45 protein-coding genes and 1 pseudogene are annotated in these 47,519 nt (G+C 59.8%); 18 read left to right on the forward strand and 28 right to left on the reverse strand.

Annotation, left to right across the window (positions count from 1 at the left end; translation table 11 throughout):
- Window positions 1-226: 226 nt before the first annotated feature.
- The 4 genes from ACNPAA_RS13405 to ACNPAA_RS13420 all read right to left on the reverse strand — a co-directional run bounded on the left by ACNPAA_RS13405 (window position 227) and on the right by ACNPAA_RS13420 (window position 2,516).
- Window positions 227-475: a GlsB/YeaQ/YmgE family stress response membrane protein gene (locus ACNPAA_RS13405; RefSeq protein WP_043156234.1), complete on the reverse strand. Its 249-nt coding sequence runs from the start codon at window positions 473-475 to the stop codon at window positions 227-229.
- Between the two features lie 128 nt (window positions 476-603).
- On the reverse strand, window positions 604-1,329 hold the full coding sequence (lpxH, locus tag ACNPAA_RS13410; RefSeq protein WP_161469686.1) for a UDP-2,3-diacylglucosamine diphosphatase: 726 nt from the start codon (window positions 1,327-1,329) through the stop codon (window positions 604-606).
- Window positions 1,330-1,342: 13 nt separating this feature from the next.
- The gene (locus ACNPAA_RS13415) at window positions 1,343-2,029 is read right to left on the reverse strand and encodes a DUF4269 domain-containing protein (protein ID WP_161469685.1); all 687 of its coding nucleotides are present in this window, start codon (window positions 2,027-2,029) and stop codon (window positions 1,343-1,345) included.
- Window positions 2,019-2,516, reverse strand: a complete 498-nt coding sequence (locus ACNPAA_RS13420) for a peptidylprolyl isomerase (RefSeq protein WP_010675220.1) — start codon at window positions 2,514-2,516, stop codon at window positions 2,019-2,021. Before ACNPAA_RS13420 ends, ACNPAA_RS13415 begins: the two co-directional genes overlap by 11 nt.
- A gap of 191 nt (window positions 2,517-2,707) precedes the next feature.
- On the opposite strand from ACNPAA_RS13420, the gene cysS reads away from it, so the two are divergent.
- Window positions 2,708-4,084: a cysteine--tRNA ligase gene (gene cysS / locus ACNPAA_RS13425; RefSeq protein WP_161469684.1), complete on the forward strand. Its 1,377-nt coding sequence runs from the start codon at window positions 2,708-2,710 to the stop codon at window positions 4,082-4,084.
- A gap of 877 nt (window positions 4,085-4,961) precedes the next feature.
- Here the strand turns inward: cysS and ACNPAA_RS13430 are convergent.
- From ACNPAA_RS13430 to ACNPAA_RS13455, 6 genes are read right to left on the reverse strand one after another with little or no spacing between them, the layout of a single operon-like run.
- Entirely contained in the window at window positions 4,962-5,654 is a 693-nt protein-coding gene (locus ACNPAA_RS13430) for a hypothetical protein (RefSeq protein WP_323937813.1), read from the reverse strand.
- Between the two features lie 46 nt (window positions 5,655-5,700).
- Window positions 5,701-6,366, reverse strand: a complete 666-nt coding sequence (locus tag ACNPAA_RS13435; RefSeq protein ID WP_113977391.1) for a hypothetical protein — start codon at window positions 6,364-6,366, stop codon at window positions 5,701-5,703.
- Window positions 6,360-6,851 carry a TIR domain-containing protein gene (locus ACNPAA_RS13440; RefSeq protein ID WP_113977393.1) on the reverse strand — a complete coding sequence of 164 codons (492 nt, stop codon included), beginning with the start codon at window positions 6,849-6,851 and terminating at the stop codon, window positions 6,360-6,362. The genes ACNPAA_RS13435 and ACNPAA_RS13440 overlap by 7 nt, the downstream gene beginning before the upstream one ends.
- 20 nt (window positions 6,852-6,871) lie before the next feature.
- Window positions 6,872-7,900 (reverse strand): nucleotide kinase domain-containing protein, encoded by a 1,029-nt coding sequence (locus ACNPAA_RS13445; protein ID WP_113977395.1) that lies wholly within the window; start codon window positions 7,898-7,900, stop codon window positions 6,872-6,874.
- Complete coding sequence (locus tag ACNPAA_RS13450; protein WP_113977397.1) at window positions 7,884-8,435, reverse strand: adenylate kinase; 552 nt, start codon at window positions 8,433-8,435, stop codon at window positions 7,884-7,886. The genes ACNPAA_RS13445 and ACNPAA_RS13450 overlap by 17 nt, the downstream gene beginning before the upstream one ends.
- Window positions 8,432-9,514, reverse strand: coding sequence for a thymidylate synthase (locus ACNPAA_RS13455; RefSeq protein WP_113977399.1), 1,083 nt, complete (start codon window positions 9,512-9,514; stop codon window positions 8,432-8,434). The genes ACNPAA_RS13450 and ACNPAA_RS13455 overlap by 4 nt, the downstream gene beginning before the upstream one ends.
- A 1,549-nt stretch (window positions 9,515-11,063) precedes the next feature.
- Between ACNPAA_RS13455 and ACNPAA_RS13460 the strand changes: the two genes are divergently transcribed.
- Together ACNPAA_RS13460 and ACNPAA_RS13465 are read left to right on the forward strand one after the other, a co-directional pair.
- Window positions 11,064-12,122, forward strand: a complete 1,059-nt coding sequence (locus ACNPAA_RS13460) for a sensor domain-containing diguanylate cyclase (protein ID WP_279987951.1) — start codon at window positions 11,064-11,066, stop codon at window positions 12,120-12,122.
- 85 nt (window positions 12,123-12,207) lie between these two features.
- Window positions 12,208-12,495, forward strand: a complete 288-nt coding sequence (locus ACNPAA_RS13465) for a hypothetical protein (protein WP_039041204.1) — start codon at window positions 12,208-12,210, stop codon at window positions 12,493-12,495.
- 102 nt (window positions 12,496-12,597) lie between these two features.
- Here the strand turns inward: ACNPAA_RS13465 and ACNPAA_RS13470 are convergent, their stop codons facing one another.
- The 7 genes from ACNPAA_RS13470 to ACNPAA_RS13500 all read right to left on the reverse strand — a co-directional run bounded on the left by ACNPAA_RS13470 (window position 12,598) and on the right by ACNPAA_RS13500 (window position 17,858).
- Entirely contained in the window at window positions 12,598-12,876 is a 279-nt protein-coding gene (locus tag ACNPAA_RS13470; protein ID WP_029314742.1) for a hypothetical protein, read from the reverse strand.
- A gap of 280 nt (window positions 12,877-13,156) precedes the next feature.
- Complete coding sequence (locus tag ACNPAA_RS13475; RefSeq protein ID WP_041215870.1) at window positions 13,157-13,879, reverse strand: substrate-binding periplasmic protein; 723 nt, start codon at window positions 13,877-13,879, stop codon at window positions 13,157-13,159.
- Window positions 13,880-14,070: 191 nt separating this feature from the next.
- A complete protein-coding gene (locus ACNPAA_RS13480; protein WP_114523256.1) occupies window positions 14,071-14,565 on the reverse strand; it encodes a GDYXXLXY domain-containing protein in 495 nt (164 codons plus the stop codon).
- On the reverse strand, window positions 14,562-15,569 hold the full coding sequence (locus ACNPAA_RS13485; RefSeq protein ID WP_103242925.1) for a DUF4401 domain-containing protein: 1,008 nt from the start codon (window positions 15,567-15,569) through the stop codon (window positions 14,562-14,564). The genes ACNPAA_RS13480 and ACNPAA_RS13485 overlap by 4 nt, the downstream gene beginning before the upstream one ends.
- Window positions 15,562-16,500 (reverse strand): DUF2157 domain-containing protein, encoded by a 939-nt coding sequence (locus ACNPAA_RS13490; RefSeq protein WP_042014993.1) that lies wholly within the window; start codon window positions 16,498-16,500, stop codon window positions 15,562-15,564. Before ACNPAA_RS13490 ends, ACNPAA_RS13485 begins: the two co-directional genes overlap by 8 nt.
- A gap of 217 nt (window positions 16,501-16,717) precedes the next feature.
- Window positions 16,718-17,275 (reverse strand): TMEM165/GDT1 family protein, encoded by a 558-nt coding sequence (locus tag ACNPAA_RS13495; protein ID WP_010675206.1) that lies wholly within the window; start codon window positions 17,273-17,275, stop codon window positions 16,718-16,720.
- A 253-nt stretch (window positions 17,276-17,528) separates the two neighbouring features.
- Window positions 17,529-17,858 carry a translation initiation factor gene (locus tag ACNPAA_RS13500; RefSeq protein ID WP_279987952.1) on the reverse strand — a complete coding sequence of 110 codons (330 nt, stop codon included), beginning with the start codon at window positions 17,856-17,858 and terminating at the stop codon, window positions 17,529-17,531.
- A gap of 119 nt (window positions 17,859-17,977) precedes the next feature.
- Between ACNPAA_RS13500 and ACNPAA_RS13505 the strand changes: the two genes are divergently transcribed.
- Genes ACNPAA_RS13505 through ACNPAA_RS13515 form a run of 3 tightly spaced genes read left to right on the forward strand, consistent with a single transcriptional unit; the run spans window position 17,978 to window position 20,761 of the window.
- Window positions 17,978-18,205: a FeoA family protein gene (locus ACNPAA_RS13505; protein WP_010675204.1), complete on the forward strand. Its 228-nt coding sequence runs from the start codon at window positions 17,978-17,980 to the stop codon at window positions 18,203-18,205.
- Window positions 18,202-20,472: a Fe(2+) transporter permease subunit FeoB gene (gene feoB, locus ACNPAA_RS13510; protein WP_279987953.1), complete on the forward strand. Its 2,271-nt coding sequence runs from the start codon at window positions 18,202-18,204 to the stop codon at window positions 20,470-20,472. The genes ACNPAA_RS13505 and feoB overlap by 4 nt, the downstream gene beginning before the upstream one ends.
- Before the next feature lie 46 nt (window positions 20,473-20,518).
- On the forward strand, window positions 20,519-20,761 hold the full coding sequence (locus tag ACNPAA_RS13515; RefSeq protein ID WP_010675202.1) for a FeoC-like transcriptional regulator: 243 nt from the start codon (window positions 20,519-20,521) through the stop codon (window positions 20,759-20,761).
- Window positions 20,762-20,822: 61 nt separating this feature from the next.
- Here ACNPAA_RS13515 and tapW read toward each other — a convergent pair whose 3' ends face one another.
- Window positions 20,823-21,959 carry a type IVa pilus ATPase TapW gene (gene tapW, locus ACNPAA_RS13520; protein WP_029314740.1) on the reverse strand — a complete coding sequence of 379 codons (1,137 nt, stop codon included), beginning with the start codon at window positions 21,957-21,959 and terminating at the stop codon, window positions 20,823-20,825.
- Between the two features lie 56 nt (window positions 21,960-22,015).
- On the reverse strand, window positions 22,016-22,372 hold the full coding sequence (locus ACNPAA_RS13525) for a DMT family protein (RefSeq protein ID WP_010675200.1): 357 nt from the start codon (window positions 22,370-22,372) through the stop codon (window positions 22,016-22,018).
- A gap of 112 nt (window positions 22,373-22,484) precedes the next feature.
- On the opposite strand from ACNPAA_RS13525, the gene ACNPAA_RS13530 reads away from it, so the two are divergent.
- From ACNPAA_RS13530 to ACNPAA_RS13540, 3 genes are all read left to right on the forward strand, one after another.
- Entirely contained in the window at window positions 22,485-23,216 is a 732-nt protein-coding gene (locus ACNPAA_RS13530; RefSeq protein WP_103242927.1) for a substrate-binding periplasmic protein, read from the forward strand.
- Between the two features lie 75 nt (window positions 23,217-23,291).
- Entirely contained in the window at window positions 23,292-24,299 is a 1,008-nt protein-coding gene (gene btuC / locus ACNPAA_RS13535; protein ID WP_039041213.1) for a vitamin B12 ABC transporter permease BtuC, read from the forward strand.
- Complete coding sequence (locus tag ACNPAA_RS13540) at window positions 24,286-25,059, forward strand: ATP-binding cassette domain-containing protein (protein ID WP_042014689.1); 774 nt, start codon at window positions 24,286-24,288, stop codon at window positions 25,057-25,059. The genes btuC and ACNPAA_RS13540 overlap by 14 nt, the downstream gene beginning before the upstream one ends.
- A 241-nt stretch (window positions 25,060-25,300) precedes the next feature.
- On the opposite strand, the gene ACNPAA_RS13545 is transcribed toward ACNPAA_RS13540, so the two are convergent.
- Entirely contained in the window at window positions 25,301-26,368 is a 1,068-nt protein-coding gene (locus ACNPAA_RS13545) for a 3-deoxy-7-phosphoheptulonate synthase (protein ID WP_323937806.1), read from the reverse strand.
- A gap of 141 nt (window positions 26,369-26,509) precedes the next feature.
- Between ACNPAA_RS13545 and ACNPAA_RS13550 the strand changes: the two genes are divergently transcribed.
- Window positions 26,510-26,890 carry a diacylglycerol kinase gene (locus ACNPAA_RS13550; protein ID WP_052816484.1) on the forward strand — a complete coding sequence of 127 codons (381 nt, stop codon included), beginning with the start codon at window positions 26,510-26,512 and terminating at the stop codon, window positions 26,888-26,890.
- 78 nt (window positions 26,891-26,968) lie between these two features.
- On the opposite strand, the gene serA is transcribed toward ACNPAA_RS13550, so the two are convergent.
- The 4 genes from serA to ACNPAA_RS13570 all read right to left on the reverse strand — a co-directional run bounded on the left by serA (window position 26,969) and on the right by ACNPAA_RS13570 (window position 31,366).
- On the reverse strand, window positions 26,969-28,201 hold the full coding sequence (gene serA, locus ACNPAA_RS13555; protein WP_268426569.1) for a phosphoglycerate dehydrogenase: 1,233 nt from the start codon (window positions 28,199-28,201) through the stop codon (window positions 26,969-26,971).
- Window positions 28,202-28,449: 248 nt separating this feature from the next.
- Window positions 28,450-29,109: a ribose-5-phosphate isomerase RpiA gene (gene rpiA / locus ACNPAA_RS13560; RefSeq protein WP_323937805.1), complete on the reverse strand. Its 660-nt coding sequence runs from the start codon at window positions 29,107-29,109 to the stop codon at window positions 28,450-28,452.
- Window positions 29,110-29,261: 152 nt separating this feature from the next.
- Window positions 29,262-29,870, reverse strand: a complete 609-nt coding sequence (locus ACNPAA_RS13565; RefSeq protein WP_042078151.1) for a 5-formyltetrahydrofolate cyclo-ligase — start codon at window positions 29,868-29,870, stop codon at window positions 29,262-29,264.
- Window positions 29,871-30,019: 149 nt separating this feature from the next.
- Window positions 30,020-31,366 (reverse strand): Na+/H+ antiporter NhaC family protein, encoded by a 1,347-nt coding sequence (locus ACNPAA_RS13570; protein ID WP_323937804.1) that lies wholly within the window; start codon window positions 31,364-31,366, stop codon window positions 30,020-30,022.
- Window positions 31,367-31,682: 316 nt separating this feature from the next.
- Between ACNPAA_RS13570 and dapB the strand changes: the two genes are divergently transcribed.
- The 6 genes from dapB to ACNPAA_RS13600 all read left to right on the forward strand — a co-directional run bounded on the left by dapB (window position 31,683) and on the right by ACNPAA_RS13600 (window position 42,154).
- Window positions 31,683-32,495 carry a 4-hydroxy-tetrahydrodipicolinate reductase gene (dapB, locus tag ACNPAA_RS13575; RefSeq protein WP_010675190.1) on the forward strand — a complete coding sequence of 271 codons (813 nt, stop codon included), beginning with the start codon at window positions 31,683-31,685 and terminating at the stop codon, window positions 32,493-32,495.
- 660 nt (window positions 32,496-33,155) lie between these two features.
- A complete protein-coding gene (gene carA, locus ACNPAA_RS13580; RefSeq protein WP_161469756.1) occupies window positions 33,156-34,292 on the forward strand; it encodes a glutamine-hydrolyzing carbamoyl-phosphate synthase small subunit in 1,137 nt (378 codons plus the stop codon).
- A 16-nt stretch (window positions 34,293-34,308) separates the two neighbouring features.
- Window positions 34,309-37,533: a carbamoyl-phosphate synthase large subunit gene (gene carB, locus ACNPAA_RS13585; protein ID WP_202044472.1), complete on the forward strand. Its 3,225-nt coding sequence runs from the start codon at window positions 34,309-34,311 to the stop codon at window positions 37,531-37,533.
- Window positions 37,534-38,036: 503 nt separating this feature from the next.
- The gene (gene leuA / locus ACNPAA_RS13590; RefSeq protein ID WP_171865004.1) at window positions 38,037-39,695 is read left to right on the forward strand and encodes a 2-isopropylmalate synthase; all 1,659 of its coding nucleotides are present in this window, start codon (window positions 38,037-38,039) and stop codon (window positions 39,693-39,695) included.
- Between the two features lie 244 nt (window positions 39,696-39,939).
- Complete coding sequence (locus ACNPAA_RS13595; protein WP_319896472.1) at window positions 39,940-40,845, forward strand: GGDEF domain-containing protein; 906 nt, start codon at window positions 39,940-39,942, stop codon at window positions 40,843-40,845.
- Between the two features lie 145 nt (window positions 40,846-40,990).
- Window positions 40,991-42,154, forward strand: a complete 1,164-nt coding sequence (locus ACNPAA_RS13600; protein ID WP_417891819.1) for a DUF1615 domain-containing protein — start codon at window positions 40,991-40,993, stop codon at window positions 42,152-42,154.
- Window positions 42,155-42,223: 69 nt separating this feature from the next.
- On the opposite strand, the pseudogene ACNPAA_RS13605 reads toward ACNPAA_RS13600, so the two are convergent.
- The 3 genes and pseudogenes from ACNPAA_RS13605 to ACNPAA_RS13615 form a co-directional block, all read right to left on the reverse strand.
- A pseudogene (locus tag ACNPAA_RS13605) lies at window positions 42,224-43,074 on the reverse strand (NERD domain-containing protein).
- Window positions 43,075-43,099: 25 nt separating this feature from the next.
- On the reverse strand, window positions 43,100-43,732 hold the full coding sequence (locus ACNPAA_RS13610) for a topoisomerase DNA-binding C4 zinc finger domain-containing protein (RefSeq protein ID WP_052816477.1): 633 nt from the start codon (window positions 43,730-43,732) through the stop codon (window positions 43,100-43,102).
- A gap of 217 nt (window positions 43,733-43,949) precedes the next feature.
- The gene (locus ACNPAA_RS13615; RefSeq protein WP_323582349.1) at window positions 43,950-44,918 is read right to left on the reverse strand and encodes an autotransporter domain-containing protein; all 969 of its coding nucleotides are present in this window, start codon (window positions 44,916-44,918) and stop codon (window positions 43,950-43,952) included.
- Between the two features lie 290 nt (window positions 44,919-45,208).
- Here ACNPAA_RS13615 and ACNPAA_RS13620 point away from each other — a divergent pair, with 290 nt between their 5' ends.
- Both ACNPAA_RS13620 and ACNPAA_RS13625 read left to right on the forward strand, forming a co-directional pair.
- On the forward strand, window positions 45,209-45,859 hold the full coding sequence (locus ACNPAA_RS13620) for a DedA family protein (RefSeq protein WP_010675180.1): 651 nt from the start codon (window positions 45,209-45,211) through the stop codon (window positions 45,857-45,859).
- Between the two features lie 245 nt (window positions 45,860-46,104).
- Window positions 46,105-47,400: a DEAD/DEAH box helicase gene (locus ACNPAA_RS13625; RefSeq protein ID WP_417891820.1), complete on the forward strand. Its 1,296-nt coding sequence runs from the start codon at window positions 46,105-46,107 to the stop codon at window positions 47,398-47,400.
- A gap of 3 nt (window positions 47,401-47,403) precedes the next feature.
- Here the strand turns inward: ACNPAA_RS13625 and ACNPAA_RS13630 are convergent.
- Window positions 47,404-47,519: transposase (locus tag ACNPAA_RS13630; RefSeq protein WP_160837970.1), on the reverse strand; the 116-nt coding region annotated here is incomplete at its 5' end.

Raw genomic sequence — 47,519 nt, forward strand, 5'->3', positions numbered from 1 at the left:
AGGTTACGGATCGAGATAGCGGGTGCGGCCATGATGATCTACCTGCAAAAGAGAGTAATAGATCAGAACGGCCGATCGCCGTCAAGCACTGAAAATAGCAAAATCAGGTGCGGAATGACGGCTAAGGCACGGGGATGAGATCGGGTGGTCGCGGCAAGCTGGCGCCAGCGGGGCAGAAAACAGCGAGGGCGCCATTGGCGCCCTCGCATCGATGTGTGGCTGCGTCTCAGCTGCGCAGCTTGTTGTAGACAAACAGCACGATCAGGGCGCCAACGGTGGCGATGATGATGCTCGGCAGGTTGAAGCCGGTGACCGTTCCCATCCCGAACAGGGTGCTGACATAGCCCCCCACCATGGCACCGACCACCCCCAGGATCACCGTCATGAAGAAACCGCCTCCATCCTTGCCCGGCATGATCCATTTGGCCAGGATGCCGACGATCAGCCCCAGTACCACCCAAGTAAGAAATCCCATGGTCATCTCCTCGTTATGTGCAGAGAACCAGAGTATATGCAGGGATCCTGCTTGTATCCCGCCACAGCACGGCGTGAGTCAGAAACGGTCATATGAGACTCGCTCCTGACCATGGCAGGCAGAGGGCCTCAGCCGAGCGCGCGGGTGTCGAGGCGCTGCCCGGCGGGGGAGCACACCAGCACCGACCCCTGCTCGAACCAGTCCCCCAGCACGATGCGCCGCGCCGTACGCCCATCCAGGGTGAAGTCGTGGATGGCGGGCCTGTGAGTGTGGCCGTGGATCATCAGGCGGCAGCCGTGCTGGCGCAGCATCTCGTCTACCGCCTCCGGAGTCACGTCCATGATGATCTGGCTCTTCTGGGCATTCTCCATCTGGCTCTGGCCGCGCATTTTGTGGGCGATGGCCTGGCGGCGCGAGAGCGGTAGGCGCAGGAAGAGCCAGCGCAGCCACTTCTGTTGTGTGATGCGGCGAAACTTCTGGTAGCCCTCGTCCCGGGTGCAGAGCAGATCCCCGTGGCTCAGCAGCACCCGCTCGCCGTACAGCTCGATGACACAGGGGTCGCCAAGCAGGGTCATGCCGGCCCGTTTGGCAAACTGGCGCCCCAAGAGGAAGTCGCGGTTGCCGTGAATGAAATAGAGGGGCACCCCCTGCTGGCTCAGGGCGAGAAAGGCATCGGCCACCTCGCGGTGGAGCGGGTTGGGGTCGTCGTCCCCAATCCAGAATTCGAACAGATCCCCCAGCACATAGAGGGCGTCGGCACCGGGCGCGTCTTCGGCCAGAAAGCGCACCAGGGCCGCCGTCATGTCGGGCCTGCCTTGGCTGAGGTGAATGTCACTGATAAAGAGGGTGCTCATGAGTTCCTGGGCATCATGGTAAGAGAGTCCCGCCTGGGTGCGGACAAGGCCTGTGACCTTGCACGTCGAGCGGGTGGGGGAGGGAAGGGCAGCAGAGCCCCGCAAGGTTGACGCCCTCCAGGGTCAGCAACGCCTCGTAAGGGTCGCCGGACAGACCCAGCAGGCGGCACATGGCCGCTTCCCCCTTGAGCCCTTCATCAACGCGCAGGCGCAGCACCTCCCGGTGGAAGGGGGCGCCAAAGCGCTCAAGCAGGGAGGCCATCAGGCTGAGGTGGCGCCAGCCATGACACGCCTCGAGGGGAGCAGGGGTGAGGTAGAGCTCGACTGGCCAGCACTGGCCATCTGGCCCGTGGCGTTGCTGCTCGGCGATCCAGACCTGCTCGCCCTTGCTTCGCACCTGCCAGCCTTGTGCTGCCAGTGTCGCGGCAAGGAAGGCCGGGTCCGGATGCTGGCAGAGGATGTCGAGATCGCTGCCGGGCCTATCCAGCCCGATGGCGATCGTGCTCACCAGGGCCAGATCGTTGCACAGGGGGCCAAGTTCATTCCACAGGCCGCCGCTCAGCAGGGCGTGGGCCGAGCGCTGACGCTCGTTGCCCTGGGCCAGATAGTCGAGGCGGCGCCAGTTGGGGGCGGCAGATGGAAAAACTGCGGCCGGGGCCGCAGTGGTATCAGAGCCTGGCCGGCAGGGATTACTCGGCAAGGGTCACCTTGGTGATGACGACGTCTTCGGTCGGAACGTCCTGGTGCATGCGGCCGTAGTTGCCGGTCTTCACGCCCTTGATCTTGTTGACCACGTCCATCCCGGCGGTCACTTCACCGAACACGCAGTAGCCGAAGCCCTGGGTGGTGGCGGACTTGAAGTCCAGGAAGTCGTTGTTGTTCACGTTGATGAAGAACTGGGCGCTGGCGGAGTGCGGCTCCATGGTGCGGGCCATGGCGATGGTGCCGACCTTGTTGGACAGACCGTTGGCCGCCTCGTTCTTGATGGGAGCGCGGGTCTCTTTCTCTTCGAAGCCCGGGGCATAGCCGCCGCCCTGGATCATGAAGCCGTCGATGACGCGGTGGAAGATGGTGTTGTCGTAGTGACCGTCACGGCAGTATTGCAGGAAGTTGGCCACGGTCTCCGGGGCTTTTTCCGCGTTCAGGGTCAGGGTGATGTCGCCGTGGTTGGTGTGCAGAGTAACCATGAGTTGTCCTTTCATTTTGACGCGGGCAGCAAGGTGCCCGCAGGTGTATGGCATAAAGTGGTGGCAATTCTAGCCCATCAAGGCCCTGCGGCATAGATGGCAGGGGGGAGAGGGGGCTTTTTCTGCCTCGTTTTCTATACCGGATGCGGTTAGAATGGCAGGCCATTTTACTCACAGGCAGTGGTCATAAGATGCTGAAGATATACAACACACTCACTCGTCAAAAAGAAGAATTCAAACCTATCCACCCGGGCAAGGTGGGCATGTATGTGTGTGGCGTCACTATCTATGATCACTGTCATATCGGCCATGGCCGTACCTTCGTCGCCTTCGACGTCGTCGCTCGCTACCTGCGTTATGCAGGATACGACCTCACCTATGTGCGCAACGTCACCGACGTGGACGACAAGATCATCAAGCGCGCCGCCGAAACGCACGTGACCTGTGACGCTCTCACCGAGCGCCTCATCGGCGACATGCACCAGGATTTCGACGCCCTCGGCATGGTGCGTCCGGACATCGAACCCCGCGCCACCCAGCACATCGGCGAGATCATCGCCCTGGTTGAAACCCTGCTGGAAAAAGGGCACGCCTACGTGGCGGACAACGGCGATGTGATGTTCATCGTCGACTCCTACGCCGACTACGGCAAGCTCTCGGGCCAGGATCTGGAGCAGTTGCAGGCCGGCGCCCGTGTCGACGTGGTGGATGCCAAGCGCAACCCGCTCGACTTCGTGCTGTGGAAGATGTCCAAGCCCGGCGAACCGACCTGGGAGAGCCCTTGGGGCCCGGGCCGTCCTGGCTGGCACATCGAGTGCTCCGCCATGAACTCCAAGCACCTTGGCAACCACTTCGACATCCACGGCGGCGGCTCCGATCTGCAGTTCCCCCACCACGAGAACGAGATTGCCCAGTCCTGCTGCGCCCACGGCGGCGACTACGTCAACACCTGGATGCACAGCGGCATGGTGATGGTGGATAAAGAGAAGATGTCCAAATCCCTTGGCAATTTCTTCACCATCCGTGATGTGCTGGCCCACTACGACGCCGAAACCGTCCGTTACTTCCTGATGTCCGGTCACTACCGCAGCCAGCTCAACTACTCGGAAGACAACCTGAAGCAAGCCCGCGCCGCCCTGGAGCGCATGTACACCGCCCTGCGCGATCTGCCGGCGGCGGCCGCTGCCGGTGGTGACGAGCAGGTGGCTCGCTTCGTTGATGCCATGGACGACGACTTCAACACCCCGGAAGCCTACTCCGCCCTGTTCGACCTGGTGCGCGAGATCAACCGCCAGAAAGCCGAAGACATCGCTGTCGCCGCTGGCCTCGGTGCCCGCCTGCGCGAACTGGGCGCCGTGCTCGGCATCCTGCAACAAGACCCCGAGGCTTTCCTCAAGGGTGACGAAGCGGACGAAGAGGTCGCCGAAATCGAGCGCCTGATCGCCGAGCGCAATCAGGCCCGCGCCGACAAGAACTGGGCCGCGGCGGATGCCGCCCGTAACCGCCTCACCGAGATGGGCATCGTGCTGGAAGACAGCGCCGGCAAGACCAGCTGGCGCCGAGCCTAAGGCCGGTGGCGCTGCTCGCGCCAACCGGTTAAGCAAATAAAAAACCGCAGCCCTAGGGCTGCGGTTTTTGTTTGTGGCTTTTCCTTCGACACCTCTTGAGCCTCGGGCTCTGCTTTTGCCCCGGTGCTCTGCGCTCTGATCCCCTCTCCCCTTGGGGGAGAGGGCCAGGGTGAGGGGAGCTAATGTCATTCCTCTGCTGAATGCCATCTAACGCCTTAATGGCATGGCTCCGCCATGCAGGACGCGAGGGCACTGCCCTCGACAGGGTTTCGCCCGCCCTTCGGGCTGGGGCGAGTGACTTTGGAAAGACCCAAAGTCACCAAAAGTCTTCTCCCCCGGCAAACCGCCCGCTTCGCGGGTTCCCTCGTCTCGTTCAACGGGTCGGACGGAGCGCCGCAGACGGCACATCCCTGTGCCGACTGTGGCTGCGCCATCATCCCTGATGGCGCTCCTGACCCGTTGAACTCGACTCGGCGGTTTGCAGGGGGAACCAATACCGTGCCCGCCCGTGGCTTTAGTGTTCATGCTGACCGCCTTTTCCGCTGAAAGGGGAGAGCAGTGCAAGGGGATTGGTAAATTGCGTTTTGGTTTGAGTGAGAAAGTGTTTAGGGAATAGAAATAAAAACCGCAGCTCAAGGCTGCAGTTTTTTGTAGTATGCATTGTAAAGGGGACTTTTTCTAAGTGTCTAGAATTAATATCCTTGTCTAGGTGTTTTATATAAAAGATGTCTGCGCAATTATCTATAACATGGAATATATCAGGGTTGATACTTAACTGATGAAGAATAAGCTGAAGAACAGTCTTATTATTTACTACTATTTTAAAATGGTTTTGTCGATACATGGTGAACATTAAGTATATGTTTTTAAGTTACTTTTAGTTACTTCTGACAAACGTTTTCAACTCATTGGCAAAAAATTGAAGTTTCCTATTTACATTTTCTATATCACTTACTAGTTGTTCATAATAAACGTAAGTCCTTTGAATATCTTGAGGTGAGATTGATTTATTACATTCTTTTTCCTTCTCTACTTTATACCAAGAACGGTATTTGGCTTGCCATTCTGTTAGGTGTGGTCTTAAACCATCATTTAGAACCATCATAGATATATCAATAAGGTTTTCAGTATCTTCTTTTTTTTTGCCTGATAGTTTTTCTACAGGAAGTGCCGCTATTTGTTCTCTGATACATTGAAATAATGTATGCCAGCTATCGTATACTTCAACGATCACATCCTTATCTCGTTGAAAAGGTAAGGCTGCTTTTCTTGTTACTAACTCAGTCCATATCTTATGTGCAATTTTTTTATCCTCTATACTAGGCTTGATTTTTATTTGAGTTCCTGTGAATGGTTCCTTGATTGTGATCTCATCGGTCTTGTAGTTTTTTAATGCTGGTTGTATTTTCTTGAACAATAGAATCAATAAAACTAGAAAAATTATTATCGATAATGGTACTGGAATATTTATTTTTAGTGCTGAATTAAATCCATCTAAACTTATTGAAATAATATTTAATTCTATTGGTTGAGTTGTCGTATCTTGTGCTGCTGGAATTAAACTAGACATGATGTAACTATCCTTATTTACTATCGCATCATTCTTGTAAATCGGTTTATTTTGATATTAAACCAGATTTTTGGTCTACCCTTTTATAAAAATCAGAAAATTGACAGGGATCTGAAATAATCATATTTAATTTTGATTTATTATTGCGGTGTATACTTTCTATTATATCCCTTGCTTCATTTGATTGGGCTAGATCTATTTTTTTGTAGTCTCTTATTTTATTGTATCTAATTGATTGTAAGTCAATATCAATTGCTGAATTACCAAAATAATAGAAGTGATTTGAGATTAGGACAAACGTAGATTTAGTATCTCTCTCTAAGTTTGTCATATTATAACTGCCATCAGGGTTACTATGATGTGAATCTTCTTGTATCCATGTTTCGTCTATATCTTGATGATATATATTATCTCCCAACATTTGCACGTGACTGCCATTTCTAGAAGGTTTTTTTAGAGAAAATCGTGAGTCCAACCAATAATCATTAAAATCTATTTTTTCTGTTACTTTCATTAATAAAATGCATTTTTTATTGGCTTTGCGTAACTGCGCCCCTCCAATTCCTAAAATCCAATCATCTACATTTGCCGATTTTCTTATTCGTGGCTTGCATGTTGCTAAAGTACAAACTCCATGAAATGGATTAGGTGCAAACCCAAAGTCTCTAGTGATTGCATAAGCGTACAAAAATGAGTTTGGAGATATCAGCATATGATATTTCCCCCATTAATTTTTTCTCTCTCTCGACCATCAGCATGTTGAAATTGGCTATTGCCATCAAGCGCCTCTATGATCGACTCAGCTCTCCATCCAACAATAGATGTTGCATATTTTTTTAGATTGTCAGGCAGTTCAACATCGTCTTTTAAACCATTCTCATAAACGCCAATAATTGGCTTTCCAAGCTGATGAGCTACTTTTATTTCCCAATTAACCCACGGCCTTGCATGTGTTTCCTTGCCTATAACAACGATAACTTGACTTGCCCATCTCATTTTCATTCTAAGAAGACGTTCAATAGTTCTGTCACTGATTTTCTTTTGGTCTATGCGCGCTTGGTTCTCTGGTTTTACTCTTATTGAGCTGTTCCTAAATTGATAGCCTTTAGATGATGCTAAGCGAGTAATCCCGTCAACACTTGCATCATCCTTGTGATGATGACTAATAAATACGTTTCGTTGAACAGTATTAACCATTTTAATCCTCACTAATATAATTAAAAAAGTTCGAAGTTACTTTTGATTTTATAATTATACGTTTGCTTTGGTCTCTTGTTGTTAAATTTGGTCCTGCACCTTTTATCAATCTCACATGCTCCGCTATTTTCCATATCCATTAATGTGTAGCGTCGTTGTGCTTGTGGTAGAAAGTGAAATATTTCATCCATATCCCAACTTTCATTATATATTTCAGCGATCATGTGCTGATTTTCTGTAAACCAAAACAAGCATTCTTCGCTGCTCATGCCATCTCTATTTTCAAAAATCCAGTTAATTCCTCTCTCGCATCCTGGGCCTGAAATAACAAAGTTATGTTCTGTAAATGGAAATTCATTCAGGTACGTTAGATCGATAAAAATCTGGTAGGCTAAAAATTTACCTATGCCATGGAATGATTTTAGATTGCTATATACGATGTCTTGCGTTGTTGCATTAGTGACTCCTTTCACAATTGAATCTTGATTGTAGAAAACAAACTTGATCATTCTTATGACCATGTTGTTCTCTATTTTACCTTCTCGCTTCTCTAGAAAGGTACCAAAGCTTACTTTTGGTCCGCCAAGTATATATGCTGCGCTAAAAAATACATATTTTGGGTCGTTGGATGCTATTTCTGATAGTCTTTTTCTTACTTCTTCATCGATATAATATAAATTCATATTAGAGAAGTTAAATGGTGCGCCAAGTGAGCGTAGCGTATCGCTTTTGTTTATGACTCGAAATAAAAATATGTTTAATATTTTGTTTTCATAGCTCAAAGATGCGTTGTTAATAACATTAGCGATTAACCATTTTGTTTCTCTATCCCATGTTCTCTTGGTATTTACAAACTTATATTTTCTTAATATTTCATCAGTAGTCCAAAAGGGAGGGAGTTCTAGAATGCTTTTTTTATAATAAATAGATGTTCTTTCCCGTTGATGATAAAACCACTCCTTTATTACTAGGTCATTTAGTATTGGTTTGGCAGACTTTATTTTCTGCTTGCTAACGTTACAATATAATATGTCATTTTTGTAATCCACAGATGAAAGCCTCTTTAAAGAAATATCTAAACGCGTTTGTACCTAAAGTGGCATTGTTAAACACGTAGTCGGATTTTGATTTGTTTTCCACTACATATTTATCAATGTCATAATTCTCGTAGTTATTATGTTCTCTCTCTATATAGATAATAGTGAATTTGTTATTCTTACACCATAATAGCTCATTGGTTGAACGTACATCTGTTATTATAATGTTCTTGGTGTTATCGATGGATTTTATTTCTTCAGTGAGCATTCTGATGAATATTTGCTCCTCTATTTTTCTTAAGGAGTTGAGATTGAGCCAGATGTCTCTTGGTGAACATGTTATTTTCTCTCCAGTAGATAAAACTATATTTAAAGGTAATGATTTTTCCTCTGGTTGATAGTCTTTTTCTAGCCAAGGATATATGTGATGAGCAAGCTTTTTTAACTGATCACTGAATGAGAGGCGAATAAATTCATAGTTGTTTATTAAATAATTGGCAAGATAATCTTTTCCACTGCCAGAGACTCCCATAAAAGCAATTCTCATGGTGCGACCTTTATATGTTGATTGAAATTGTTTTTAGTGACAGATAATATAAAGTCTTGGCTTAATCTTGAATGTAAAGTAATTGGTTGCATGAGTATTTTTTGGTAAACATATGCGAGTGTGGCATCACAATATCCCCAAAGAAGATTACCCTTATAGTCTACATCGTAATGTGTAAATATAGCTTGCATTTCAATTCTAGAGAGATCTATTGGCGGCAGATCGGAAATATTCATTGTTATCTTATTTTCAATGAATAAGACTATGTCATTTAATAATTTTTTAGTTTTCTGTAGAGAGCTAGCAAAATAAATACTGTCGTGGTTTTTAATGTCTAGATTTTGCTTGTCTTTGTTGGAAAGTATGTCTTGGGCCTGCTTTATTTTATCTTCATAGATGTGCAAGTTTGTAATTGATTGATGCAAATAACCTAAACTTAATTGACTATCAACCTCTTTTTGTAAAATATAAAGGACTAATTCTTGCAAAAGACTGAATTCAAAAATATTGATATGGCTTACCCCAAAAATTAAATCTCCACTTCGTTGAGTTACCTTGATATTTAGTTTTTTGTCTGGCGTGACAAAAAAATGGATTAGGTTGTTGCAAGGGATGTCTAGGCTATTTTCCAAATTCACACCAAGTAGGCTTTCACTTGTGTCCCTATTTGGCATGTAAAGACTTATTACAGCTCTTCTTGTGTATATACCTTCACTTTTAAATTGTTTAATTACATTGTCTATCTGCCCATATGCATAGAGCCTTTCACCGTAAGCAGCACGCCAGGTAATACCATCATCTGAATATTCTATCGCCCTAGGTACAAAAAACGATAAATAAGGGGCGATTTTGTTCATTCCTGCCAATACCCAAAGAGTTTCTGCAAAAGTGGCAAAAATATTATTTTTTCTTCCTAATAAGCTTAGGTGTCTTGACCTGGGGTCATTTAATATGATGCTTACATCATATAGTGTTAATGTTTTCCCGTTCCTTGATGAAGTGTTTACTCCATCTAAAAATATCTTCTCTATGGCATTTACTATAACGCTATTAATATTGCTTCCATAAACGACATGCATAATATTGCCTCGTTTGATAAATATAAATTGGGCGTAGGTTAAATGTTTTATTCTCTATTTGAAATCGTGTAATCGGACGTTCGAGAGATGAAGTCGTGATTACTAAGTAGCATTTATTATCGGGCCTTCAATATAAAGCCATTTCCCGATAAGGATATGTACTGCTTACTGTTGTACTCACCATGATTTTTTTCACCTATGGAACATATTGATGATACATGCTGCATAGGTGAGACAATCTGATCTCGCCACGAGGTGGGCGAAGGGCCGGATCAGAGATAACGTCTCTCCCGATCACAGCCTCGAATACACCGGATGCTGTTAACCAACCTCGGGGCTGCGTGTTGGAAGTTGCCCCTGTTGTTCGCCGAGGTGAGAGCAGAAGGTCAGGAGCGCCGTCATGGACGACGGCGCAGAAGCAGGCGGTACAGGGATGTACCGTCTGCGTCGTTCCGCCAGACCTTTTGCCTGAACCGAGGGAACCCGACGCAGGAGGGCGAACAAGTGGGGGTGGCCTTTCTTTTGGTGACTTTTCTTTGGCCACGCAAAGAAAAGTCACTCGCCAAGCCGCGCAGCGGCGGCGAAACCCCGTCGAGGACGGAGTCCTCGTGTCCTGCGCGGCGAAGCCGTGCCATTCACACGTGGGGCAGCATTCGCCAGGCAATGCCGTTACCCACCCCTCACCCTGACCCTCTCCCCCAAGGGGAGAGGGGATCAAACCGAAGTCGCTGAGGCTGGCGGGCGAAACCCCATCGAGGACGGAGTCCTCGTGTCCTGCGCGGCGAAGCCGTGCCATTGAGGCGTGGGACGACATTGCACCAGGCAATGACGTTACCGACCCCTCACCCTAACCCTCTCCCCCAAGGGAAGAGGGGATCAAACCGAAGTCGCTGAGGCTGGCGGGCGAAACCCCGTCGAGGACAGAGTCCTCGTGTCCTGCGCAGCGAAGCCGTGCCATTGAGGCGTGGGGCGGCATTCGCCAGGCAATGCCGTTACCCATCCCTCACCCTAGCCCTCTCCCCCAAGGGGAGAGGGGACAAAGCCGAAACCCCGTCGAGGGCCGCGCCCTCGTGTCCTGCACGGCGAAGCCGTGCTATTGAGGCGTGGGGCGGCATTCGCCAGGCAATGACGTTACCGACCCCTCACCCTGACCTTCTCCCCCAAGGGGAGAGGGGATGGTTACCGCGGACGATTACGCTTCGCTAATCGACCCTACCGACCCTACCGACCCTACCGACCCTACCGACCCTACCGACCCTACGGCGTAGCCATGCCCAATGACGGTGAGTGACCTCTGACCCTTTCCCCTCAAGGGGCGAGGGGATGATTACCGTGGGCGAATACGCGGCGGGAATCGAGCCGGCACCCAGGGGCGAGGGCAGGGTTGTGTCCCTGTGTTCCGCATGGCGACGCCGCTTGGGGGCCGGTTATGCCAAAATGTGAACAAATCGATCTTTCCCCCGGTCAATCGCGGTCTGCCGCTTGTCGGGCCCGCCCCGAGTTGGCTAAGGTAGTCGCCCATCAGATGCACGCAGTAGTGGAGGTAGGCATGGATAAAATTTTGCTGGCGCTCTCGGAGCAGATGATAAACGCGCGGGATCTGGAGAGCCTGACCCGCCCTTTGCTGGAGATGCTGGAGTCTGTGACCGGGCTGGAGTCGACCTATCTCACCGAGATTGACCTCGGGCAAAGCAGCCAGCATGTTCTGTTTGCCCGCAATGCGGCCGGGCTGCAGATCCCCGAGGGGATGACGGTGGAGTGGAGCGATACCCTGTGTCGCCGTGCCATCGACGATGAGATTGGCTACACCGACGACGTCGCCGCCCAGTGGGGGGACTCCCAGGCGGCCAGCGAGCTCGGCATTCGCTCCTATCTGAGCAGCCCGGTGCGCACCTCGACCGGCTCCCTCTATGGCACCCTGTGCGGCGCCAGTACCGAACAAAAGCCCGCGGTGGCGGGGGCGCAGCAGCTCATCGCCTTCTTCGCGCACCTGATTGCCGAACAGGTGGAGCGGGAGCAACTGCTGCGGCAATTGCAGCAGGCCAACGACGAGCTCTCGCGCCTGGCCCTCTCCGACCCCCTCACCGGGCTCCCCAACCGCCGCGCCCTGATGCTGGAGCTCACCCGCTTGTTCTCCCTGTCGGAGCGGGCGGGGCATCCGGTGCTCATCGCCTTTGTGGATCTCGATGGCTTCAAGGCCATCAACGACGAGCATGGCCACGAGGCGGGGGACAGGCTGCTCACCGCCATGGCGCGGCAACTGAGCGAGACCCTGCGCGGCGGCGATCTGCTGGCCCGCTTTGGGGGGGACGAGTTCGTGGCCGTGGGCATGGGGCCTTTCCCGGACGCCGACACGCTGGACGTAGCGGTGGCGGCGTTTCGCCAGCGCCTGTTCGAGCACAGCGTGCTGTCACTGCCGGTGGGGGACAAGGTGATCCATTATCCCGGTGCCAGCGTGGGGGCGGTGGCCGTGATGCCGGCCGAGGTCAGCGTCGAGGAGGCGCTGAACCGGGCCGATGCGAGCATGTATGCGGTCAAGCGCGAGCGCCGGGCCGCAGGGGAGGGCGGTAACCCGCCCCCTTCCAGTCAGGTGTCTGCCCCGCGATAGGAGCGGGGCGGGTTGAGAGGGCACAGGGGGGCGCGTCCACCCGGGTGCCAGTCTGTTTTCCCTTTATCAGTTCGGAGCCCATACCATGGTTCATCTTCTTGCCCGCCGTGTGCGCGCCCTGGCCGGGCGGGCGGCCACCCTGGTGGCCGGACTCTGCGAGTTTCAGCAGCGCATCTGGGTGGTCAGCATCGTCAAGGAGTCCTACACAGATACCTTCGTGGTCAACGAAGGGGGCTTTGAGGAGCCCTTGCAATGGATGCGCCGCAAGGGCTACAGCGCCGAGATGCTGGCCAGGGTGGAAGCCATGGCCCGATCCCAGGTGCTCCAGCTCGAGTGCGCCGGGCAGCATCACCGTCTGATGCGGGTGAAATAGGGGCGAAGCCGCCCCCGGATGGCCTGGGCGGCACCGCCGCCCGGGCATTGACCACATATCCTGCCGCCCTCTTCGTGTCAGACGGGGCAAATGGGTCGCCAGTTATGATTTTTCCGTGGTTCTCTCCGGTTTCAGACCGCCGGAGTAGACGCAAATCGCGGAGTTGTAGCTGTTGAAGGTGACCGCGTAGTTGAAATCGCAGAAATAGGCCGGGTGCTTGGTGGCGACAATGTCCCCCGCCTTGCATTTGTCCTGCATCCCCTCCACCAGGGTGTCGTTGTTTGACCCGAGACAGGCCTTGCCGGTGGTCTTGTCACCGCCGCAGGCCATCAGAAGGGCGCAGACCGAGAGACTCATCAACCATTTCGCTGTGTTGTGCATGTGTGTTCCCAAGAGATCGGAGAGATGGCGGGGAAGGGCGTGAGCGCGGCGCTGCCCGATGAAGGCGGCCAGCGGGCACGCTGCCGCCCCTGACTGTCGCTGCCACCGTGCGCCCTGCCCCTTGCCGTGAAAAAGGGGCCAACAGGCTCCTGCGCCCTATATTACGGACCCGAGGCGGTCTGCGTCACCCCTTGTCGTTGCAAGTGGCGAACATTAAACGGGTTTCGTGCGCTGGCTCAAAGGCGGGCCGGGGCCTTGGCGGCCCCGGCGGGGGAAGGGGTCAGGGGGAGGGGAAGTATTTGTGCTGGAGCTGCTGGAAGTCGCTGCTGGCCAGCACCTGGGTCAGGCCGAGCTGGAACTCCCTGACCAGGGCATCGTCCACCGGGTGGCTGAAGGCGAAACAGTACTGCTCGGAGCTCAACATCCAGCGCACCTCGAACTGGGCAGGATCCAGCTGCTGGGTCTTGATGAGATCCAGCAGGGTGGACTTGTTGCTGGAGACCAGATCGACCCGGCCCGAGGTGAGCATGCGCAGGGCCTGGGAGAGGCGGTTGGCGGTCATGATCTTCTGCTCGTCGAAGCCTGCGTTGAGCAGCAGTTGCTCCCCCACGTCGGATCGCACGGCGCCTATGGTGTAGCGCTGGGCATCTTCCAGGCGGGTCAAGGTCAGGGGGCGACTGGCGAGCCCCATCAGCACTATCTCGGCATAGCCGATGGGGCAGGCCCACTTGAACAGGGGATTGCGCGCCTCGGTGCGGGCGGTGGAGAAGAGCACCACATTGGGTTTCTGGGTCAGCAGGTAGTAACCCCTGGCCCAGGGCAGGATGCTGACGGGCTGGACAGGGGTGCCGGTCTTTTGCCACACCAGGTGCAGCAGGTCGATGGCAAAGCCGGTCGGGGCGCCATCCTCCCCGGTGAAGTTGTAGGGTTTGTACTCTTCGGTGAGGTAGTGCAGGCTGGCGAGCGCCGGGCTGGCCTGGGTCGCGGGAGTGCCCCAGACCATGGCCGCGAGGGCGGCGCAGGCGACCAGTCTGCGAAGGGGGACTGCAATGTCTATGTTCATCCTGACCGTCCTGCTGCCGAGTGCCCAGTTTCAAGTGTTGCCAAGTCACGGCGTTTCGCCACCCGGCGCAGACGTTATCCGTCGGGGGTTGTCATCATTTCGCCACTCTCAACCGGGTCGGCGCCCCCTTTTTACCAGGCCGGGCGGGTGTGACCCAGGGGGGTGAACGCTTCGTCCCTCAGCCCCACCAGCAGGGTGCTGCCATCCTCCTGCAGACGAAACTCGCCGTAGCGGGCCGACTCATACTGATCTCCCGTGCCCTCTTCGAAGAAGAAGGCGTCAGGCCCGATAAACCACTGGCCGTCGCGCTGGCGCACCTTGAGCAGGCGCTCCCCCGGGCCCGGGGCCTCGGGCTTGCCCCCTTCCACCCAGTGCACCACCTGATGTTCATCCAGGCGAACGACCAGGGTGTGGGGGCCGGCGGCGGCCTGGCGCACCGCCAGCTGGCGGGCGAGGGCGTAGTTCAGGCGCATGTAGTCCCCCTGCATCAGGGAGCGGGGGTCGACCGGTGCCAGCTCGATCAGCACCACATCCCCCTGGCTCATGGCGTGCTCGAAGCGCCAGACGGTGGCGTTGATGCCGGCGAGCAGGGCAAGACCGGTCAGCAAAAAGGCGAGGCGTCTCATGAGGGGCTCCTGTGGTGAAGGTGCTTGAGCCACTGACGGGTACCGAGCAGCAGGGCCCCCGAGGCGAGCAGCAGCCAGGACTTGGTCATCAGGGTCAGCCCCAGATCGTAGTAATAGAGGGAGCCAAAGCCGAGCAGCAGCAGGCCTGCCAGGGTCATCAGAGCCAGGCTGCCGGCGTAGAAGCCGAGCACCAGCACCAGGGCGCCAGCCCCCATGCCGGGAATGATGGCGCTGATCACCACCAGCGGCAGCCCGTAGCGCAGCGGCAGCCTGAGGCGAACCATGACCGCGAGCAGCAGGGCGGCGCAGAGCAGGGGATTGAGCCAGAGGGGCAGGCGGGAGCTGCCGAGCTCATTGAGCACGCTGGTGCCTCCCTCCCACAGGGGGTGGTGCAGCCGTCCCAGCACCAGCAGGGAGAGTGCCAGCCCCAGGGTGAGGGATTCATAGAGCAGATGGCGGGCGGGATCGCGCTCCGCCTGCAGCCAGCACAGGGCGACGGCGCCCATCACCAGCGGCAGGGCCAGCAGGTGCAGGCCGAGGCAGGCGAGGGCGAGGGTGAGCAGGATGGCGGCGGCGAAGCTGTGGAACAGCCTGATCAGCCAGTGCTCGAACAGGGCGGCCACCCCGAGGGAGAAGGCGGTCAGACCGAACCAGAGCCACGCGACGTTCAGATCCAACCTGTCCAGCAGGCCGTAGAGCAGCCAGGCATCTGCCGCCAGCGCCAGCGCCAGCACGAACTGATCCCAGAGATCGCTGCGGGTCGCCATGCGGTTGAGACCGAGGGCGGCGGCCATCAGCACCATCCCCATGGTGAGGGCGTTGTTGGGGTCGCGGGTCAGCTGCTCGAAGGCCATGAAGAGGAAGAAGAGCAGGAAGAGGGCGGCTATCCAGCCCACCATGCCGAGCAGAAAACGGCCCGACCAATGGGGCTGTTCATCCCGGGGGGCATCCCCTTCCACAAGTTGGGCAGCACGCAGGCGCTCCCAGGGGGTGAGATCAGACATGCTGCCTCCGTTGTTGTTGCAGCCAGCGGCTGGCCATCACCGACAGGCCGATGGCGATGAGGGCCAGCAGCAAAAAGCCGTTCATGTCCGGCTCCATCCACTTGCCAAGGGCCGCGAGGATCACGGCGATGAGGCTCAGGCACCCCATGGCGAGCCCGGCGATGAACCTGTGGTGCCAGCGCAGGTAGGCGGCGCCGAGCCAGGCGAGCCAGGCAGGCCAGACCCAGGGAGAGGCGGCATCGAACAGGGCCAGCAGGGTGAGCAGGGTGATGCCGAGCCCCGCAGCCAGCCCCGCGAGCCAGGAGGGCATCAGGGCGTAGCGGGCGGGCACCAGGATGAGCAGACCCCAGAGGGCGGCGTTGAGCAGGGTCAGGCACCAGCCGAGGGCCTCCTCGTTGAAGGAGAAGAAGAGATCGAGAAGACCGAGCCGCCAGTAGAGCACCAGGGCGAGCTGACCGAGCAGCCAGGCCAGGGTCCAGAGCAGCGGGCTTCTGCCAAGGGCCGCCAGCGGCAGCAGCATCAGGGCCCAGGTGGCGAAGAGCTGCCAGGGGTCGGCGCCGGTCTGGTAGGTCTGGCCCACCAGGGCGAGCAGGGCGCCGAGGTTGAGGGCCAGGGCCAGCAGCAGGGCCTGGCGCGGGGTGTCACTCATGGGTTTGCGCCAGAGCACCAGGAGCATGGCGAGCAACGGCAGCTCCAGCAGGGCGAGACGTGAGAGGCGCCCCAGGGCCTGCCAGTTGAAGGCGACGAAGAAGACGAGGCCGGCGCCAAGGCAGAGGCAGCCGAGCCAGAGCAGCAGCCTGTCGAACAGCCACTGCCAGCGGGCAGGGCCGGGGGGCAGATCGCACAGGGCCAGGGCGGCAGGCAGCGAGGCCCGTGGCAGGCGGCCGCGCCTGACCCAGTCGAGCAGGGTCTGTCTTGAGGTGAGGTGCATGGGGGCTCCTGAAGCCGTGATGCCTGAAAGATAAGGCATTATGGCACGGCGCCGCGTCTCGGGGCAGGGGCGCCGTCGGCGCTGCGACACTGGTCGCGGCACGGGGCCATGTCTTTGCACTAAAAAGGCCCCCGCCGTGAGGAGGGGGCCTGAAGGACGTCCGGGGCGGCGGTGGCGATCAGTGCTCACGCTGATCCCCCGCCGGCTTCTATGGAGGTCAGGCGAAGATCAGGGTGGAGATGCCAAGCCCCGCAAAGAGGATGGCGCAGGCAATGCGGATCCCCTTGAGGGGGAGCTTGTCGGCCCCGAGCTTGCCGAGCAGCACCACGGGCACGTTGGCCAGCATCATGCCGAGGGTGGTGCCGGTGATCACCTGGATCAGGGAGTCGTACTTGGCTGCCAGCAGCACGGTGGCTATCTGGGTCTTGTCACCGATCTCGGCGATGAAGAAGAGCACGAAGGTGGCCATGAAGGGGCCGTACTTGTCCAGGGAACTCTCTTCATCGTCCATCTTGTCCGGCACCAGGATCCAGGCGGCCATGGCGATGAAGGCGCCAGCGACCAGCCAGGTCATCACCTTGGGATCCATCCAGCGACTGATGAATTCCCCTATCCAGGCGGCACCCGCGTGGTTGAGCAGGGTGGCAGCCAGCATACCGGCGATGATGGGCCAGGGTTTGCGAAAACGACAGATGAGCAACAGGGCCAGCAGCTGTGTCTTGTCGCCGATCTCGGCGATGGCAACGCTGATGGTGGAGGTTAACAAGGCTTCCATAAAAATGACCGGGGGACGGAATTGTTATAAACCAAAGACAAGCCTGCGCCATCCGTCCCCGGTTTTGGCACTGGCCCGTCAAAGGTCTTGTCAAATCCGGCATTGCCCGGATCACCCTGACCATGGTGAGTTGGCACCAAGTATGTTGATCAGGATCGCGCACGAAACGGGTCCGTGGCGAGACTACTCCCCCTCGATGGGAGCGGGCATTCTAGGGAAAAAACCCCGGTGAGGCAAGGCGCGGGATGGGGAATTATCCCCCCACCAGCTTGACCTGAAAGCCGGCCTTCTCCAGTTCGGCCTTGATGAGGTCCCGTTTGTCCCCCTGGATCTCGATGATCCCCTCCTTGAGACCGCCGCCGGTACCGCACTTTTTCTTGAGCATGGTGGCGAGGGCCTTCTGCTGGTCGACGGGAACGCCGTGGATGCTGATGACCCCGGCCCCCTTGCGTCCCTTGGTCTCGCGGCGGATGCGCACGACCCCGTCGGCGGGGAAGGGGGAGGCGTGCTGGGCGGGGGCGGATTCCTTGATCATGCCGCCGTCCGTGCTATAGACCAGGCGGCTGTTGTTGTCGTGACTCATGGCAATACTTTGTCGGTTAGCTAAGCGGAGTTTGATTTTACGCAAATAAATGTTGAGGGCACAGCTTATAATCCCCCCATTAAAAGCGAATTATTCTTGTTTAACTTCAGGAGCCCGTCATGGTACTCACAGAGCTGTCGCCGGGACAGAGCGCTCGCATCACGCACATGAACCACCTTGGCCGCGCCTTGCGGCGCAAGCTGATGGTGATGGGGCTGCTGCCCCAGACCGAGATCCTCTATCTGCGGGCCGCCCCCCTGGGGGACCCGCTCCAGATCCAGTGCCAAGGCATCTGCCTCTCCATGCAGCGGAGTCTGGCCCAGCAAATCGAGGTGGAGCCGGTATGAGCTACAACCTGGTCACAGTGGGCAATCCCAACAGCGGCAAGACCTCCCTGTTCAACGCCCTGACCGGCTCCCGCCAGCAGGTGGGGAACTGGAGCGGGGTCACCGTCGACAAGAAGATGGGGGCCTTTGCTGCCCGCGGGCAGGAATACACTCTGGTGGACCTGCCCGGCATCTATGCCCTGGCCAACCAGGAGGCGAGCCTGGACGAGCAGATCGCCAGCCGCTTCGTCCAGCGCCAGCAGCCGGATCTGCTGCTCAACGTCATCGATGCCGCCAACCTGGAGCGCTCCCTCTACCTCACCCTGCAACTGCGGGAGCTGGGGCTGCCCATGGTGGTGGTGCTCAACAAGATGGATCTGCTGCAAAAGCGACGCATCACCATCGACGAGGCCTTGCTCGCCAAGGCGCTGGGGTGCCCCGTGGTGTCGCTCTCGGCCCACAATCGCCAGCAGGTAGCGGCCTTCAAAGAGGGGATCCATCAGTTTATCGGTCAGTCCCAGCCCGCCCTGATGCTCGACTACGGTCAGCCCCTCGAGGGGGACATCGCCGAGCTGGAGACCCTGCTTGCCCCCCATCATCTGCATCGCCGTGGCCGCGCCCTGCGCCTGCTGGAGGAAGACATTGCCATGCAGGAGACCCTGGCGGCGGGGCAGCAGGCGGCGGCCGACAACGTGGTGAGCCGTGCCCACCACGCCCAGGACATCGACCTGCAACTCGCTGATTTGCGCTACGGCCATATCCACCACTGGTGCCAGCAGGCGTGCCGTCATCAGGACAAGCTCACCGTCGCCCAGAGCGAACGGCTGGACAGGGTGCTGCTCAACCGCTGGGTGGGCATCCCCTTCTTCCTGCTGGTGATGTACCTGATGTTCATGTTCGCCATCAAGATGGGCAGCGCCTTCATCGACTTCTTCGACATCCTCGGGGGGGCCCTCTTCGTGGACGGAGTGCACCACCTGCTGGGGCTGATGAGTGCCCCCGACTGGCTGGGGGCCGTGCTCGCGGACGGCGTGGGTGCCGGTTTGCAGACGGTGGCGACCTTCATCCCCGTGGTGGGCTGCCTCTTTCTCTTCCTCGCGGTGCTGGAGAGCTCCGGCTATCTGGCCCGCGCCGCCTTCGTGGTGGACGCCCTGATGCGTCGCCTCGGCCTGCCCGGCAAGGCCTTCGTCCCCATGCTGATGGGCTTTGGCTGCACCGTGCCCGCGGTGATGGCAACCCGGACCCTGGGGTCGGAGCGCGAGCGGCTGATGACCTCGGCCATGGCACCCTTCATGTCCTGCGGTGCCCGTCTGCCGGTCTACGCCCTGTTCGCGGTGGCCTTCTTCCCCGAGTCGGGGCAGAACCTGGTGTTCGGTCTCTATCTGTTCGGCATCCTGGTGGCGGTGCTCACCGGCCTCTTCCTGCGCAGCACCCTGCTGCCGGGCAAGAGCGACTCCATGGTGATGGAGATGCCCGATTACGAGTGGCCCCGTCCGGTGGACGTGGGGCTGCGCACCTGGCAGAAACTCAAGGGCTTCATCTTCGGCGCGGGCAAGACCATCGTCCTGATGGTGGCGGTGCTGAGCGTGCTCAATTCGCTGGGCACCGACGGCAGCTTCGGCAACCAAGATCAGGAGAACTCGGTGCTGAGCAAGCTGAGCCAGTCCGTGACCCCGGTGCTGCATCCCATAGGCGTGCGGGACGACAACTGGCAGGCCACGGTGGGCATCCTCACCGGCATCTTTGCCAAGGAGGCGGTGGTCGCTACCCTCAACAGCCTCTACGCTGGCGGCGCCGGTGATGAGGAGGAGAGTGAATACTCCCTGCTGGGCAGCCTGAAAGCGGCGCTGGCCACCATTCCCGCCAACCTGGCGGACATCGACCCCGCCGATCCCATGGGGCTCAAGGTGGGGGATCTGGAGGACAAGCAGGCGGCAGCCGAGGCCCAGGAGGTGGACACCTCCACCTACGGCAACATGCAGACCCACTTCGACGGCGTGGCCGGAGCCTTTGCCTACCTGCTGTTCGTGCTGCTCTACATGCCCTGCGCCGCCGCCATGGGGGCTCTGGTGCGCGAGACCGGTCGCCAGTGGGCCCTGTTCACCGCCGCCTGGTGCAACTACGTCGCCTTCCTGTGCGCCACTCTCTTCTATCAACTGGCGACCTTCGCCGCCCACCCGGCGCAGAGCCTGGTCTGGAGCCTGAGCTATCTGTTCTCCCTGGTGCTGCTCTGGTGGCTGGGGCGTCGTCACGGCGACATCGTCGCCCGCAAGGTGGTGACCCTGTGAAGGGGCTCATGGTCAGGGGCGAGTGCGCCGAGAGGGAGGGTATTCTGTGATCCTGCGTGAACTGGGGGACTATCTGGCCCTTCACAAGAAGGTGAGCCGGCGGGCGCTGGCCCGCCACTTTCACACCTCCGAGGATGCGGTAGAGGCCATGCTCGGGGTCTGGATGCGCAAGGGGCGCGTCGCCAAGCGGGAGAGCCGCCTGTGTGGCGGCTCCTGCTGCGGCAAGCACGAAGAGGTGACGTTCGAGTGGTGCGAGCCCGGCCAGATAGGGCTGATCCAGAAGGGGTGATGCCTGCCCATATGCAAAAGGGAATCCGAGGGTTCCCTTTTTCGTGGCCGCCGGGCCCGTCTCAGAAGAGGTCGCCCTCGTCCTTGGTGGGCTCCAGGCTCCAGCCGCTCGCCGCCGCGCTGTTGCCAATCTGGCCCTTCTCCCGCCAGAGTTTGATCTTGAGGCGCAGGTTGTTCTGGGAGTCCGCGTTCTTCACCGCCTCCTCCTCGTCGATCACCCCCTCGACCACCAGATCGAACAGAGTGCTGTCGAAGGTCACCATGCCAAGGGCCCTGGATTTTTCCATGATCTCCTTGAGGCCGCCAAACTCGCCGCGCTTGATGAGATCGCGCACCGTGTGGGTTCCGAGCATCACCTCCACCGCCGCCCGGCGCCCGCCGTCCGTGGTCTTCACCAGCCGCTGGGAGACAAAGGCCTTGAGGTTGTTGCCAAGGTCGTTGAGCAGTTGGGGTCTGCGCTCTTCGGGGAAGAAGTTGATGATGCGATCCAACGCCTGGTTGGCGTTGTTGGCGTGCAGGGTGGAGATGGCCAGATGCCCGGTTTCCGAGAAGGCGAGGGCATGCTCCATGGTCTCCCGATCGCGGATTTCGCCGATGAGGATGACGTCCGGTGCCTGGCGCAGGGTGTTCTTCAGGGCCGCGTGGAAGCTGCGGGTATCCACCCCCACCTCCCGCTGGTTGATGATGCTCTTCTGGTGGCGATGGACGAACTCCACCGGATCCTCGATGGTGATGATGTGGCCGCCGCTGTTGCGGTTGCGATGATCGATGAGGGCCGCGAGCGACGTGGACTTGCCGGACCCCGTGCCGCCGACGAAGAGCACCAGACCCCGCTTCTCCATGATGGTGTCGAGGAGCACCGGAGGGAGTTTGAGATCCTCGAAGCGGGGGATCTCGGTCTTGATGTTGCGCGCCACCAGGGAGACTTCATTGCGCTGCTTGAAGATGTTGACCCGAAAACGGCCTATCTGGGGCAGGGAGATGGCGAGGTTCATCTCCAGCTCTTTCTCGAACTGCTGTTTCTGCTCGAGATCCATGATGTCGTAGGCGATGCGGGCCACCTCGCCCGGCCCCAGGGGCTCTTGGGTGAGGGGGCGCAGGGCGCCGTTGAACTTGGCGCAGGGGGGGGCGCCGGTGGAGAGATAGAGATCGGAACCATCCTGTTTGGCCAGGATCTGCAGCATGTCTCTCAATTCCATGAGGGGCCTCGTCGCTCAAAGGGCTGGGGGATGATGAATGGCTTGAGTGTACAGCCTCAGGCGCCGGTCAGTTTTTCGCGGAACACAAAAAAGACCGCGCCCAGGATGCACAGACCCGCCCAGAGGTAGTCCCACTTCAGATCTTCTTTCAGATAGAAGATGGAGAAGGGAACGAACACGGTGAGGGTGATCACCTCCTGCAGGATCTTGAGCTGGCCGACGGAGAGCACGGTGTGGCCGATGCGGTTGGCGGGCACCTGCAACAGGTATTCGAACAGGGCTATCCCCCAGCTCACCAGGGCGGCGATGATCCAGGGTTTGTGATTCATGCTCTTGAGATGGGCGTACCAGGCAAACGTCATGAAGACGTTGCTGCAGATGAGCAGGCCGATACTGGTCATAATGGGGTTCATTAGGTTCTCCTTTTAAATCAATGCATTTTATCTCGACTCCATGGGTTTTCATAAGTGGTGCTTGAGGGTATTTTTAGCTCACAAGGATGTAACAAAAGAAGGCGAAAGCTGGATGGGCAAGACAAGCTGGGGTGCGCTTTGTCTGTTGTTTGCCTGCTGGGCGCAAGGTGCGCCGACCCTGACGGTGGCCACCGATGTCTGGCCGCCGTTTCGCATGCTGGCAGAGAACGACGACTTCCAGGGGCTGGATATCGACATTCTGCGCCAGTTGCAGGCACGCAGCGGCATTGTGCTCACCCTCAAACGGGTGCCCTGGGGACGGGCACTCAAACAGATGCAGACCGGTCAGGTGGATCTGATGATAGGGCTGGCTCACACCGAGGAGCGGGCCGCCTTCATCGACTACCTGCAGCCGTCCTATTACCAGTGCCGGCCTGCCTTCTATGGCAAGCCCGCCGCCGTGGCAGGTCTCAGGCGCTACGAGGATCTGCGAGGCCGCGAGATAGGCTATGTGCTCAACTCCGCCTACTTCCCCCCCTTCGATGGCGACACCCAGCTAGACAAGCACGGGGTTCCTACCGAAGACCAGTTGCAGCGCATGGTGGAGCGGGGCCACCTGCCCCTGATGATAGGGACCGACTGCCAGGTGGATTACGCCCTGAGCCAGCACAACGACGCCGGCCTCGTCAAGGCGCCCTTCCAGCCCCCCAACCCGGTGGTGCTCTACCTCGGGATGAGCAAGCACTCACCCCACCACGAGCTGGGCCCCAAGCTGGCGCAGGCGTTGCAAGCCATGGTGGAGAGCGGCGAGATAGCGGCGCTGGCCAAGCCCTACCAGCCTTGACCTTGGGTGGTAACGCGCTGTTATCATGCAGCTTTCCTGCCTGCCCCCCGGCGGGCCTCGCTTCTTGGGGATCCCGTGTATCTCGCTCTCATCCGTCGCCAGCAGCGCTGGCAGCGCCGCTGGCTGCTCCTGCTGTCGCTGCTGACTCTGGCCCTGTTCCTGCTCTCCCTCGCCCTCGGGGAGTTCGTGCTGCTGCCCTGGCAGCCGCTGGGGGATCTGGAGCTGCGCATCCTGCTGGAGCTGCGCCTGCCGCGCGCCCTGCTGGCCCTGCTGGCGGGGGCCTCCCTTGCCTGCGGTGGTGCCGTGCTCCAGGTGATGCTGCACAACCCGGTGGCGGAACCCGGCCTGCTCGGCGTCTCGAGCGGCGCTGGACTGGCCGCCATGGTGGCGATGGCGGTGGCCAAGGGGCTCGGGCTCTATCTGCCGGGCTGGGGGCTGTCGCTGGCGGCCTTTGGCGGCGCCCTGGTGGTGACCATGCTGCTCATCCGTCTCGCACGCCGGGCACGGCTCGGCCATGGGCGGCTGCTGCTGTTCGGGGTCGCCATCGGCATCCTCACCAATGCGGCCATGACCTGGCTGATGTATTTCGCCGACGACGGCGCCTTGCGGGAATTCATGTTCTGGATGATGGGCAGCCTCGCCTACGGCAGCCAGCAGCTCGCCTGGTGGTGGCTGGTGCTGCCCCTCACCCTCGGCTGGCTCTGCTGGCAGGGGCGGGCACTGCAACAACTGCTGCTGGGGGAGACCCAGGCCCGCCTCATGGGGTTGAACGTGGACAGCATGCGGGTACGCCTGGTGCTGGCGGTCTGCCTGCTCACCGGGGTGGCGGTCTCCCTGTGCGGCGTCATCGGTTTCGTCGGCCTGGTGGTGCCTCACCTGCTGCGCCTGTGCGGTGGCAGCGATCAGCGCTTCCTGCTGCCCGCCTCGGCGCTGGGGGGTGGCGCCCTGCTGCTCGGGGCCGATCTGGTGGCCCGCTCGGCGCTGCACGCCGGTGAACTGCCCATCGGGGTCATCACCGCCTCGGTGGGCGCCCCGCTCTTTATCTATCTGCTGCTGAGGCAAGATGCCGATGTGTCCCGCTGATCCCGCCCCCTGGCGGCTGGAGGCCCGCGCCCTGGCCATCCCCCATCGCCTCGCCCCCCTGGATCTCGCCTGGTCCGGCGGTCAGCTGGTGGCCCTGCTCGGCCCCAACGGCAGCGGCAAGTCCTCCCTGCTCGGGGCCCTGGCGGGCCTGCTGCCCGCCGATGGCGCCGTCTTGCTGGGAGGAGAGGTCATCACGACCCTGAGCTGGCCCGAGCTTGCAACGCGGCGCGCCATGCTGCCCCAGCGCCAGCCCCAGCTGTTCCACATCCCGGTGTTCCAGGTGCTGAGCCTGGGGCTGGAGGAGGGGGGCCCCGATGCCCAGGCGCAGGCGGTAGCGGATGTGTGCGACGCCCTGGAACTGGCGCCTCTGCTGGCACGGGACTTCAGCCGATTGTCCGGGGGGGAGCAGCAGCGGGTGCTGATCGCCCGCACCCTGCTACAACTGTGGCCAAGCCTCAATCCGACCGGGCGGGTGCTGTTGCTGGACGAACCCCTGGCGGGGCTGGATCTGCATCACCAGATGGCGCTGCTGCGGCTGCTCAAGCAACTGGCCGCGCAGGGACTGCTGGTGGTGGTGGCCATCCACGACATCAATCTGGCCATCGACTGGGCGGATCGCGTGCTCTGCCTGCAACAGGGCCGCGTGGTGGGGGAAGGGGACGTCGGGATCATCGACGAGGCGCTGCTGGAGCGGGTGTTCCAGATCCGTACCGATCGTATCGAGGCGGCCGGCCGCACCTGGTTTATGCCGAGTCTTTGAGAACGGGGCGCAGAGGAGAGATAGCGTTTGTAGGGTCGATTAGCGAAGCGTAATCGGCCGCCTGCAAGAATAAGGGGCCAGTATCAGGAATACTGGCCCCTTTGCTTTATATTCGCTGTTCAGCCCAGCTTGTCCAGACGTACCTTGGCCGCTTCGGCCAGCATGGCGAGCAGGGTCTCGGTGTCTTCCCATGACAGGCAGGCATCCGTGATGCTCTGGCCGAAGGATGATGGCGCAGCCGTTAACCCTGGCGGGTTTTCTCCAGCCGCACCTGGGCGGCTTCTGCCAGCATGGCCAGCAGGGTTTCGGTGTCACTCCACGACAGACAGGCATCGGTGATGCTCTGGCCGAAGGTGGCGGCACAGCCGTTCTCCACGTCCTGACGCCCTTCCACCAGGAAGCTCTCGGCCATGATGCCGGCGATGCCGGTGCGGCCGCGGCGCAGCTGATCGCAGATATCCTGGGCCACCAGCAGTTGGCGGCGGTGATCCTTCATGCTGTTGCCGTGGCTGAAGTCCACCACCAGGCGCTCCGGCAGGCCCACCTGGGCCAGAGCCTCGCACGCCTCGTCGATGCTGGCGGTGTCGTAGTTGGGCCTGTGGCCGCCGCGCAGGATCACGTGGCCGTAGGGGTTGCCGGCGGTGCGGTAGATGGTCATCTTGCCGTCCTTGTCCGGGGAGTAGAAGATGTGGCTGTGACGGGCGGCGCGCACCGCATCGATGGCGATGCGGGTGTTGCCGTCGGTGCCGTTCTTGAACCCCACCGGGCAGGAGAGGGCGGAGGCCATCTCCCGGTGAACCTGGGACTCGGTGGTGCGCGCGCCGATGGCGCCCCAGGTGATGAGATCGCTGATGTACTGGCCGGTCACCATGTCGAGGAACTCGGTGGCGGTGGGCATGCCGGTCTCGTTGATGTCCACCAGCAGCTTGCGGGCCATTTTGAGCCCTTCATTGACGTCGAAACTGCCGTCCAGGCGCGGATCATTGATGAGCCCCTTCCAGCCGACGATGGTGCGCGGCTTTTCGAAGTAGGTGCGCATCACGATGCACAGGCTCTCTTTGTACTCTTCACGCAGGGTGTTCAGACGCAGAGCGTATTCGTGGGCGGCGGCAGGATCGTGGATGGAGCAGGGGCCGACGATGACCAGCAGGCGCTGATCTTCACCGGACAGAATGGCTTCCACTTGGCGGCGGGCATCCAGCAGGTTCTGGGCGATGGTGTCGGTTAACGGGAAGGCGTGCGCCAGCTCGCTGGGGGTGATCAGGGCCTCCAGGCGACGGGTGCGCAATTCATCGGTGTGAATGGACATACGACTCAATTCTCGAGTGGATAAGGTGGGCGGGATGCCAAAATGCAAGGGAATAAAATAAAGCAAAAGTCACCCGATGGAAACCTTGGGCGGCTCTGATAGGATGTGAACCCAAAAGCCATTTCAAATGAGGTAGTTATCGTGGCAAAGCCAGGCGCGACCGGGATCACCCGCATCATCAACGCAACCGGTTACAGCATGAAAGGTCTCAAATCGGCCTGGGTCAACGAGGCCGCCTTCCGTCAGGAGCTGCTGCTCATCCTGCTGCTGATGCCGCTGGCATTCTGGATAGGTGACTCCCTCAACGAGATCCTGCTGCTCGTCTGCATCAGCTGGTTGGTGGTGATCGTCGAGGTGCTCAATTCCGCCGTGGAGGCGGTGGTGGATCGCATCGGCTCCGAGCATCACGAACTCTCGGGCCGCGCCAAGGATCTGGGCTCCGCCGCCGTCTTCATCGCCCTGGCCCTCAATGCCCTGGTGTGGGGCGCCCTGGTGGGCCGCAACCTGCTGGGCTGGTGGTAGGTTGCGAGAGCAACCTTTCTCCTGACATAAAAAAGCCCGTCATCACGACGGGCTTTTTGCTGCGCAGATAAGGGCTTATCAGTGCAGGATCCGGGCACGGATGGTGCCATTGATCTCTTTGAGACGGGCCAGGGCCTTCTCGCTGTGCTCGGTTTCGACGTCGATGACCACGTAACCGATCTCGCTGCTGGTCTGCAGGTACTGACCGGCGATGTTGATCCCCTCGTCGGCGAAGATCTGGTTGATCTGGTTCATCACGCCGGGCTGGTTGCGGTGAATGTGCAACAGGCGGCTGGAGCCCTTGTGGCCGGGCAGGGAGACTTCCGGGAAGTTGACCGCGGAGAGGGTGGAGCCGTTGTCGGAGTATTTGACCAGCTTGTTGGCCACTTCCAGACCGATGTTCTCCTGGGCTTCCTGGGTGGAGCCGCCGATGTGGGGGGTCAGGATCACGTTGTCCAGGCCGCGCAGCGGGGTGAGGAACTCCTCGTTGTTGGACTTGGGCTCCACCGGGAAGACGTCGATGGCGGCGCCCGAGAGGTGACCGCTCTTGATGACGTCGGCCAGGGCGTCGATGTCCACCACGGTGCCGCGGGAGGCGTTGATGAAGATGGCGCCCGGTTTCATCATGCGCAGTTGCTCTGCACCGATGAGATCCTTGGTGGAGGCGGTTTCCGGTACGTGCAGGCTGATGACGTCAGACATGTTGAGCAGTTCCACCAGGTTCGGCACCTGGATGGCGTTGCCAAGGGAGAGCTTGTTCTCGATGTCGTAGTAATAGACCTTCATGCCGATCATCTCGGCGATGATGCCAAGCTGGGTGCCGATGTGGCCGTAGCCGATGATGCCGAGCTTCTTGCCGCGGGCTTCGACGCTGCGGTTGGCGAGCTTCTCCCAGACGCCGCGATGGCACTTGGCGTTCTTCTCGGGAATGCCGCGCAGCAGCAGCAGGATCTCCCCCAGTACCAGTTCGGCCACGGAGCGGGTGTTGGAGAAGGGGGCGTTGAAGACGGGGATGCCGCGCACGTGGGCGGCGTCGAGGGAGACCTGGTTGGTGCCGATGCAGAAGCAGCCGATGGCCACCAGCCTGGTGGCGGCATCCAGCACCTTCTCGGTGATCTGGGTGCGTGAACGCAGGCCCACGAAATGCACGTCACGAATGCGCTCGATCAACTCCTCTTCCGACAGGGACGTCTTCAGATATTCCACATTGGTGTAGCCGGCTGCCCGAAAGGTCTCCACCGTGTTGGGATGGACTCCCTCCAGCAGCAGTACCTTGATCTTATCCTTGTCCAGCGAAAACTTGACTGTCATGACGTTCCCTCTATTGTTTTGAAAAATGCGTTCAGGCTTGCAGTGTGAAGAAAACCGTAAAGTAGCAAAAACGTTTGGGAGAGGGAATATTTGTGACGAAAGTCAAATTCTTTGAAGTTATCAACGATTGTTGCAGATGTGCTGCTACAAGCCATTGAGGGATAAATAGAAACGGCGCCATCAGGCGCCGTTGTCATATCACGGGAGCAAAGAAGAGGGATCTGATGACCCCGATCGCCCTCCCGCCGTCACCCTTGCTGGGTCACGACGCCATCCGGCGTGCCGATCAGCACCACGTCGGCGCCACGGTGGGCGAACAGGCCGTTGGTGACCACGCCCACTATGCTGTTGAGCTGGGTTTCCAGCTGCTTGGCGTCGGTGATGGCCATGCCCTTGACGTCCAGGATGATGTTGCCGTTGTCGGTGATCACCCCTTCACGCCAGACCGGGTTGCCGCCGAGCGCCCGGATCTCGCGGGCCACGTATTCGCGGGCCATGGGGATCACTTCCACCGGCAGCGGGAAGGTGCCGAGCACGTCCACCGTCTTGGTGTTGTCGATGATGCAGATGAACTGGTCGGCCACGGCGGCGACGATCTTCTCGCGGGTCAGGGCGGCGCCGCCCCCCTTGATCATGTCGCGGGTGGCGTTGATCTCGTCGGCGCCATCCACGTAGACGGAGAGGGTATCGACGTCGTTGAGGTCAAACACCGGGATGCCAAAGCCCTTGAGGCGCTCGGTGGAGGCGACGGAGCTCGATACCGCGCCCTTGATCTCGTCCTTCATGGTTGCCAGCGCATCGATGAAGTGGTTGACGGTGGAGCCGGTGCCCACACCGACGATGGAGCCGGGTACCACGTATTTGCGCGCAGCCCAACCGGCCGCCTTCTTCATTTCATCTTGAGTCATGATGGATCCTTATGGAAAAAGCGGGCGCATTATATCCAAGCCGCCTCCCCGGGGCGACCATGGCGCTCACGTTCCGGGGCAAAAATCCCCAAGATGTAAATCGTTTGCCTGTTTATTGAGCCGAGGGGCGGGGAAGGGGCGATCCCGCGCCGTCACGGGAAGAGCCAGCTGCGGCTGGGGGTGATGATCTGGGGCAGCGGCACGTCCCACTCCTCCCGGGGCACGGCCTCCACCTGCTGACAGTCGTGGGCAAGGCCGAGCGGTCTTGGGCCCAGTCCGTGCTCGTGCCAGCAGGCCAGGGTGCGATCGTAGTAGCCGCCCCCCATGCCGAGCCGGTTGCCCGCCTCATCGAAGGCCACCAGGGGGGTGCAGATGAGATCCAGCATGCTGTGGGGTACCACCTGCAGCACATCGAGCTCAGGCTCGGCGATACCGAAGCGGTTGCGGGTCATGGGGCTGGTGGCGGTGTAGCGCAAAAAGAGCAGGTGGCCCGGGGTGAAGGGGTGCAGCACCGGCAGATAGACCTCCTTTTGCTGGGCCCAGAGCCAGTGAATGGCGGGCAGGGGATCGAGCTCGCCGTCGTTGGCCAGATAGAGGGCGATGCGTCTGGCCGCGAGGATCCCGGGGTCTTCCTGGAAACGGCTGACCAGTTGCTGGGCCGCCGCCTGCTGGTCTGCCTGGCTCAGGCGCCTTCTGCGCTCTCGGACAAGCTGGCGCAGGGAGTGGCGCATATCGGGGTGCTCGGGCTGAAGGTCAGGCATGGGGGCTCCTGTGGTGGTGCGAAAAGGCAGGCTTACCTTAACAAGGGCGCCGGGGGATGAAAAGCGCAGGGGCTTCCCTGTCTCGGCGGGATGACAGACGAGACAGGGCGCGGCCTGATGGCGGCGCCCGAGGGGGGAACGGCGAAGACTCAGGCGACTTGGCGGTTATCGGCGCCGGCGCGTACCTGGTGCTTGATAAAGACCGCAACGAGGGCGGCCAGCCCCAGGGCCATGGGGTAGAAGCTCATGCTCACGACCAGCAGCGGCGAGAGGGCAAATATGGAGCCCAGCAGCAGCGCCTGGGCACCCCAGGGGATGAGCCCCTGTACCACGCAGGAGAAGATGTCCAGCATGGAGGCGGCGCGGCGCGGGGTGACGCCGTGGTGATCCGCGAGATCCCGCGCCACCTTGCTCGCCACTATGATGGCCACGGTATTGTTGGCGGTGCAGAGGTTGGTGAGGCTCACCACCCCGGCGATGCCGAGCTCGGCCGCCTTCTCGTTCTGCTCGCCATCATGATGACGGGTGAAGCGGGCAATCAGGGCGGCGATTCGCTCGCTTATCCAGGCCAGCCCCCCCTGGCGCTCCATCAGGGCGCCGAGGCCGCCGATCAGCATGGAGAGCAGGAAGATCTCCTGCATGCTGGTGAAGCCCTGATAGATGTCCTTGCTGAACTGGCCGAGGGGATAGCCGCCCATCATCCCCACGCCACCGGCGGCGATGATGCCGAGCCCCAGCACCATGAAGACGTTCATGCCCGACAGCGCCAGCACCAGGATGAGCAGATAGGGGGCTACCTTGAGCAGGTCCGCCTCGGCGGCGGGCGCCGGTGCCGCGCCGGTGGAGCCCAGCAGCAGATAGAGCAGGATCACCAGCACGGCGGCGGGGGCGGCAATCTTGACGTTCTCGCGGAACTTGTCCTTCATCTCGCAGCCCTGGCTGCGGGTGGCGGCTATGGTGGTGTCGGAGATGATGGAGAGGTTGTCCCCGAACATGGCGCCGGAGAGGATGGTGCCCGCCATCAGCATCGGATCGATGCCGGCGGCCTGGGCGACGCCCAGCGCCACCGGTGCCACGGCGCCGATGGTGCCCATGGAGGTACCCATGGCGGTGGCAATGAAGGCAGAGATGAGGAAGAGCCCCGGCAGCAGGCACCAGCCCGGAATGAGGGAGAGGCCGAGGGCGACCGTGGCATCCACCCCGCCGGTGGCCTTGGCCACGGTGGCGAAGGCGCCCGCCAGCAAATAGATGAGGCACATGGCCATGATGTTGCTCTCGCCCACCCCCTTGAAGAAGGTCTCGAGGTTCTTGTTGAACCCCTCGCGTCCCATCAGCAGGGCCAGCATGACGGCAGGCAGGGCGGCAACGGGGGCGGGGAGCTGGTAGAAGGCGAACTCGACCCCCTGCAGGGTCAGCCAGGTACCGGTACCGATGAAGAGGGCAAGAAAGACCAGAAGGGGCAGCAGGGCTCTGGCACGGGGTTGGGTCTGGATCATGTGTTCCTCGAAACTTGAACAATGACCTCCTGTCGTTGCCTGTGGCGCCTCCAGGGCGGGCACAGGGCGGGCATCCTGCCACCATGGGGGGCCAACAGTAGTGAGTCGGCCCGCCCGGGTCAAGATAGCCGTCCAGATGGATAGGGCTTTTTGCTTCGTGATTCTGACTTGTCTGGTTATTCCGTTATTTATTCTGTTTTTAATGAATTTATCGTTTAAATGTCGGGGTGGTTTGGCGGGCCAGATCGGGCTTTTCAAAGGGGGCGCGGGCTGGTAAAACGGTCTCTTTCCATAATAAAGAGATGAGAGGGTGGAGATGGACAATCCGATCCGTGTGGCCGTGATGGGCTGTAATGGTCGTATGGGCAAGGTGCTGCTGGAGGCTATCGCCAACGCCGAGGGCGTGGTGGTGGGAGCGGCGCTGGAACGACCGGGCTCTGCCGTGATCGGTCTGGATGCGGGTGAACTCAACGGCCTGGGGCGCCTTGGCGTCATCATCAGCGACAGTCTGGAGAAGGTGAAGGACGAATTCGATCTCATCATCGACTTCACCCGCCCCGAGGTGACCCTGGCGAACCTCGCCTTTGCTCTGGCGCATGGCAAGCAGATGGTGATCGGCACCACCGGCTTTGACGAGGCGGGCAAGGCGGCCCTGCACGAGGCGGGCAAGCAGATCGGCATCGTCTTCGCCTCCAACTACTCGGTCGGGGTCAACCTGGTGTTCAAGCTGCTGGAGCAGGCGGCCAGGGTGATGGGGGAGTACACCGACATCGAGATCATCGAGGGGCACCACAGACACAAGGTGGATGCTCCGTCCGGCACTGCGCTCTCCATGGGAGAAGTGGTGGCGAAAACCCTGGGCCGGGATCTCAAAGAGTGCGCCGTCTATGGCCGTGAGGGGATCACCGGTGAACGGGATCGCAACACCATCGGCTTTGCCACCATCCGCGCCGGAGATCTGGTGGGGGAGCACACCGTCATGTTCGCCGACATCGGCGAGCGGGTCGAGATCAGCCACAAGGCTTCCAGCCGTCTGACCTTCGCCAACGGTGCAGTGCGGGCGGGCAAGTGGCTCGGCCAGCAAGGGGCCGGTCTCTATGACATGCAGGATGTGCTCGGTCTGAAATAAACCGTCTTCAGGGGGAGTGCAGACTCCCGTACAGGTTGCCAAACCCCGGTCCGCCGGGGTTTTTTTGTCACTTTTTTGTAGAAATAAGCCTTAATCATCACTTTTTGAGTGAACCTCGCTAAATCCTGCCATTCTTACAAGCCTGCCACCCTCTTGCGACAAAAATGTCATCAAGGGGTAACGGCTTTGGGTCTCAATATTCCCCTGCGGGGGGCATTTCGCCCTGATGTGAAACAGACTAAAAATGCATTACAAGAAAAACGTTTTCCATTCTTGGTGTTCACTTTTCTGGCTTAAAATGGTGTTTTTGCTGTTGTGTTGTTTGTTTTTTAATTTTCTATCTTGCTGTTTATTAAGTGGTAAATTTGGTTTTTTGTACGTTGCATGGCATCGGGTGCCGCTTTGTTGTCTGTGTTTGGCTTTTCTTTTTGAAGAGGGGGTTGCAAAGCGGGTTAGTGCATAGATAATGGGTAATGTTGCTTGTTTATTGAATTTAGATGCATTTCAAACGAGAAAAGACGTTGAAATGAGATCGTTTTTAAGTAGAATGCGCCCAATTTGCCAGAAATCTGCCGGGTTCGAGTCCTGTCAAAGACCGGAACCGAGCCCGCAACACCCAGGTAAATTGCTGAATTTAAAGCTAAATAACTGGAGGTTGTCTTGAATCACACTGCATTGCTAGTGCTGGAAGATGGAACTGTGTTCAAAGGCGTGTCGATAGGCGCCGAGGGATGTTCCGTTGGTGAAGTGGTTTTCAACACGTCGATGACGGGTTATCAGGAAATCCTCACAGATCCCTCCTATTCCCGTCAGATCGTTACCCTCACTTACCCCCATATAGGCAACACCGGCACCAACAGCGAAGATGAAGAGTCCAGTCAGGTCCATGCTCAGGGCCTCATCATCCGGGACCTTCCGATACTGGCCTCCAACTTCCGCAATCAGCAATCCCTCTCCGATTACCTCAAGTCCCACAACATCGTTGGCATCGCCGACATCGACACCCGCAAGCTGACCCGCATCCTGCGTGAAAAAGGCGCCCAGGCCGGTTGCATCCTGGCCGGCAAGCAGCTCGATGAAGTCCATGCCCTCGAACAGGCCCGCGCCTTCCCCGGTTTGAAGGGGATGGACCTGGCCAAGGAAGTGACCGTGAGCGAATCCTACAGCTGGACTGAAGGCAGCTGGCAGCTCGGCAAGGGCCACGTCACCCCGGCGGCCGATGAGTTGAAATACCACGTGGTGGCCTACGACTTCGGCGTGAAGCGCAACATTCTGCGCATGCTGGTGGACCGTGGCTGCCGCCTGACCGTGGTGCCGGCCAAGACCCCGGCCGCCGAGGTACTGGCGATGAACCCGGATGGCATCTTCCTCTCCAACGGTCCCGGCGACCCCGAGCCGTGCGACTACGCCATCGAAGCTATCAAGGCTTTCCTTGATACCAGCACCCCGGTGTTCGGTATCTGCCTGGGCCACCAGTTGCTGGGCCTGGCCTCCGGCGCCAAGACCATCAAGATGAAGTTCGGCCACCACGGTGCCAACCACCCGGTGAAGAGTCTGGACGACAACACCGTGATGATCACCGCCCAGAACCACGGCTTTGCGGTGGACGAGCAGACCCTGCCCGAGTGCCTGCGTGCCACCCACGTCTCCCTGTTCGATGGGTCGCTCCAGGGCATCCATCGCACCGACCGTCCGGCCTTCAGCTTCCAGGGTCACCCCGAAGCGAGCCCGGGCCCGCACGATTGTGCCGGTCTGTTCGACCACTTTATTGAATTGATCAAGCAGTATCGCGCCTAAGAGGATAAAGAGAGCCATGCCAAAACGTAACGACCTACAGAGCATCCTGATCCTCGGCGCCGGCCCCATCGTCATCGGTCAGGCCTGCGAATTCGACTACTCCGGCGCCCAGGCGTGCAAGGCCCTGAAAGAAGAGGGCTACCGCGTCATCCTGGTGAACTCCAACCCGGCCACCATCATGACCGACCCGGAGATGGCCGACGCCACCTACATCGAGCCCATCACCTGGGAAGTGGTGCGCGAGATCATCAAGAAAGAGCGCCCGGACGCCATCCTGCCCACCATGGGTGGTCAGACTGCGCTGAACTGCGCCCTGGCGCTGGAGCAGCATGGCGTGCTCAAGGAGTTCGGTGTCGAGATGATCGGCGCCACCGCCGACGCCATCGACAAGGCCGAGGATCGCTCCCGCTTTGACAAGGCCATGCGCAGCATCGGTCTCGAGTGCCCCCGTGCCGGCATCGCCCACAACATGGAAGAGGCCTGGGGCGTGCAGCAGATGGTCGGCTTCCCCTGCATCATCCGTCCCTCCTTTACCATGGGTGGCTCGGGCGGCGGCATCGCCTACAACACCGAAGAGTTCGTGGAGATCTGCGAGCGCGGTCTGGATCTCTCCCCGACCAAGGAGCTGCTCATCGACGAGTCGCTCATCGGCTGGAAAGAGTACGAGATGGAAGTGGTGCGGGATCGCAACGACAACTGCATCATCGTCTGCGCCATCGAAAACTTCGACCCCATGGGCATCCACACCGGTGACTCCATCACGGTCGCGCCAGCCCAGACGCTGACCGACAAGGAGTACCAGATCATGCGCAACGCCTCCATGGCGGTGCTGCGCGAGATCGGCGTCGAGACCGGCGGTTCCAACGTCCAGTTCGGCATCAACCCCAAAGACGGCCGCATGGTCATCATCGAGATGAACCCGCGGGTGTCGCGCTCCTCTGCGCTGGCCTCCAAGGCGACCGGCTTCCCCATCGCCAAGATCGCTGCCAAGCTCGCCATCGGTTACACCCTGGACGAGCTGATGAACGACATCACCGGCGGTCGCACCCCGGCCTCCTTCGAGCCGGCCATCGACTACGTGGTGACCAAGGTGCCGCGCTTCAACTTCGAGAAGTTCGCCGGCGCCAACGACCGTCTGACCACCCAGATGAAGTCCGTGGGTGAAGTGATGGCCATCGGCCGCAACTTCCAGGAGTCCCTGCACAAGGCCCTGCGTGGTCTCGAGACCGGCAAGACCGGCTTCGACCCCATGGTTGACCTGAACGCCCCCGACTCCCTGACCCGCATCCGTCACGAGCTGCAGGATGCCGGTGCCGAGCGCATCTTCTACATCGCCGACGCCTTCCGCGCCGGCCTCTCCATGGACGGCGTGTTCAAGCTGACCAAGATTGACCCCTGGTTCCTGGTGCAGATTGAAGAGCTGGTGAAACTGGAAGAGCAGGTGAAAGAGCGCGGCATGGCCGGTCTTGACGCCGACTTCCTGCGCGCCCTCAAGCGCAAAGGCTTTGCCGACGCGCGTCTGGCCAAAATCCTCGGCGTGGCCGAAGGGGAAGTGCGTAAATTGCGTGCCCGCCACAACATCTTCCCGGTCTACAAGCGGGTCGATACCTGCGCGGCCGAGTTCGCCACCAACACCGCCTACATGTACTCCAGCTACGACGAGGAGTGCGAGGCCAACCCCACCAACCGCGACAAGATCATGGTCATCGGTGGCGGCCCGAACCGTATCGGTCAGGGCATCGAGTTCGACTACTGCTGTGTGCATGCGGCCCTGGCCCTGCGTGAAGACGGTTACGAGACCATCATGGTCAACTGCAACCCGGAAACCGTCTCCACCGACTACGACACCTCGGATCGTCTCTACTTCGAGCCGGTGACCCTGGAAGACGTGCTGGAAATCGTGCGGGTCGAGCAGCCCAAGGGCGTCATCGTCCAGTACGGCGGCCAGACTCCGCTGAAACTGGCGCGAGCATTGGAAGCCAACGGTGTGCCGGTCATCGGGACCAGCCCGGATGCCATCGACCGCGCGGAAGATCGCGAGCGCTTCCAGTCCGCCGTCGAGCGCCTGGGGCTCAAGCAGCCGGAAAACGGCACCGTCACCGCCCTGGAGCAGGCCGTGCAACTGGCCACGCGCATCACCTACCCGCTGGTGGTTCGCCCCTCCTACGTGCTGGGTGGCCGCGCCATGGAAATCGTCTATGACGAGCAGGACCTGCGCCGCTACTTCGCCGAGGCAGTGAGCGTCTCCAACGAGTCGCCTGTGCTGCTGGACCGCTTCCTGGACGACGCCACCGAGGTGGACGTGGACGCCATCTGCGACGGCGTTGACGTGGTCATCGGCGGCATCATGGAGCACATCGAGCAGGCCGGTATCCACTCCGGTGACTCCGCCTGCTCCCTGCCGCCCTACACCCTGTCCAAGGCCATCCAGGACGAGATGCGTGAGCAGGTACGCAAACTGGCGCTGGAACTCGGCGTAGTCGGTCTGATGAACGTGCAGTTCGCGGTGAAAGACAACGAGATTTACCTCATCGAGGTGAACCCCCGTGCCGCCCGTACCGTGCCCTTCGTCTCCAAGGCCACCGGCGCTCCGCTGGCCAAGATTGCCGCCCGCGTCATGGCCGGTCAGAGCCTGAAAGAACAGGGCTTCACCACCGAGATCATCCCGCCCTACTACTCAGTGAAGGAAGTTGTACTGCCGTTCGCCAAGTTCCCGGGTGTGGACCCGCTGCTGGGGCCGGAAATGCGCTCCACCGGTGAAGTCATGGGGGTAGGCAGCAGCTTCGCCGAGGCCTATGCCAAGGCGCAGCTGGGTGCCGGTCACCAGGTACCGAGCGAAGGTCGCGCCCTCTTGTCCGTGCGCCACGGCGACAAGGAGCGGGTGGTGAACCTGGCCGCCAAGCTGCTGGAGCTGGGTTATGACCTCGACGCCACCCACGGCACCGCCGTGACCTTGGGCGAGGCGAGCATCAACCCGCGTCTGGTCAACAAGGTGCACGAGGGTCGTCCGCATATTCTGGATCGCATCAAGAATGGCGAGTACACCTACATCGTCAACACCGCCGAGGGTCGTCAGGCCATCCAGGACTCCAAGCAGCTGCGCCGCGGCGCCCTGCAGCACAAGGTGGCCTACACCACCACGCTGCACGCGGCCTTCGCCACCTGCATGGCCATCAGCGTGGATGCCACCGCCAACGTCAACTCGGTGCAGGAGCTGCACGAGAAGGTGAACAACCGCTAAGAGCACCGGCAGCACGCTGCCCGCTCGATGCACGCAAACCCCGCCAGCAATGGCGGGGTTTTTTATTGCCTGCGCCCTGCCACTTCCGGGGAAACGCCTTCAAGGAAGATGGGTGAGATGGCGAATAAATCATCATGGGTGGTGAGACTCACCCCGTTATTGGAGATTCACAGCATCCATATTGCTGAATTGGCATGGCTGGGTGCAATCTTCGCAATCTCTCGCCCCCACGACCTCCCTATACTGGGTGCTCATACAAACAAGGTCGTCTGCGCCGACACACCAAAAGGTGGCGTGCGAGAGGATCAGCGCCCGCAGCCCGATCCGGCTGCCGTGGCCGGCCCCGGTGACCGACGGGGGCCGCAGGAAAACCGGTCGCGGGGTTACCGCCGCGCGACTCGTCAGGGACGGTGTTACCGCACCAACCCGCTTCCCCTCCTTGCCCCACCCGCCTGTCGGCCCGGTCGTCCGGTGCCTCGCCCATCCGTCAAGGGAATCTGAATATGAGCTTCGATCATCGCAAATACCGCCGTGCCCCCGTGATCAACCTGGCGGATCGCCAGTGGCCCAACCGGGTACTGGAGCGGGCACCGCTCTGGTGCGCCGTGGACCTGCGCGATGGCAACCAGGCGCTGGTCGAACCCATGACGGTGGCCCAGAAGCTGCAAATGTGGGCGCTGATGACCCACATCGGTTTCAAGCACATCGAGGTGGGCTTCCCGGCGGCCTCCCAGCCCGACTTCGATTTTGTGCGCGAACTCATCGAGCGCAACCTCATTCCCGATGACGTCACCATCCAGGTGCTGGTGCAGGCGCGCGAAGATCTGATCGCCCGCACCTTCGAGGCGCTCAAGGGGGCGAAGCGGGCCATCGTTCACGTCTACAACTCGGTCAACCCGACCCAGCGCAACTATGTGTTCAACTCAGGCAAGGACGGGGTCAAGGCCATCGCCGTGCAGGGGGCGCGCTGGGTGCGGGAGTATGCGGCCCGCAATCCGGGCACCGAGTGGAGTTTCCAGTATTCTCCGGAGAGTTTCAGCAGTACCGAGGTGGAGTTCGCCGTCGAGGTGTGTGACGCCGTCATCGACGAGTGGCGTGCCGCTGCCCGTCCCATGATCCTGAACCTCCCCGCCACGGTGGAGGTGAGCACCCCCAACGTGTTTGCGGATCAGGTGGAGTGGTTCTGCCGACACCTCAAGGCGCGACCCGAGGTGAGCATCTCCATCCACACCCACAACGACAGAGGCTGCGGGGTGGCCGCCGCCGAGCTGGCGGTGCTGGCGGGGGCGGATCGCATCGAGGGCACCCTGCTCGGCAACGGGGAGCGTACCGGCAACATGGACATCGTCACCATGGCCATGAACCTCTACAGCCAGGGGATTGACCCCGAGCTGGACCTGTCCGACATGGATGCCATCGTCGCCACCGTGGGGGCCTGCACCCAGATTGCCCTGCACCCGCGCCACCCCTATGCCGGCGAGCTGGTCTACACGGCGTTTTCCGGCAGCCACCAGGACGCCATCCGCAAGTCTCTCGCGGCAGAAAAACCGGATCACTACTGGGACGTGGCTTACCTGCCCATCGATCCTGCCGATCTCGGTCGCAGCTACGAGGCGGTGATCCGCATCAACAGCCAGTCCGGCAAGGGAGGGGTGACCTATCTGCTGGAACGTGACCTCGGTCTGCAACTGCCGCGCTGGCTGCAAATCGACTTCAGCCGCCGGGTGCAGGCCGAGGCTGAGGCGAGCAGCAGCGAAATCAGCCCGGAGCAGATCCGCGCCCTGTTCGAGCAGCACTATCTCGAGCCTGCCCACGGCTATCGCATCGGGCGCTTCCAGCTCGGTCATGACAGTCAGGAGAGCCTGCGCCTGGAGTTGCAGACCCCCCACGGCACCCTGCAACTGTGCGGTGAAGGGGAGGGAGCCATCACCGCCCTGGTCAACGGCTGGCAGCGTCAGACCGGCATGCACATCGATGTGCTGGATTACTCCGAGCATGCGCTCACCGCCGGCACCGAATCCCGCGCCGCCGCCTATGTGCTGCTGAGCGTCGAGGGCACCCGGATGTGTGGCGTCGCCGTCGGTCGCGACGTGGTCAACGCCTCCCTGCAGGCGGTGATCAACGGCGCCGCCCAGCATCAGGCCCTGCGCCAGAGCGCCTGAGGCGGCACTGCCCGCTTGCCGTGAGGACGAGCAGGGAAGGGCCGCCCGCCCCGATGTCACGGCAGATCGCGCCGTCCCCGTTGCAACAATCCCCTGACCCATATGGTGAGGGGATTGTTTTTTATGGAAAAATCGGCCCACAATATCAGTGATTTGCCACCAGGAATGCCGTCGGGGTTCGCTGGCGATGGCAGCCAACGGCTGCCATTCGGGATAGAAGACATGCGCGCTTGGAGCCCAAAACATGATGAAGACTCCCCTCAGGTTATCCGTTCACCCCGCCCGGTTCTTCTCGCTTCCTCCCTGCCGTCGTCTCGCGCTGGTGAGCCTGCCCTGTCTGTTGCTGCTGACGGGGATCCTGGCCGGGGCCAGTTTTGATCCCCTGGCGGAGCACAACCTCTATACCGTCGGGGCTCTGGCCGAAGCGCTCAACGTGTTGACCCTGCTGTTCATGTTCTGGGTGGTGCAGTGTGCCCAGATCACCTTGAAAACCTATCTCTCCCTCACCGGCGGGCTGACCCTCTGGCTTGTCTCCGGCGTCATCGATCTGATGGATGAGGCCTATTTCCAGCCCTGGTGGCTCTCCACGGTGGAAGACAGCCTGCGCACGATCGGCATGCTGGCCTCGGCCTGGGGTGTGCTGCTGATGGTGCAACAGATGTATGGCACCCAGATGCGGCTCTCCTCTCTCGCCATGTCAGACGAGCTGACCGGGCTCTCCAATCGCCGGGCGTTTCGCGCCGTGCTGGAGGCGCACGGAGAGGAGGGGACGCCGCTCCTGCTGCTGGATCTCGATCACTTCAAGCTGATCAACGATCGCTATGGCCACGCCATCGGCGACAATGTACTGCGTGAATTCAGCACCCTGCTGCGCCAGCTCTGCCCATTGGATGGGGTGGTGGCACGCCTTGGGGGAGAGGAGTTTGCCATCTGGCTGCCCGGCATGACGGGCGACAAGGCCCGTACGCTGGCGGAGCAGATAAGGTGCGCGACCGAAGAGCTGGTCTCAGGTGACGGGGTAAGATTCACCGTGAGCCTTGCCCTGGGCATCAGCCAGAGCGGGGAGGGGGTGGATGCCCTGCTCCAGCGCACCGATCTCGCCCTCTATCAGGCCAAGCACCTGGGACGCAACCGGGTGGAGCTGGCGTGATGACGCCAGGGGATGCCGCAGCCAGCGGGCCAGCAGGTTCATCCGCCTTCATCTTGTCAGACTTGTTCCCTACAATGTCCGCCTCCATGCATTCGAGCCCTCTCATTCGCGATGAGGGGCAGGTCCCGCTCTTCAGGAAGCCTTCATGATCCCCTTTCACTCTTTGTTTGATGCCCATTGGCGCTGGTTGTCACTGCTTTCCCTTGCCCTGCTGTCGGGTTGTGCCAGCGAGCCTCCCGCCCCGACCAGCACGGCGACGCCGGCGGGGCGCCCCATTCCCAAGGCGATGCAGCCGCAAAAACCGGCCGATATGAAGAGCCGCATCGTGCGCTTCCTGCCGCGCAACGTGGTGGACAAGCCGGGCTGGGCCAATGACGTGGTGACGGCGCTCACCACCCAGCGGCTGACGGTGAGCGATCACAACGTCTGCAGCGTGCTGGCGGTGGCGGAGCAGGAGGCGACCTATCAGGCGGACCCCGTGGTGCCCAACCTCAACAAGATTGCCTGGAAGGAGATCAATGCCCGGGCCGGCAAGCTGCTCATCCCCGAGTTCATGGTGCGCACGGCCCTCTCCATCCAATCCCCCACCGGCAAGAGCTATGCCGAGCGTATCGACAAACTTCGCACCGAGCGGGAGATGAGCGAGATCTTCGAAGACATGATAGGCAGCGTCCCCATGGGCAAGCAGCTCTTTGGCAACCTCAACCCGGTGCGCACCGGCGGCCCCATGCAGGTGAGCGTCGCCTTTGCCGAAGCCAACGCCCGTGGCTACCCCTATCCCGTGAAGGAGTCCATTCGCCACGAGGTGTTCACTCGTCGGGGCGGCATCTGGTTTGGCACCAAACACATCTTCGGCTATCCCGCCGACTACCCGGATACCCTCTATCGCTTCGCCGACTTCAATGCGGGCTGGTACGCGAGCCGCAATGCGGCCTTCCAGGCGGCGGTAAGCCGGGTGAGTGGCAAGCCCCTGGCCCTGGACGGGGATCTCATCCGCTACGACTCGGATCTGCCCGGCAAGACCGAGCTCGCTGTGCACAGCATCGCCAGCCGCGTCAACATGAGCAAGCAGGCCATTCACCAGAGCCTGAAGCTCGGGGACACCAGCGACTTTGCCAAAAGCGATCTCTACCACAGGGTCTTTGCCCTGGCCGACAAACAGGCCGGGACACGGCAACCCCGCGCCATCTTGCCCGGTATCCAGCTAAAGAGCCCTAAGATCACCCGCAACCTCACCACCGCCTGGTTTGCCAAGCGGGTGGATGAGCGCGAGCAGCGCTGCGTGCAGAAGATAGCAATGATCCGCTGATTTGCAGAAGTAACAAAGGCGGCCAATTGGCCGCCTTTGTTTTATGCCTCCGTCGTTCAGCCTTCCCATCTACTTCATCAGCGCTCTGGTCCCCCTGCATGTAGGGAATTCACGGCATCCCCAGAACGGTTTTCCCTTGTTGTCACCTCGACCGGCAGTGCGCAGCACCATGGGGTTGCCACACCTGGGGCACATGGGGCTCTGGAGGTTCGCCGGATAAATGGCCGTTGGCGGTGCAGGGTGGTGAGCGCTCGGCACGCTGGCTGGCACAGGCTTGGTGGGGGCTTCCCCGTGGCGGGCCTTGAGCTGTGCCACATGCTGTCTGTGAGTCTGCCAGTTGGCGGCAAGTCGCCCTTGTTGAATGGTGTCGACAACGTGAGCGACCTCGCTCTCGGCCAATACCGGCGTGGTTATACCCTTGACGTAGCGAATGAGCCCACGGTTCATAACGTTCTGCGGCATAGGGGTCTTGAAGGTGCAGTCGCCGATAAAGAAGATGATGGAGTGAAGCTGGTTGTCTGAGAGCCCCAGCAGGGATTTGAGGGTCATCATGTGCAGGTGGTTCTGATGCAGCGGGTTCTGGAAGCTGTGCTTGCGGCGATAGATCTGCTGGGTCCAGCTTTTCTGGGTCGGGTTGCCGAATATCCAGCCCTTCATGTTCTTGGTCTCAATCACGAATAGCCCGAAGCGGGAGACGATCACGTGATCGATCTGGGTGCTGCCCTGGGGGGTGGGCAGGGTCACGTCCTTGAGCAGGCGATATTCCCGCTTGTCGAGAAATAGCCGAATACAGAGATTGATAAACCACTCCCCGACCATCCCTTTGAACCAGGCCGTTTTGAGCAGGGTGGCAATCAACAGCAGTGGCAGAGAAACCAGAGCTGAGTCAGCAGCGGCGCTATGGCAGCAGTGATATCCATGTGATTTAGCCTTCACAGATCCCGGTCAGGGATGGGTCTCGATGGGGATGATGCTGCGACACTTGGGGTATTCGGGGCAGCCCCAGAAGCTGTTACCCTTGGTATCTCCCCGTTTGCTGGTCCTCAGTACCATGGTTGTGCCGCATTTTGGACAAACCGGTGCTGTACCTGCATGGGCGGCCACGTTGTCCTGCGGGTCACTGTCGCTTGCGACGCGCTCCAACGTGATGCGCACCTCCTCGCTCACCCGAATAATGCGCTGAGCTTCATCGTAGGCATCGCGGTACAGCTCACTGTCATCCGCCCGCCGGATCAACACCCCCATCTCGTTGTTGTTCACCTGGCTGAATTCGTAGAGGTTCAGGCTGGTGACAATGCACATCTCCTCATTGAGGTAGCACTTGGCATGGAGATTTTTGCAAAAGCTGGTGCGGATATAGGTGAGCTCCTTGAGCCAGCTGATCTCTTCCGGTTGGAGTTCGCTCTTGCCATAGACGATCCGCACATCGATCTTGAGCCGGTTCTTGTCGGTCAGCAGCTCCTTGATCCTGTCATTGAGTTTGAGAAAGGGGCTGATCAGGATTAACCGCTCCTTGGCATCCTTTATCAGCTCTTCGAGGAAATAGTTGGTTGCGCTGGTATTCAGAAATTTGGCCATAACAAGCTCCCTGTCCCTGGAAATGTCATGTGTTCTCTGCTCAACAGTAGGTAGTCAGCCTGACCACAATCCCCGGCGTGGTTCTGCTTCACGTCTTCACCCACCGTCCGTATCCCCATGCTAGGAGATACAGGTGGGACCTCATAGCGGCAATGGAGTCAAATGTGCGTTCAGTCAGAGATTTGGTGACGGGGACGGTTCATGTCGCCTTGCTGCGCTAGAAACTCATCGCCAGTCCGATGGAGTAGCCGCTGGTGTTGTGGCTGAACATATAGCGGGCCACCAGCCGGGTGCGGGTGATGAAGATGTCGTACTTGCTGCTGTCGAGTTCGAGGCCAAGTCCCAGGGAGTTGAGGCTGTTGAAACCGAGCAGCCCCCGTTGCTGCCCCAGGTATTCGGTTCTGGCCCCTTCCAGCACGTAGCGAAGGGGCCTGTCCAGCAGGGTCCAGTCCCAGAGGGGAGCGCGGCGGCGCAGGTAAAGCCCGAGGTTTTCCGCATCGGCCTGACCGGTGACGCTCTCGGCGGTGCCGGTGAAGCTTTGCAGATGCTGGTAGGAGTAGCGCAGCTCGGCATCGATGTCCTGGGCGGCGGAGAAGAGTTCATAGTCCAGCATCAATGAGCCGCCGAGGCCATAGACATTGAGGTTGCCGCCATCGAGGAAGTCGAGGCTTCTGCCTGTCCTGTATTCGATCAGGGCGGCGCCGATACGCAGATCGCTGGCCACCGTGCCCAGGGTGAAGTTGGCGATGGGGCGCAGCACCAGGTTGCCGCCAAAGCGGTCACGGTGCAGGCTGAAGTCCCAGCCGATGCCGCCGGTGGCGCTCAGGCTGTTCCATTTGGTGGGGATGGTGCGGGTCTCGTTGCCATCGGTGAACACGAACTGGGGATCGTAGCGGCTGTAGCCCAGGGTGCCCTCCAGATAGAGGGGAACATCCTCGCTCAGGGTGGCGCCACCCCCGAGCTGGGTGATGGTGAGGGCAGAGGTGTCGTTGGTGCCGCTGCCGATATCTAGGTTGCTGGCGGTGATATCCGGCACCACAGCGTAGCTCATGAGGGAGACGACGGCGTTGGCGCGCTGTTGAACCAGGCTCTCGTCGCTGGCACGGGCCTTTGTCACAAGACCGGCAGAGACGCCGGCAATAACCGCCAGCAAGGAAAGTGTGTGAGAAGAGAGCTGTCTTGCCATACCTGGCTCCATGAGTACCCCGTCCATCGGGGCATGTTCACACTGTAACGGGTTTCATCTGGCTTGGCAGCCTGGCAAGGGCTGGCCCGTCCTGTTTTGGGCGTGCGCATTGGGCCGCGAGAAGGGTGAACCGCTGGGCAGAAATCACAGACATTAATTTATTGTTCAGTTCCCCGGGTGTATAAGAGGCCTCCCATACGAACATTGGGGTGGTAGCAGGGATGGATTACCAGACGGGGCCTTCGGGTCATCATGACGAATGCGCATTACGTTGATGGGAGTCACACCAGATGCAGGACATGCTGCTTGCCATATGGCATCAGGATTTTGATCAGCTTATACAAATGCAGGCAATCGGTCTGCTCGTCACCTGTCTGGTGGTGATCCTCTTCCTTGAATCGAGCTTCGTCTTTCTGCCCCTGCCCGGTGACAGCCTGGTGCTGCTGGCGGGCGGTCTGGTGGGCATGGGGGTGCTGGGGCCCGAGGTGACCTTGCTCTATCTGCCGCTCGCGGCCGGGATAGGGAGCGTGCTCGCCTACTGGCAGGGGCAGGCACTGCATGGCACCCGTTTCATGGGCCATGTGGAGCGAATGATCCCGGAAGGGAGCCTGCCCAGGGCCTCCCGACTGCTGGATCGTTACGGCTTCTGGGCCATGTTCGTGTCCCGTTTCATCCCCTTTGTGAGAGTGTTGACCCCCATGTTGATGGGAGTCTCCCGCCTGCACCTGCTGCGGGTGGCCGTGGCGAGTTTTGCCAGCGCCTTCCTCTGGTCCTTGGTACTGAGCATGGTGGGCAAGATGGTGATGGCGACCCCGGTCTTTGCCCATCATCAGGAGCTGCTGACCAAGTGCCTGCTCGTCACCTCTTTCGGGCTGTTCGTCATCGCGGTGGCGGCCATCGGCATGCGGCTGCTCAAGCGTCCGAGCAAGCGGGTGCGCTGATCTCACTGCCCGGGCTGCGCCTGCTGCCGCGTCTGGAGAGCGCAGCCCCCGGAAAAATACAGGCCATTTGAGGCGGCATTCCTGTCGCCTATCTGTTACACTTCGCGCCCGCCATTTTCCGGCTCATCTTCTGATCTGATGTCAGACCCAGCCGTCCTTGGCTCCACGCCTCGCCGATGCCAGGCCACACGCCGGCCCAGGCCACCCACGCCAACTACAGCTCCGCTGGAACACAGGAACCCAACATGAGATTTGAATCGTTCGATTTTGCCCCCGAGATTTTGCGCGCCATCTCAGATTGCGGTTATCAGGAGATGACCCCTGTGCAGAGCCAGGCCATCCCGGCCATTCGCCGTGGCCGCGATGTGCTGGCCAGTGCCCAGACCGGTACCGGCAAGACAGCCGCCTTTGCGTTGCCCATCCTGCAACGTCTGGTAGACAACCCGGCGCCGGTGCAACCTTCCAATGCCCGCGTGCTGATCCTGACCCCGACCCGCGAGCTGGCAGCCCAGGTGGCGAGCAACATCAACGATTTTGCCAAGTATCTTGATATCACTACCCTCACCATCGTGGGTGGCGGCAAACAGGATGTGCAGGCCAAGAAGCTCAAAGCGGGCGCACACATCATAGTGGCCACCCCTGGCCGTCTGCTCGAGCACCTCACCGCCTGCAACCTGAGCCTCTCCGGGGTCGAGACCCTGGTGCTGGACGAGGCGGATCGCATCCTCGACATGGGCTTCAGCGCCGACGTGCAGCAGATCCTGCAGGCGGTCAACAAGGCCCGCCAGAACCTGCTCTTCTCCGCCACCTTCTCCGAGTCGGTGAAAAAGCTCGCGAACCTGATGCTGGACAAGCCCCAGGTGGTGAGCGTCAACAAGCAGAACTCCACCGCCGACACCGTCAGCCACACCGTCTATCCGGTGGAGCAGAAGCGCAAGCACGAGCTGCTCTCCGAGCTCATCGGCAAGCAGAACTGGCAGCAGGTGCTGGTGTTTGCCAGCACCCGCGAGAGCTGCGACGAGCTGGTGGAGGAGCTGAACCTCGACGGCATCAAGTCTGCCGTGGTGCACGGTGACAAGGCACAGGGCAGCCGTCGCCGTGCCCTGCGCGAATTCACCGAAGGCAAGCTGCGGGTGCTGGTGGCCACCGAGGTAGCCGCCCGGGGCCTGGACATCCCGAGCCTGGAATACGTGGTCAACTACGATCTGCCGTTCCTGGCGGAAGACTATGTGCACCGCATCGGCCGTACCGGCCGCGCCGGCAAGAGCGGCATGGCCATCTCCTTCGTCAGCCGCGAGGAGGAGCGCACCCTGCTGGAGATCGAGGCGCTCATCGGCCAGAAGATCCGCCGCATCATGGTGCCGGGTTACGAGGTGAGCAGTCGCGACGACCTCATCAAGCAGTTGCAGGAGCGCCGCCGCTTCGGCAAGCGCCCGCAGCGGGAAGACAACGCCGCCGCCCAGGCCATGGCCGAGGCGAAGCTGCAGGGCCAGCGCCTCAAGCGCCTGGCGGCGGCCAAGAAGCCCCGTCAGCCGAAATAAGGTTCATCGCGGCTTTCCGGGGAAGGCCGCCTTGATTTTCAGAAAAAAGTATTCTGAGTCCCTAAATCCATATGCCATACGCTTTATCACTTTGATCTTGTTGTTCACCCCTTCCAGCA

It is taken from the genome of Aeromonas sp. PS2Canimalfood6, assembly GCF_048276795.1.
In the GTDB taxonomy this organism is placed as follows: Bacteria; Pseudomonadota; Gammaproteobacteria; order Enterobacterales; family Aeromonadaceae; genus Aeromonas; species Aeromonas caviae.

Coding starts and splice junctions, on each gene's coding strand:
- ACNPAA_RS13460 (WP_279987951.1), top strand. CDS start 11,064: ATGGATAAAATTTTGCTGGCGCTCTCGGAGCAGATGATAAACGCGCGG.
- feoB (WP_279987953.1), top strand. CDS start 18,202: ATGAGCTACAACCTGGTCACAGTGGGCAATCCCAACAGCGGCAAGACC.
- ACNPAA_RS13495 (WP_010675206.1), bottom strand. CDS start 17,275: ATGGAAGCCTTGTTAACCTCCACCATCAGCGTTGCCATCGCCGAGATC.
- ACNPAA_RS13530 (WP_103242927.1), top strand. CDS start 22,485: ATGGGCAAGACAAGCTGGGGTGCGCTTTGTCTGTTGTTTGCCTGCTGG.
- ACNPAA_RS13505 (WP_010675204.1), top strand. CDS start 17,978: ATGGTACTCACAGAGCTGTCGCCGGGACAGAGCGCTCGCATCACGCAC.
- ACNPAA_RS13440 (WP_113977393.1), bottom strand. CDS start 6,851: ATGGTTAATACTGTTCAACGAAACGTATTTATTAGTCATCATCACAAG.
- ACNPAA_RS13475 (WP_041215870.1), bottom strand. CDS start 13,879: ATGGTCTGGGGCACTCCCGCGACCCAGGCCAGCCCGGCGCTCGCCAGC.
- ACNPAA_RS13570 (WP_323937804.1), bottom strand. CDS start 31,366: ATGATCCAGACCCAACCCCGTGCCAGAGCCCTGCTGCCCCTTCTGGTC.
- ACNPAA_RS13545 (WP_323937806.1), bottom strand. CDS start 26,368: ATGTCCATTCACACCGATGAATTGCGCACCCGTCGCCTGGAGGCCCTG.
- ACNPAA_RS13480 (WP_114523256.1), bottom strand. CDS start 14,565: ATGAGACGCCTCGCCTTTTTGCTGACCGGTCTTGCCCTGCTCGCCGGC.
- ACNPAA_RS13455 (WP_113977399.1), bottom strand. CDS start 9,514: ATGCATGTCGTTTATGGAAGCAATATTAATAGCGTTATAGTAAATGCC.
- ACNPAA_RS13405 (WP_043156234.1), bottom strand. CDS start 475: ATGGGATTTCTTACTTGGGTGGTACTGGGGCTGATCGTCGGCATCCTG.
- ACNPAA_RS13565 (WP_042078151.1), bottom strand. CDS start 29,870: ATGCCTGACCTTCAGCCCGAGCACCCCGATATGCGCCACTCCCTGCGC.
- ACNPAA_RS13490 (WP_042014993.1), bottom strand. CDS start 16,500: ATGCACCTCACCTCAAGACAGACCCTGCTCGACTGGGTCAGGCGCGGC.
- dapB (WP_010675190.1), top strand. CDS start 31,683: ATGGACAATCCGATCCGTGTGGCCGTGATGGGCTGTAATGGTCGTATG.
- ACNPAA_RS13540 (WP_042014689.1), top strand. CDS start 24,286: ATGTGTCCCGCTGATCCCGCCCCCTGGCGGCTGGAGGCCCGCGCCCTG.
- tapW (WP_029314740.1), bottom strand. CDS start 21,959: ATGGAATTGAGAGACATGCTGCAGATCCTGGCCAAACAGGATGGTTCC.
- ACNPAA_RS13435 (WP_113977391.1), bottom strand. CDS start 6,366: ATGCTGATATCTCCAAACTCATTTTTGTACGCTTATGCAATCACTAGA.
- ACNPAA_RS13420 (WP_010675220.1), bottom strand. CDS start 2,516: ATGGTTACTCTGCACACCAACCACGGCGACATCACCCTGACCCTGAAC.
- rpiA (WP_323937805.1), bottom strand. CDS start 29,109: ATGACTCAAGATGAAATGAAGAAGGCGGCCGGTTGGGCTGCGCGCAAA.
- ACNPAA_RS13595 (WP_319896472.1), top strand. CDS start 39,940: ATGATGAAGACTCCCCTCAGGTTATCCGTTCACCCCGCCCGGTTCTTC.
- leuA (WP_171865004.1), top strand. CDS start 38,037: ATGAGCTTCGATCATCGCAAATACCGCCGTGCCCCCGTGATCAACCTG.
- ACNPAA_RS13625 (WP_417891820.1), top strand. CDS start 46,105: ATGAGATTTGAATCGTTCGATTTTGCCCCCGAGATTTTGCGCGCCATC.
- serA (WP_268426569.1), bottom strand. CDS start 28,201: ATGACAGTCAAGTTTTCGCTGGACAAGGATAAGATCAAGGTACTGCTG.
- ACNPAA_RS13430 (WP_323937813.1), bottom strand. CDS start 5,654: ATGTCTAGTTTAATTCCAGCAGCACAAGATACGACAACTCAACCAATA.
- ACNPAA_RS13525 (WP_010675200.1), bottom strand. CDS start 22,372: ATGAACCCCATTATGACCAGTATCGGCCTGCTCATCTGCAGCAACGTC.
- ACNPAA_RS13615 (WP_323582349.1), bottom strand. CDS start 44,918: ATGGCAAGACAGCTCTCTTCTCACACACTTTCCTTGCTGGCGGTTATT.
- ACNPAA_RS13465 (WP_039041204.1), top strand. CDS start 12,208: ATGGTTCATCTTCTTGCCCGCCGTGTGCGCGCCCTGGCCGGGCGGGCG.
- carB (WP_202044472.1), top strand. CDS start 34,309: ATGCCAAAACGTAACGACCTACAGAGCATCCTGATCCTCGGCGCCGGC.
- ACNPAA_RS13485 (WP_103242925.1), bottom strand. CDS start 15,569: ATGTCTGATCTCACCCCCTGGGAGCGCCTGCGTGCTGCCCAACTTGTG.
- ACNPAA_RS13450 (WP_113977397.1), bottom strand. CDS start 8,435: ATGAGAATTGCTTTTATGGGAGTCTCTGGCAGTGGAAAAGATTATCTT.
- ACNPAA_RS13600 (WP_417891819.1), top strand. CDS start 40,991: ATGATCCCCTTTCACTCTTTGTTTGATGCCCATTGGCGCTGGTTGTCA.
- ACNPAA_RS13470 (WP_029314742.1), bottom strand. CDS start 12,876: ATGCACAACACAGCGAAATGGTTGATGAGTCTCTCGGTCTGCGCCCTT.
- cysS (WP_161469684.1), top strand. CDS start 2,708: ATGCTGAAGATATACAACACACTCACTCGTCAAAAAGAAGAATTCAAA.
- lpxH (WP_161469686.1), bottom strand. CDS start 1,329: ATGAGCACCCTCTTTATCAGTGACATTCACCTCAGCCAAGGCAGGCCC.
- ACNPAA_RS13500 (WP_279987952.1), bottom strand. CDS start 17,858: ATGAGTCACGACAACAACAGCCGCCTGGTCTATAGCACGGACGGCGGC.
- ACNPAA_RS13610 (WP_052816477.1), bottom strand. CDS start 43,732: ATGGCCAAATTTCTGAATACCAGCGCAACCAACTATTTCCTCGAAGAG.
- ACNPAA_RS13620 (WP_010675180.1), top strand. CDS start 45,209: ATGCAGGACATGCTGCTTGCCATATGGCATCAGGATTTTGATCAGCTT.